Genomic DNA, 53,518 nt, shown 5'->3' with positions numbered 1-53,518 from the left:
TTCAAGGTTCTGCTTGGTCCGCACGTGACCGAGAAGGCCGCCATGGCTGCCGAACGCAACCAGTACGTGTTCAAGGTGGCCGGCGACGCGACCAAGCCCGAGATCAAGAAGGCCGTCGAGGCCCTGTTTGGCAAGAAGGTCGATCGCGTTCAGACGCTGAACGTCAAGGGCAAGACCAAGCGCACCGCGCAGGGTCTGGGTCACCGCAAGGGTTATCGCAAGGCCTACGTCACACTGGCCGCCGGCGAGACTCTTGAAGACTTCTCTGGCGCCGAATAAGGGCAGGAGTACGGACAATGGCAATCGTCAAGACCAAACCCACATCCGCCGGTCGTCGCCACCTTGTCAAGGTCGTGAACGACGAGCTGCACAAGGGCAAGCCCTACGCGGCCCTGCTCGAGAAGCAGTCGCGCAGCGGTGGACGTAACAACAACGGTCGCATCACCACCCGCCACGTGGGCGGTGGTCACCGTCAGCACTACCGGCTGATCGACTTCAAGCGCACCAAGGATGGCGTTCCGGCCATCGTCGAGCGCCTGGAGTACGACCCGAACCGTAGCGCTCATATCGCGCTGCTGAAGTACCTGGACGGCGAGCGTCGCTACATCATCGCGCCCAAGGGCGTGAGCGCAGGCGACCGTCTCGAGTCCGGCGTGAACGCGGCCATCAAGAAGGGCAACGCCCTTCCGCTGCGTAACATCCCGCTGGGTTCCACCGTGCACTGCATCGAGCTCAAGCCCGGCAAGGGCGCCCAGATCGCTCGCAGCGCCGGCACCAGCGCCCAGCTGGTCGCCCGTGAAGGCAACTACGCCACCCTGCGTCTGCGCTCCGGCGAGATGCGCAAGGTGCTGGCCGAGTGCCGTGCGACCCTGGGGGAAGTGAGCAACTCCGAGCACAGCCTGCGTCAGCTTGGCAAGGCCGGTGCGAAGCGCTGGAGAGGTGTGCGTCCGACCGTTCGCGGCGTGGCCATGAACCCGGTGGATCACCCGCACGGTGGCGGTGAAGGCCGTACCAGCGGTGGTCGTCACCCGGTCTCCCCGTGGGGCATCCCCACCAAGGGCCACAAGACCCGCAAGAACAAGCGCACCGACAAGCTGATCGTTCGTCGCCGCAAGGCCAAGTAACACACTTTAAGAGGTAACGGCTGTGCCACGTTCACTGAAGAAAGGTCCCTTTATTGACCTTCATCTGCTGAAGAAGGTTGAGGCTGCAGTGGAGAAGAACGACCGCAAACCGATCAAGACCTGGTCGCGTCGTTCCATGATCCTGCCCAACATGGTCGGGCTCACCATTGCAGTCCATAACGGTCGCCAGCACGTCCCGGTGCATGTCTCCGAGGAAATGGTTGGCCACAAGCTGGGCGAATTCGCTGCTACCCGCACCTATCGCGGTCATGCGGCGGACAAGAAAGCCAAACGGTAAGCCAGAGAGGATTGAGAGATGGAAGTCACAGCTAAGCTGCGTGGCGCTCGTTTATCCGCCCAGAAGGCCCGTTTGGTGGCTGACCAGGTGCGCGGTAAGCCTGTCGCCGAGGCGCTCGACCTGCTGACCTTCTCACCGAAGAAGGCTGCCAAGCTGGTCAAGAAGGTGCTGCAGTCCGCCATCGCGAATGCGGAAGAAAACAACGGCATGGATATCGACGAGCTGCGTGTCTCGACCATCTGCGTCGATGAGGGCATGACGCTCAAGCGTATCAAGCCGCGTGCCAAGGGCCGCGCGGACCGTATCTTGAAGCGCACCTGCCACATCACCGTCAAGGTAGCCGAGAAGTAGGAGTCGACCAGATGGGTCAGAAAGTACATCCGACAGGCATCCGACTGGGTATCGTCAAGGACCATACCTCTGTCTGGTACGCCGAGCGCGGCGCCTATGCCGACAAGCTCAACAGCGACCTCGAAGTGCGCCGCTTCCTCGAGGAGCGTCTCAAGAACGCTTCCGTGAGCCGCATCACCATCGAGCGTCCGGCCAACAACGCGCGCATTACCATTCACACTGCCCGTCCGGGCATCGTGATCGGCAAGAAGGGCGAGGACGTCGATCGTCTGCGCCGCGAGGTCACCGCGATGATGGGCGTGCCCGTGCACGTCAACATCGAGGAAGTTCGCAAGCCCGAGCTGGACGCCATGCTCGTGGCCCAGAACATCGCTGGCCAGCTCGAGCGTCGCGTGATGTTCCGTCGCGCCATGAAGCGCGCGGTGCAGAACGCCATGCGCCTGGGCGCTGGCGGCATCAAGGTGCAGCTCTCCGGTCGCCTGGGTGGCGCCGAGATCGCTCGCACCGAGTGGTACCGGGAAGGTCGTGTTCCGCTGCACACCCTGCGTGCGGACATCGACTACGCCACCTACGAGGCTCAGACCACCTACGGCATCATCGGTGTCAAGGTGTGGGTCTTCAAGGGTGAGATCCTCGGGGGCATCGAAGAGGTCCGCGCCAAGGCGAAGCAGCCTCAGGCCGCGCCCTCCAAGAAGAAAGGTTCCAGGTAAGGGGAGAGCGAGTCGATGTTACAACCCAAGCGTATGAAATTCCGCAAGATGATGAAGGGCCGCAACCGTGGCCTGGCGCATCGCGGAAGCAAGATCAGCTTCGGGGAATATGGCCTGAAGGCAACCGGTCGTGGCCGCATCACCGCGCGCCAGATCGAGGCCGGCCGTCGTGCGATCACCCGTCACGTCAAGCGTGGCGGCAAGATCTGGATCCGCGTCTTCCCCGACAAGCCGATTTCCAAGAAGCCGCTCGAAGTCCGTATGGGTAAGGGCAAGGGCTCCGTCGAGTACTGGGTCGCTCAGATCCAGCCGGGTCGCGTCCTCTACGAGATCGAGGGTGTGTCCGAAGAGCTGGCCCGTGAGGCCTTCTCTCTCGCCGCCCAGAAGATGCCCATATCCACCACCTTTGTGAAACGGACGGTGATGTGATGAAAGCCCAGGAAATTCGTGAAAAGTCAGTCGAGCAGCTCCAGGAGCAGCTCCTCGAACTCCTCCGCGAGCAGTTCAACCTGCGCATGCAGAAGGCCACCGGCCAGCTCAGCCAGACTCATCTGCTCAAGCAGGTTCGTCGGGATATCGCCCGGGTGAAGACTGTGCTCAACGAGAAGGCAGGTGACTGAGATGGCCGAAGAGAAGAAAGCCCGTACGCTCACCGGCAAGGTGGTGAGCGACAAGATGGACAAGTCCATCGTCGTGATGATCGAGCGCCGTGAGCGTCACCCGATCTACGGCAAGTACGTAAAGCGCTCCACCAAGCTGCACGCCCATGATGAGGCGAACCAGGCGAAGGCCGGCGATACGGTCTCCATCCAGGAGTGCCGCCCGCTGTCCAAGAACAAGTCCTGGACGCTGGTCGAGGTGGTCGAGCAGGCCAAGGGCTGATCGGCTCACGCCTGTCAAACCAGTGCAGTCAGATTAGGTTTGGAGAAAACCGATGATTCAGACTCAGACAATGCTGGATGTCGCCGACAACAGCGGGGCGCGCCGGGTGCAATGCATCAAGGTGCTGGGCGGTTCACACCGTCGCTACGCCCACGTTGGTGACATCATCAAGGTCACGGTGAAGGAAGCCATTCCGCGTGGCAAGGTCAAGAAGGGCCAGGTCCTCAAGGCGGTGGTGGTTCGCACCCGCAGTGGCGTCCGTCGTCCCGACGGTTCGCTGATCCGCTTCGATGGAAATGCGGCGGTTCTGTTGAACAACACCAACGAACAGCCGATCGGTACCCGTATCTTCGGGCCGGTGACCCGTGAGCTTCGCAACGAGAAGTTCATGAAGATCATTTCCTTGGCGCCTGAAGTGCTGTAAGGAGCGAGGCGGATATGCAAAAGATCAAACGTGACGATGAAGTGATCGTCATCGCCGGCAAGGACAAGGGCAAGCGAGGCACGATCAAGCGCGTCCTCAAGGACGACCGCTTCGTCGTGTCCGGTGTGAACATGATCAAGCGTCACACCAAGCCCAATCCCATGGCGGGCAATCAGGGCGGTATCGTCGAGCGCGAGGCTCCGATTCACGCGTCCAACGTAGCCATCTTCAATCAGGAGACCGGTAAGGCGGATCGCGTCGGCTTCCAGGTTAAGGAAGACGGTACCAAGGTACGTATCTACAAGTCGACGCAGACGCAGATCGACGCCTAACGCGAGTCGGGTAGCAAAATGGCGAACTTGAAAGAACGTTATCAGAACGAGGTGGTGGCTCAACTCAAAGAGCAGTTCAGCTACGCCAACGTGATGCAGGTGCCCCGGGTCACCAAGGTGACGCTGAACATGGGCATCGGCGAAGCGACCAGCGACAAGAAGCTGATCGATAATGCCATCGGTGACCTGGAGAAGCTCTCCGGTCAGAAGCCGATGGTGACCAAGGCACGCAAGTCCATCGCGGGCTTCAAGGTGCGTGAAGGCTGGCCGATCGGGATCAAGGTAACCCTGCGCTCCGAGCGCATGTGGGACTTCCTCGATCGCCTGGTGAATATCGCGATCCCCCGCGTTCGTGACTTCCGTGGTCTCAACCCGAAGTCCTTCGACGGTCGTGGCAACTACTCCATGGGGGTGCGTGAGCAGATCATCTTCCCGGAGATCGAGTATGATAAGATCGACCGGATTCGTGGTCTGGATGTCACCATCACCACCACCGCCAACACCGATGAAGAAGGTCGTGCGCTGCTGAGCGCGCTGAACTTCCCGTTCAAGAAATAAGGGTGGGATCATGGCAAAGAAGAGCATGGTAGAGCGCGAGCTCAAGCGCACCAAGCTGGTGGCGAAGTACGCCGCCAAGCGTGCCGAGCTCAAGGCGATCATCCAGGACGTGAACGCTTCCGACGAAGAGCGCTTCGAGGCAACGCTGAAGCTGCAGCAGCTGCCGCGCGACTCCAGCCCGGTGCGTCAGCGTAACCGCTGCCGCATCACCGGCCGTCCGCATGGCTTCTACAACAAGTTCGGCCTCGGCCGCAACAAGCTGCGTGAAGCCGCCATGCGTGGCGACGTTCCCGGGCTCAAGAAGTCCAGCTGGTAACGCCACGTAGAAACATCAGGAGCGCAACGTAAATGAGCATGCAAGACACTCTGGCGGATATGTTCACCCGTATCCGCAATGCGCAGATGGCCACCAAGGAGACGGTCACCATGCCGTCCTCCAAGCTGAAGGTCGAGGTGGCCCGCGTGTTGAAGGAAGAGGGCTACATCACCGACTTCGCGGTGTCCGATAGCGCCAAGCCCGAGCTGACCGTGACCCTCAAGTACTTCGAGGGCAAGCCGGTCATCGAGCATCTCCAGCGCGTGTCCAAGCCGTCCCTGCGCCAGTACAAGGGCAAGGACGCGCTGCCGAAGGTCGCCGATGGCCTGGGGATCGCGATCGTCACCACCTCCAACGGGGTGATGACCGACCGCGCGGCTCGCAAGGCCGGTGTCGGTGGCGAAGTCATCTGCACCGTATTCTAGGAGTTTGGAATGTCCCGCGTAGCCAAATATCCGGTAAAAGTGCCCAACGGCGTCGAGATCAAGCTCGACGGCGACCAGCTGTCCGTCAAGGGCGGCCAGGGCACGCTGTCAATGACCGTTCACCCCGATGTGGTGATCGGCCAGGAGGAGGGTCAGCTGACCTTCGCACCGAGCGAGTCCGCCAAGAGCTGGGCGATGGTCGGTACCACCCGTGCCCTGGTCCAGAACCTGGTCACCGGTGTGAGCGAAGGCTTCACCCGTTCCCTCGAAATCATCGGCGTCGGTTATCGTGCCCAGGCCAAGGGCCAGACGCTCAATCTGTCACTGGGCTTCTCGCACCCGGTCGATTACACGCTGCCTGAGGGTGTCACGGCGGAAACGCCCAAGAACACCCAGATCGTGCTGAAGAGCGCGGACAAGCAGAAGCTCGGCCAGGTCGCCGCGGAAATCCGCGCCTTCCGTCCGCCCGAGCCCTACAAGGGCAAGGGTGTCCGGTACGCCGACGAGCAGGTGCGTCGCAAAGAAGCCAAGAAGAAGTAAGGCAGGGTTATGAACGCGAAGAAAGAATCTCGTCTCCGTCGTGCCCGCCGCGCTCGCGCCAAGATCCGCGAGCTGGGCGTGTATCGCCTGTGCGTCAACCGTACCCCCCGCCACATCTACGCGCAGATCATCTCGCCGGATGGTGGCAAGGTCCTCGCCAGCGCTTCCACGCTGGACAAGGCCCTGCGTGAGGGTGCGACCGGCAATGCAGACGCCGCCGCCAAGGTGGGTGCGCTGATTGCAGAGCGCGCCAAGGAAGCAGGCATCACCCAGGTAGCCTTCGATCGCGCCGGTTTCAAGTACCACGGCCGCGTCAAGGCCCTGGCCGACGCCGCTCGTGAAGGCGGCCTGGAATTCTAAAGGGTTTTTACGATGGCGAAGAACGAACAGCAAAGCGGCGATCTGCAGGAAAAGCTCGTGCAGGTCAACCGTGTCGCCAAGGTGGTCAAGGGTGGCCGTATCTTCGGTTTCACCGCTCTGACCGTCGTGGGCGACGGCAAGGGTCGTGTCGGCTTCGGCCGCGGCAAGGCGCGTGAAGTGCCGGTCGCGATCCAGAAGGCGATGGACCAGGCCCGCCGCAACATGGTCAAGGTGAACCTCGCGGGTGGCACCCTGCAGTACCCGGTCAAGGCCCGTCACGGCGCCTCCAAGGTGTACATGCAGCCGGCCTCCGAGGGTACCGGCATCATCGCCGGCGGCGCCATGCGCTCCGTGCTCGAGCTGGCCGGCGTCCATGACGTCCTGGCCAAGTGCTACGGCTCCACCAATCCGGTGAACGTGGTTCGGGCGACCGTCAAGGGCCTGTCCGCCATGCAAGCGCCGGACGACATCGCCGCCAAGCGCGGTCTGTCCGTCGAAGCGATCACGGGGTAAACACCATGGCAGCAACACTCAAGGTTACCCAGACCCGCAGCACCATCGGCATCCTGCCCAAGCACAAGGCCACCATGAAGGGCCTCGGGCTGCGCCGCATCGGTCACACGGTTGAACTGGAAGACACCCCTGCCGTACGCGGCATGATCCACAAGGTGACCTACCTTGTGCGCGTTGAGGGAGAGTAATCCATGAAACTCAATAGCCTGAGCCCGGCACCGGGCTCCAAGCACGCCGAGAAGCGCGTCGGCCGCGGCATCGGCTCCGGTCTGGGCAAGACCGGCGGCCGTGGCCACAAGGGCCAGAAGTCGCGCAGCGGCGGCAGCGTCAAGCCCGGTTTCGAGGGCGGTCAGATGCCGCTGCAGCGTCGTCTGCCCAAGTTCGGCTTCACCACCATGAAGTCGCTGGCCTCCGAGGAAGTCCGCCTGGCCGAGCTGGCCAAGGTCCAGGGCGACGAGGTCACCCTGGAGACCCTCAAGCAGGCCAACGTGCTGAAGGACGCCACGCTCCACGCTAAGGTGATCCTGTCCGGCGAACTGAACAAGGCGGTCACGGTCCGCGGCATCAAGGTCACCAAGGGTGCCCGCGCCGCGATCGAAGCCGCCGGTGGCAAGGTAGAGGACTAAATGGCCAAGTCAGGAAAAATGCCGGCGATGGGCAGCGGTCTGGGTGAACTGTGGGCGCGTCTGCGCTTCGTGCTCCTCGCCATCGTGGTGTACCGGATCGGTGCCCACATCCCCGTGCCCGGTATGAATCCTGACCAGCTTGCTGCCTTGTTCAGGGAGCAGCAGGGCACCATCCTGGGCATGTTCAACATGTTCTCGGGTGGCGCCCTGGAGCGCATGAGCATCTTCGCGCTGGGCATCATGCCCTACATCTCGGCGTCGATCATCATGCAGCTGCTGACCGCGGTCTCGCCCCACCTGGAGCAGCTCAAGAAGGAGGGCGAGGCCGGCCGCCGCAAGATCAGCCAGTACACCCGCTACGGCACCGTGGTCCTGGCACTGGTCCAGGGCACCGGCATGTCGGTGGGCCTGGCCAACCAGGGCATTGCCTACACGGCCGACTTCAGCTTCTTCTTCACCGCCATCGTGACCTTCGTCTGTGGTGCGGTGTTCCTGATGTGGCTGGGCGAGCAGATCACCGAGAAGGGCATCGGCAACGGCATCTCGCTGCTGATCTTCGCCGGGATCGTCGCCGGACTGCCGAGTGCCGTGGGACAGGCCTTCGAGCTGGCCCGCAACGAAGGCGCGTGGAACGTGCTGCCGCTGCTGGCGCTCTCCGTGCTGGGTGTCGCGACCGTGGCCTTCGTGGTGTTCATCGAACGCGGCCAGCGCCGCATCACGGTGAACTACCCGCGCCGCCAGGTCGGCAACAAGATGTATGCCGGCCAGAGCAGCTACCTGCCGCTGAAGGTGAACATGGCGGGTGTCATCCCGGCGATCTTCGCCTCCAGCATCCTGCTGTTCCCGGCCTCGCTGGGGCAGTGGGTCGGCAGCGGCGACGGCCTGGAGTGGCTGCAGCGGGCGTCCCAGGCCCTCGGGCCGGGTCAGCCGCTGCACATCTTGCTTTTTGGCGCGGCGGTGATATTCTTCTGCTTCTTTTACACAGCGCTGGTCTTCAATCCCAAGGATGTCGCCGACAACCTCAAGAAGTCGGGGGCCTTCCTGCCGGGGATTCGCCCAGGTGAGCAGACCGCTCGCTACGTCGACAAGGTCATGACCCGTCTGACCCTGTTCGGCGCCATGTACATCACTGCGGTTTCCCTGATGCCCCAGTTCCTGATCGTGGCCTGGAACGTGCCCTTCTTCTTCGGAGGCACGGCCCTTCTGATCGTGGTGGTGGTGATCATGGACTTCATGGCCCAGGTGCAGTCGCACCTCATGTCGCACCAGTACGAGTCGGTGATGAAGAAGTCCAACCTGAAAGGCTACGGTAGCGGCGGCATCATGCGCTGAGGCGTGCCGCCGGCGACTTGGGCGTGTCGCGCGCCGAGGGTTCGGCCCGCGACGCGAACCAACTTTGGAGATGGAACGATGAAAGTTCGAGCTTCCGTAAAGAAAATGTGCCGCAACTGCAAGATCATTCGTCGCAATGGCGCCGTGCGCGTCATCTGCAGCGAACCGCGGCACAAGCAGCGCCAGGGCTGATTTCCTGACGCTGTGATGGACCGGTGCCGGCATGCCCCTTGCCCTCTGGTGGGTAAAGGGGTATGCTGTTGCGCCTTTTGTAGATGACCCAACGAGCAAGCCGCTCAAATTTCGGAGTAAGCTGATGGCCCGTATTGCAGGCGTCAATATCCCGGACAACAAGCATGCGGCGATCTCGCTGACCTATATCTTCGGGATTGGCCGCACTCGTGCACAGGATATCTGTGCCGCGTCCGGCATCGCGCCGACCACCAAGATCCAGGAACTGTCCTCTGAAGAGCTGGACACCCTGCGTTCCGAGGTTGGCAAGTATACCGTAGAAGGCGACCTTCGCCGTGATGTCACGCTTAACATCAAGCGTCTCATGGACCTGGGTTGCTACCGTGGTCTGCGTCATCGTCGTGGTCTTCCGCTGCGTGGTCAGCGTACCAAGACCAATGCGCGTACCCGCAAGGGCCCGCGCAAGCCGATCCGCAAATAACACGCACGTTCTGGCGTAAAGACAGGAATAGACATCAACATGGCTAACCCGCGTAGCAACCGTAAAAAGGTTAAAAAGCAGGTAGTGGATGCCGTCGCGCATATCCACGCCTCTTTTAACAACACGATCATTACGATCACAGACCGCCAGGGCAACGCTCTCTCCTGGGCGACTGCCGGTGGTTCGGGTTTTCGTGGTTCTCGCAAGAGCACCCCGTTCGCTGCTCAAGTGGCAAGCGAGCGTGCAGCGACTGCTGCAGCCGAGTATGGTGTGAAAAACGTCGACGTGCTGGTCAAGGGCCCCGGTCCTGGCCGTGAATCCGCCGTGCGCGCGCTCAACGCCGCCGGCTTCCGCGTGCAGAGCATCACCGACGCGACGCCCATTCCCCACAATGGCTGCCGTCCGCCGAAGAAACGCCGCGTTTAAGGAGACAGATTCATGGCTCGTTACATTGGACCGAAGTGCAAGCTGTCTCGTCGTGAGGGTACCGACCTCTTCCTGAAGAGCGGTGTCACTCCCTTCGAGAAGAAGTGCAAATCCGAACAGATCCCGGGTGTGCACGGCCAGCGTCGTCAGCGTCTTTCCGAATACGGCTTGCAGCTTCGCGAGAAGCAGAAAGTACGTCGTATGTATGGCGTACTCGAGAAGCAGTTCCGCAACTACTACAAGGAAGCGGCCCGCCTGAAGGGCGCGACCGGCGAGATGTTGCTGCAGCTGCTCGAATCCCGACTGGACAACGTCGTCTACCGCATGGGCTTCGGCTCGACCCGCTCCGAGGCACGTCAGCTGGTCAGCCACAAGGCCATCGCCGTGAACGGCCGCACCGTCAACGTGGCTTCCTATCAGGTCAAGCCCGGCGACGTCGTCTCCGTTCGCGAGAAGGCGAAGAACCAGGCGCGCATCCAGACCTCTCTGGCCATCGCCGCCAACCGCGGCGACGTGGCCTGGATCGAAGTCGATGCCAAGAAGATGGAAGGCACTTTCAAGGCTCTGCCTGAACGCGGTGACCTGACTGCCGACATCAACGAAAACCTGATCGTCGAGCTGTACTCGAAGTAAGCGGTGCCAAGCGCCGTGCCGGCCCCCGGTGACGGGGGCCGGCCAAGAGTACCGAGTATCCGTTTGGCAGCCTGAAAGGTGTTCATATGCAGCGTTCAGTGACAGAGTTTCTTCGCCCCCGCGACATCAAGGTCGAAGAGATCAGCGCACATCACGCGAAGATCGTGCTCGAGCCCTTCGAGCGTGGCTTCGGCCACACCCTGGGCAACGCACTGCGTCGCATCCTGCTCTCGTCCATGCCCGGCTGTGCCGTGGTGGAGGCCGAGATCGCCGGTGTCGATCACGAGTACAGCGCGATCGAGGGCGTCCAGGAAGATGTCATCGAGATCCTCCTGAACCTCAAGGACGTGGCGATCAAGATGCATAGCCGCGACGAGGCGGTGCTCTCGCTGAACAAGCAGGGCCCGGCCGTCGTGACCGCGGGTGACATCGCTCTCGACCACGACGTCGAGATCGTCAACCCCGATCACGTCATCGCCCACGTCAACGAAGGCGCCGAGCTGAAGATGCAGCTCAAGGTGGCTCGTGGCCGCGGCTATGAGCCGGCGGATGCTCGTGTCGGCGCCGACGACGAGTCGCGTGCCATCGGTCGCCTGCAGCTGGATGCGACCTTCAGCCCCGTGCGTCGGGTTTCCTACAGCGTCGAGGCCGCGCGTGTCGAACAGCGCACCGACCTCGACAAGCTGATCATCAACCTGGAAACCGACGGCACCCTGGATCCGGAAGAGGCGATCCGTCGCAGCGCGACCATCCTGCAGGAGCAGCTGGCCGCGTTCGTCGACCTGGAAGCCGACAAGGAACAGGAAGTGGAGGAGGAAGAGGATCACATCGATCCCATCCTGCTGCGCCCCGTAGACGATCTCGAGTTGACCGTTCGCAGCGCCAACTGCCTGAAGGCCGAGAATATCTACTACATCGGGGACCTGATCCAGCGCACCGAGGTGGAGCTGCTGAAGACCCCCAACCTCGGCAAGAAGTCCCTGAACGAGATCAAGGACGTTCTGGCAGCGCGCGGTCTTTCCCTTGGCATGCGGCTGGAGAACTGGCCGCCGGCAAGCCTGAAGGACGACAAGGCCTCCGCGTGAGAGCCGACTCGAGTCCCAGTTTGGTAAGGAATCACACCCATGCGTCATCGTAAGAGTGGTCGTCACCTCAACCGTACGAGCTCGCACCGCCAGGCCATGTTCAAGAACATGAGCGTGTCGCTGATCGAGCACGAAGTCATCAAGACTACCCTGCCCAAGGCCAAGGAGCTGCGTCGCGTCATCGAGCCGCTCATCACCCTGGCCAAGCAGGACAGCGTCGCCAACCGTCGTCTGGCCTTCAGCCGTACCCGCTCGAAGGAAGCGGTCGGCAAGCTCTTCAACGAGCTGGGTCCGCGTTACGTCGAGCGTCCGGGCGGTTACGTCCGTATCCTCAAGTGCGGCTTCCGCACCGGCGACAACGCGCCCATGGCCTACGTCGAGCTCGTCGATCGTCCGATCGTCGAGGCCGAGGAAGCCGCCGCCGAGGAGTGATCCTCGACCGGCCTTCCGGCTACGGCACGTCCAACCGGCCCCTCTCGAGGGGCCGGTTTTTTTCGTCTTGGGCATGCTGAGAGGGGTTCAGGTGAGTGGGCTGAATCTGCGGCTTTTCCGGCGACAGGCCTGAGCGGGGGCGCTGTGAACCCCTCCCTGGGCGCTACCGACGCCATCCCTGGCGTAGGACCCCCTCCAGGCCTGCCCCCGGCGCCGCTCGCCTCTGGGGTATCAGTTGACGCTTTCAGCCTTTTTCTTGCTGTGCTCGGCCCGCTCCAGCAGCGGCCGGAGGAAGCGCCCGGTATGGGAGGCCTCCATCTTCGCGACCTGCTCGGGCGTGCCCTCGGCGATGATCCGCCCGCCGCCGGAGCCGCCCTCGGGGCCGAGGTCGACCAGCCAGTCGGCGGTCTTGATCACGCCCAGGTTGTGCTCGATCACCACGATGGTGTTGCCGTGGTCGCGCAGGCGGTGCAGCACGGTGAGCAGCTGGCGGATGTCCTCGAAGTGCAGCCCGGTGGTGGGTTCGTCGAGGATATAGAGCGTCTTGCCGGTGTCGCGCTTGGCCAGCTCGCGGGCCAGCTTGACGCGCTGGGCCTCGCCGCCGGAGAGGGTGGTGGCGCTCTGCCCCAGGCGGATGTAGGAGAGGCCGACATCGAGCAGGGTCTGCAGGCGGCGGGCGATGGCCGGTACCGGGCTGAAGAATTCCAGCGCCTCCTCCACGGTCATCCCCAGCACCTCGTCGATGGTCCTGCCCTTGTACTGGATCTCCAGGGTCTCGCGGTTGTAGCGCTTGCCCTTGCAGACATCGCAGGGCACGTAGATGTCCGGCAGGAAGTGCATCTCCACCTTGATCATCCCCTCGCCCTGGCACGCCTCGCAGCGCCCGCCCTTGACGTTGAACGAGAAGCGCCCCGGCTTGTAGCCCCGGGAGCGCGCCTCCTGGGTGCCGGCGAAGATCTCGCGGATCGGCGTGAAGATGCCGGTGTAGGTGGCCGGGTTGGAGCGCGGGGTGCGCCCGATCGGGCTCTGGTCGATGTCGATGACCTTGTCGAGCTGTTCCAGCCCTTCGATGCCGTCATGGGGGGCCGGGGTCAGGCTGGTGGCGTGGTTCAGCTCCCGGGCGGCGATGGGCATCAGCGTCGAATTGATCAGCGTGGACTTGCCGGAGCCGGAGACCCCGGTGACGCAGATGAACAGGCCCAGCGGGAGCTCGAGGGTCACGTCCTGCAGGTTGTTGCCGCGGGCGCCGGTCAGGCGCAGCACCTTCTCCGGGTTGCCGGGGATGCGCCAGGGCGGGACCTCGATGCGGCGGGTGCCGGCCAGGTACTGGCCGGTGAGCGACTCGGGGGTCGCCATCACCTCCTCGGGAGTGCCCTGGGCGACCACCCGGCCGCCGTGGACGCCGGCCCCGGGCCCGATGTCGAGCACGTGGTCAGCGGCGCGGATGGCCTCCTCGTCGTGCTCCACCACGATCACCGTGTTGCCCAGGCCGCGCAGGTGCTCGAGGGTCTTGAGCAGGCGGTCGTTGTCGCGCTGGTGCAGGCCGATGGAGGGCTCGTCGAGGATGTACATCACGCCCACCAGGCCGGCGCCGATCTGGCTGGCCAGCCGGATGCGCTGGGCCTCGCCGCCGGAGAGGGTCTCGGCGCTGCGCTCCAGGGTCAGGTAGTCGAGCCCCACGTTGACCAGGAACTCCAGCCGGGCGTGGATCTCGTTGATGATCTTCACGGCGATCTCGCCGCGGCGTCCCGGCAGCTCCAGGGCCTTGAAGTAGCTCCAGGCCTCGCCGATGGGCAGGTGGACGAGGGCCGGCAGCGGGCGGTCGTCGATGAAGACGTGGCGCGACTCCTTGCGCAGCCGGCTGCCCTCGCACGCCGGGCAGGCGTGGGTTGCGATATAGCGGGCCAGCTCCTCGCGCACCATGTTGGACTCGGTCTCGCGATAGCGGCGCTGCATGTTGGGCAGCACCCCCTCGAAGGGGTGCTGGCGGGTCACCTTGCGGCCGCGGTCGTTGACGTAGTGGAAGCCGATCTCGTCGCTGCCGCTGCCGTGCAGGATGATCTCGCGCTCGTGTCGGGCCAGTTCCTGCCAGGGGGTCTCGAGGGTGAAGCGGTAGTGGTCGGCCACCGCCTGCAGCTGGTTGAAGTAGTAGACGCTGCGGCGATCCCACCCCTTGATCACCCCCTCGGCCAGGGACAGCGCCGGGTGGCTGATCAGCTTGTCCGGATCGAAGAACTGCTGGACACCCAGGCCATCGCAGCTGGGGCAGGCACCGGCCGGGTTGTTGAAGGAGAACATCCGCGGTTCGAGCTCGGCGATGGAGTAGCCGCACACCGGGCAGGCGAAGCGCGCCGAGAAGGCGATGTCCTCCTGCTCGCCGTCCATGAAGTGGACCATGGCGATGCCGTCGGCCAGGTTGAGGGCGGTCTCGAACGACTCCGCCAGGCGCTGGGCCAGCCCCTCGCGGACCTTGATGCGATCCACCACCACGCTGATGTCGTGCTTCTTGTTCTTGTCCAGCGGGGCGATGTCGTCGAGCTCGAGCACCTGGCCGTCGACCATGGCGCGCACGAAGCCCTGGGCGCGCAGCTCGGCGAGCAGCTGCAGGTGCTCGCCCTTGCGGCCCTTTACCACCGGGGCCAGCAGCATCAGCTTGCTGCCCTCGGGCAGGGCCAGCACCTGGTCGACCATCTGCGAGACGGTCTGGGCCTCGAGGTCCTCGCCATGCTCGGGGCAGCGCGGGGTGCCGGCGCGGGCGTAGAGCAGGCGCAGGTAGTCGTAGATCTCGGTGATGGTGCCCACGGTGGAGCGGGGGTTGTGGGAGGTGGACTTCTGCTCGATGGAGATCGCCGGCGACAGCCCCTCGATATGGTCGACGTCGGGCTTCTCCATCATCGATAGGAACTGCCGGGCGTAGGTGGAGAGCGATTCCACGTAGCGGCGCTGGCCCTCGGCGTAGAGGGTATCGAAGGCCAGCGACGACTTGCCGGAGCCGGACAGCCCGGTCACCACGATCAGCTTGTCGCGGGGCAGCTCGACATCGATGTTCTTCAGGTTGTGGGTGCGGGCACCCCTGACCAGAATCCTGTCCATTCCCACCTCGAGCGCGCGGCAAAAGCTCGATTATACGGGTCCGCTCCCGGCGGCGGCAAAGCGCCGCCCGGGCGCGGCTTTCCCTGGGTGGTGGCGAGCCGCTAGAATATGCGATCCACCCAAGGGTGCGCCGCGCCCGTCCATGGAATACCGTACTCTCTATGCGCAAGGTCTCTGGACTGCTCCTCGCCACCGAGCGACGCGCCATCACCGGGCTCGCCGGGCTCTATGCCACCCGCATGCTGGGCCTGTTCATGGTGCTGCCGGTCCTGGCCCTCTATGCCGACGACCTGGCCGGCGCCACCCCGCTGCTGGTGGGGCTGGCGCTGGGCGTCTACGGGCTGACCCAGGCCGTGCTGCAGATTCCCTTCGGCGTGCTCTCCGACCGCCTCGGCCGCAAGCCGGTGATCGCCGCGGGGCTGCTGCTGTTCCTGGCGGGCAGCGTGGTGGCCGCCCAGGCCGACACCATCGGCGGGGTGATCCTCGGGCGCTGCCTGCAGGGCAGCGGGGCGGTGGCCGCGGCCATCATGGCGCTGCTCGCCGACCAGACCCGCGAGCAGGTACGCACCGCGGCCATGGCCACCATCGGGCTCTCCATCGGCGTGGCCTTCGCCGTGGCCATGGTGCTCGGGCCCTGGCTGGCCGCCGCCTTCGGCCTCTCGGCGGTATTCTGGTTCACCGCGTTGCTGGCCGGCGCCGGGCTCGTGGTACTGTGGAAGCTGGTGCCGCCGGCGCCGCGTCGGCTGCAGCATCGCGACGTGGGCATCGACCGGGCGCAGCTCGGCGCCACCCTGGGCCGCCGTGACCTGCTGCGCCTGGACCTGTCGATCTTCGCCCTCCACCTGATCCTGATGGCGATCTTCGTGGCGGTGCCGTTCCGGCTGCTCGAGGCGGGGGTCGCCGTGGAGCGCCACGGGCTCACCTACCTGGGCGTCATGCTGCTGGCCTTCGCCGCCATGGTGCCGCTGGTGATCCTGGCCGAGAAGCGCCGGCAGATGAAGGCGATGTGCCTCTCGGCGATTGCCGCCATCACCCTCAGCCTGGGGGGGCTGGCCGGCCTGGGCAGCGGGCTGTGGAGCCTGTTCGGCTGGCTGCTGCTGTTCTTCGTCGCCTTCAACCTGCTGGAGGCGACGCTGCCGTCGATGCTCAGCAAGCTGGCGCCGGCGGGGGCCAAGGGCACGGCGATGGGGGTCTACTCCACCGGGCAGTTCCTGGGCGCCTTCCTGGGCGGCGTGCTGGGCGGCTTCCTGGCCCAGCAGTGGGGGCTGTCGGCGGTGTTCCTCGGCTGCGCCCTGCTCGGCCTGGTGTGGCTGGCACTGATGGCCGGCATGGCCTCGCCGCCGCACCTGGCAAGCGAGGTGGTGGCCCTCGACGGCGATCACCACGGCGATGCCCTGGACACCCTGATGGCCCGCTTCGCCGAGGTGGCCGGGGTCGAGGACGTGCTGGTGGTGCCCGAGGAGCGGCTCGCCTACCTCAAGGTGGATCGCCAGCGCCTCGACGAGGAGGCCCTGGCGCGACTGATCGACACGGGAAACAATCGCGGCGCCTGAGCGCGCCGCCATGAGACAGGGCGCCCCCGGCGCCACCTGGCAGGCCTGGCCTGCACACCCATTCATGACAGCAAGGAGTCCATCATGGCCCGCGGCGTCAACAAGGTCATTCTCATCGGCAACCTCGGGCAGGATCCCGAGGTGCGCTTCCTGCCCTCCGGTGCCCCGGTCGCCAACCTGCGCCTGGCCACCACCGATACCTGGATGGACCGCCAGAGCGGCCAGCGCCAGGAGCGCACCGAGTGGCACACCCTGGTGATGTTCAACAAGCTGGCCGAGATCGCCCAGCAGTACCTCAAGAAGGGCTCGCGCATCTACGTCGAGGGTCGCCTCCAGACCCGCAAGTGGCAGGGGCAGGACGGCCAGGACCGCTTCAGCACCGAGATCGTCGTCAATGACATGCAGATGCTCGACTCGCGCAGCGGCGGCGACTTCCAGGGCGGCGGTGCGTCCCAGGGCGGCGGCCATGGCGGCCAGCCCCAGGGCGGCTACGGTAATGCGCCCCAGCAGGGCGGCGGCTTCGGCGGTGGACAGGCCCCGCAGGGGGGGGGCTTCGGCGGCCAGCCGCAGCGCCCGGCCCCGCAGCAGCCGCCGGCCCAGGGGGGCCAGCAGCCGGGCCAGCAGCCGGGACGCCCCCAGCAGGGTGGCAACTATGGCGCCCCGGACCCCGGCAGCTTCGACGACTTCGACGACGAGATCCCGTTCTGACGGGCCGTCGCATCGTCGACGCCAGCCGGCTGCGCAAGGAGGTTGAGTGAAGCTGCTGATACTGGATGCCGGCCACTGCCTGAGCCTGGCGCTGGCCCGGGAAGCCAACCGGCGTACCGATACCGAGCTGGTCATCGAGGAGGGACTCGAGCTGTCCTCCGAACAGCTGGAGGCGCTGGCCCCGGATGCCCTGGTGATTCCGCCGCTGGCGCGGCCGATTCGCGCCACGCCGGCGGCGGTGACCGCCCATGCCGAGGCGGTGGAACGCTGCATGGAGGCCTGTCGCGCCGCCGGGGTGCCGCTCGTCTGGTGCGTCTCCGACCAGCTCTACGAGGACGGCTTCGCCGAGCCCATCGACGAGCACGTCATCCCGCGCCCCCGTGACGAGAGCCTGCGCCGCCTGGTGGCCACCGGCGACCGCATCCGAGCCGAGTACCCGCAGCACCTGATCGTCCGCCTGGGCCCGCTGTTTGCCCTGGAGGGCAGTCACGCCTGGCTGGGCGAGCTGATCGATACCCTGGTGGTGGGCGAGGAGCTGCGCGGCGAGTCGGACGTGACCTGCTGCCCCACCTCGGCGGACGCCGTGGCCATGGCGCTCATCGGCATGCTCCAGCAGCAGCACTGCGGCGCCGGGGCCTGGGGCAGCTACCACCTGGCCGGCACCGAGCCGATCAGCGTCTACACCTTCATCTCCGTGGTGCGCACCCAGCTGGCCACGCGGCTTGAGGGGCGCGGGGACCACCGTGAGCTGGGCAGCGTCAAGGCGCTGCACCACCACCACGACCATCCCCTGCGCCGGGTGCTCAACTGTCGCCGCGTGCTCGAGGTGTTCGGCGTGCACCAGAAGCCCTGGCGGCTGGAGGTGGGGCGGATGCTCGATGCCTGGTGCCAGGCCAACGAGGCCTGCCGGCCCGAGAGGGAGGACGAGACACGCCCATGAATGTCCTGCGCAGCCTGCTCTTCTATGTCGGCTACTTCCTGGCCATGCTGGTCTGCGGCGTGCTGTTCCTGCCGGTGGCACCGCTGCTGCCGCTGCGCCACCGCTACCGGCTGCTCAATCTCTACAACCACTTCATCATCGCGTGGTTCCGCTGGACCTGCGGGGTGCGCTACGAGATGCGGGGGCTCGAGCGACTGCCGCCCGGCCCCTGCGTGATCCTGGCCAACCACCAGTGCGAGTGGGAGACCGTCTACCTGCAGCTGCTCCATCCTCCGGTATGCACCGTGCTCAAGCAGGAGCTGCTGCGGATCCCTCTGTTCGGCTGGGGGCTGCGGCTGCTGCACCCCATCGCCCTGGATCGCTCCCGGCCGGCCCGGGCCATGAAGCAGGTGCTCACCCAGGGCAAGTCCCGCCTCGAGGAGGGGCTCTCGGTGCTGATCTTCCCCGAGGGCACCCGGGTCGCGCCGGGGCATCGCCGCCGCTACAACAAGAGCGGGGCGGTGATCGCCTGCCGCGCCGGGGTGCCGGTGCTGCCGGTGGCCCACAATGCCGGCGAACGCTGGCCGGGACGGCACTGGGTCAAGAACCCGGGGCGCCTGTCGCTGGTCGTGGGCGAGCCCATCCAGACGGAGGGGCGCTCGCCGGAGGAGGTGCTGGTCGACGTGGAGGCCTGGATCGAGGCCCGGCTGGCCGAGATCTCCGAGGTGCCGCGCCCGGCCACGGCTGCCCCGCCGGCCACCGAGAAGCCCCTGGCCTGACGCTGGCCGCCCCCGCAACGCAAGAGGCGCCCACCTGGGGCGCCTCTTGCGTTGCGGCTTTCAGTGCGACGGGTCAGTCGCGGAACTTCTCCAGCACCAGGCAGGCGTTGGTGCCGCCGAAGCCGAAGCTGTTGGAGAGCACGCGCTCGACCTTCACGCCGTCGCGACGCTGGGTGACGATATCGAAGCCGTCGGCCTGCTCGTCGAGGGTCTCGACGTTGGCCGAGGCGGCGATGAAGTCGTTCTCCATCATCAGCAGCGAGTAGATCGCCTCCTGCACGCCGGTGGCGCCCAGGGAGTGGCCGGTCAGCGACTTGGTGGAGCTCATGGCCGGGGTGGTGTTGCCGAACACCTCGCGGATCGCCTTGAGCTCGGCCACGTCGCCCACCGGCGTGGAGGTGCCGTGGGTGTTGATGTAGTCGATCTTGCCGTCCACCGTGGCCATGGCCTGGCGCATGCAGCGCACCGCGCCCTCCCCGGAGGGGGCGACCATGTCGTGGCCGTCCGAGGTGGCGCCGTAGCCCACCACCTCCGCGTAGATCTTCGCGCCGCGTGCCCTGGCGTGCTCCAGCTCCTCGAGCACCAGCATGCCGCCGCCGCCGGCGATGACGAAGCCGTCGCGGGCCTGGTCATAGGGGCGGGAGGCCTTCTCGGGGGTGTCGTTGTAGTGGGTGGAGAGCGCCCCCATGGCGTCGAACAGGCAGGAGAGGGTCCAGTGCTCCTCCTCGCCGCCGCCGGCGAAGACCACGTCCTGCTTGCCCATCTGGATCTGCTCCATGGCGTTGCCGATGCAGTGGGCGGAGGTGGCGCAGGCCGAGGAGATCGAGTAGTTGACCCCCTTGATCCTGAACGGCGTGGCCAGGCAGGCGGAGACGGTGCTGCCCATGGTGCGGGTCACGCGGTAGGGGCCGACGCGGCGCAGGCCCTTCTCGCGCATCACGTCGGCGGCTTCCACCTGGTTGGCGCTGGAGGCGCCGCCGGAGCCGGCGATCAGGCCGGTGCGCTCGCTGGAGACCATCTCCGGGGCCAGCCCCGAGTCCTCGATGGCCTGGGCCATGGAGACGTAGGCGTAGGCGGCGGCATCGCCCATGAAGCGTCGCAGCTTGCGGTCGATCAGCGCGTCCAGGTCGATGTCCACCGAGCCGGCCACCTGGCTGCGGAAGCCGCGCTCGGCGTACTCCTCCTTGAAGCGAATGCCGGAGCGCCCTTCCCTGAGCGCCTCGAGAACCTGCTGCCGGTCGTTGCCCAGGCAGGACACGATGCCCAGGCCAGTGACTACCACTCGTCGCATGGGAGCCTCCTGATCAGAAATTCGCGGTGGAGGTGAACAGGCCGACGCGCAGGTCATTGGCCTGGTAGATGTCACGGCCGTCGACCGACACGGTGCCGTCGGCGATGCCCAGGATCAGGCGCCGGGTGATGATGCGCTTGATGTTGATCCGGTAGGTGACCTTCTTGGCGTCGGGCAGGATCTGGCCGGTGAACTTGACCTCACCGCAGCCCAGCGCCCGGCCACGGCCCGGGTGACCGAGCCAGCCGAGGTAGAAGCCCACCAGCTGCCACATGGCGTCCAGGCCCAGGCAGCCGGGCATCACCGGGTCGCCGGGGAAGTGGCACTCGAAGAACCACAGGTCGGGGTGGATATCCAGCTCGGCGATCAGCTCGCCCTTGCCGTTGTCACCGCCGTCCTCGTAGATGCGCGTGATGCGATCGAGCATCAGCATGTTGGGAGCCGGCAGTTGGGCGTTGCCGGGGCCGAACAGCTCGCCGCGCGAGCAGGCCAGCAGTTCTTCGCGATCAAAGGAGTGTTGCTTGGTCACTGGGTCATTCCGAGAGTCGAAGTTGTTGTTCGTCCCGGGCGGCAGCGGTCACTGCCGCCGGACGACTTCGCCTAGTCTACTGTTCGCGAACGGTGAATGCACGCCGGGCGGGGGTTCCGGGTTACAGTTCCCCGGCGGGCTGCCGATAGCAGGATAGAGCGGAAGCCCGCGCGCTGCCCGGTGTCTTCCCAAGCCTCCACGATCGAGCCTGTTCCCATGTGGCCATCCTTCTCCCTGAATCGCCCCCTGCTCTGGGTCGGACTCGCCTCCCTCTCGGCCAGCGTCTGGCTGCCCGACATCACGCTGCGCCTGGTGGCGATGAGCCTGGTGGCCCTGGGCCTGCTGGATGCCTGGCGGCAAGTCCGGCTCGAGCACCAGCGAGCGCGCCTGGGCCAGGATGCCCTGGCGCTGTCCGAGGATGGCGTGATCATCACCGATGCCGCCAACCGGATCCTGGCGGTCAACCCGGCCTTCACCCGCATCACCGGCTACAGCGCCGACGAGGTGCGCGGCCTCAATGCCACCTCGCTTTCTTCCCCGCGCCACGACAGCGCCTTCTTCGAACGTTACTGGCAGACCCTCCAGGCGAGCGGGCGCTGGGAAGGGGAGATCTGGAACCGACGCAAGCACGGTGACGAGTACCCGGAGTGGCTGAGGGTGCGGGCCGTCAGCGACCCCGCCGGGCGGGTGACGCACCATGTCTGCCTGTTCACCGACATCTCCATGCACAAGGCGCGCGAACGCGACCTGCGGCGGATCGGCTTCGAGGATCCCCTGACCGGCCTGCCCAACCGGCGTCGCCTTCACGACCTGCTCGACTCCCGCCTGCGCCACATGCGTGCCGGGGAGAGCCTCGACATGGCTCTGATCGACATCGATGGCTTCAAGGCGATCAATGACGGCTTCGGTGTGGAAACCGGCGATCGGCTGCTGGCGCGCTTCGGGCAACGGCTGGCCGGCCATGTGGCCGGTGGCGTGGTGGGGCGGCTGGGGGGCGACGAGTTCCTGGTGATCCGCACCACCACCTTCGACGACCACGACCGCTGGGTGGCCGGGCTGCAGGAGCATCTCGGTGGACCCTTCGAACTGCAGGGCCACTCACTGCGGCTCGGCCTGACCATCGGCAGCTGCCGGGCCCCGGAGGACGGACGCGAGTCCGGGGTGCTCTTCCAGCGTCTGGAGTCGGCCCTCTATACCGCCAAGCGGCATGGCCGCAACCATAGCCAGCGGTTCCGCCCGGCACTGGACGTGCAGGAGAGCCCGCAGCTGGGCCTGGTCAACGACCTGCGCAACGCCCTGGCGTCGGGCACCCAGCTGGAGCTTCACTACCAGGCCCAGCACCGCCTGGCCGACGGCAGCCTGGTGGGCTGGGAGGCGCTGCTGCGCTGGCGCCATCCACGGGACGGCCTGATCTCGCCGGGCGACTTCATTCCCCTGGCCGAGCGTCACGGGCTGATGGTCTCGCTGGGCAACTGGGTGATCGATGAGGCGCTCTCGCGGCTGGCCCGCTGGCGCCAGCTGGGTATGCCCGAGGTGCCGCTCTGGATCAATGTCTCGGCCCTGCAGATGTTCCAGGGGGAGCTGGAGGCCGCCCTGGCCGCCGGCCTGGCCCGCCACCGGGTCTCAGCCCGTCAGCTGGGCCTGGAGATCACCGAGTCGGTGCTGCTCGACGAGCGGGCCGGCGACATCGCCCCGCGGCTCGGCGCCCTTCGCGAGCGCGGCCATCCCATCGCCATCGATGACTTCGGCACCGGCTACTCCTCGCTGGGCTACCTGAAGAAGCTTCCGCTGGACAAGCTCAAGCTCGACCGCGCCTTCATCATGGCCCTGCCCGGTGACCGGGCCGATGCGGCCATCGTCAGCGCGGTGCTGGCCATGGCCCGCGGGCTCGACCTGGAGGTGATTGCCGAGGGGGTCGAGACCGAGGCGCAGCGGGACTTCCTGGTCGCCGAGGGCTGCGCCCTGGTGCAGGGGTTCCTCTATGCCCGGCCCGAGCCGCCGGAGTCGCTGGAGAGTGCCTGGCGCGAGGCAGCGTCAGCCAGCACGGCCGACGACAGTGGCCGGCAGGCGGCCGAGGCGTCGGCATAGCGCCAGGCAGATGAGCGCCCAGGCCAGCGACTGCACCGGCAGTAGCCAGGGGGCGAGATCGACGCCGGCCAGGTGGGCGCCTGCCAGGTAGGAGGAGGGCCCGCTGGTGGCGCCCCCCAGCACCGCCAGCCAGGGGCGCTGCCAGAGCCAGGACAGGGAGTGGTGGAGCAGGGTGGCGAACAGCGGCCAGAGCAGCCACAGCCAGAGCGGCAGCACCCCGAGGGCGAGCGGTGCGTCGCCGAAGTCGAAGCCGCCGGCCAGTGCCAGGCCGCCGTCGACCAGCAGGCCCAGGCCGGCGAAGCCGCCCAGCCAGCGCCACTCCCCGGGCCTCGCCTGCCAGCGCAGGTGCAGGGCCAGGATGGCGGCGGCGGCCAGCACCCCGATCAGCGAGCCGCCCAGCACGCAGGCGAACCAGCCTGCCTGGAAGGCGGCCAGGTTGGCCAGCAGGCGACGAGTGTCGGGATCGCGCAGTGCCCGGAACATCGCGGTGCGCCTCACACCGCGCCGGAGAGCGGCGCGGGGCGGGCGCCGGGCTTGGCCAGCAGCAGGTGGCAGGTGCCGATGGTGCGCTCCAGGAAGCCCCCCTCGCAGTAGCAGAGGTAGTAGCGCCACATGCGGATGAAACGCTCGTCGTAGCCCAGGCCGCGCACCGTCTCCAGGCTCGCCTCGAAGCGGTGGCGCCACTCGCGCAGGGTCCGGGCGTAGTGCAGGCCGATCTCATCCAGGGCCACCACGTTGAGCGAGGTATGCCGGGTGAGCCCGCGCAGGATGGCGTGGTGGGAGGGCAGGAAACCGCCCGGGAAGATGTAGCGCTTGATGAAGTCCATCTCGCGTTTGGCGGCCTCGAAGCGCTGGTCGCGGATGGTGATCGCCTGCAGCATCGCCTGGCCGTCATCGGTCAGCAGCCGATCGAGGGTGGTCAGGTAGGTGTCCAGGTACTGGTGGCCCACCGCCTCGATCATCTCCACCGAGATCAGCCGGTCGTAGCGGCCCTCCAGTTCCCGATAGTCCTGCTTCAGCAGAGTGATGCGGTCGCCCAGCCCCTCCTCCTCGATGCGCCGCGCGGTGTGGGCGTACTGCTCCTCGGAGATGGTGGTGGTGGTGACCCGGCAGCCGCGAGTCTTCGCCGCGTGAATCGCCAGCCCGCCCCAGCCGGTGCCGATCTCCAGCAGGTGGTGCTCGGCGCGCACGTCGAGCCGGTCCAGCATGATGTCCAGCTTGAAGGTGGAGGCCTCCTCCAGGCTCGCCTCGGCGTGGGGGAAGACCGCGCTGGAGTACATCCAGTGCTGCCGGTCCAGGAAGGTGGCGAAGAGGTCGTTGCCGATGTCGTAGTGGGCCGAGATGTTGCGCCGCGAGCCCTTGAGGCTGTTGCGCTGCAGGCGGTAGAGGCCGGCCAGCAGCCAGCGCCCCAGCCGCGCCGGGCCGTTCTCCAGCTCGCCGTTGACACGTTCGAGATTGGCGGCCATCAGGCGCACCAGCGCCACCAGGTCGTCGGCGTCCCAGTCGCCGTCCATGTAGGCCTCCGCGGCGCCCACGGTGCCGCCGAGCGCCACGCGCTTCCAGGCGCGGCTGTTGCGCACCACCAGGGTGACCGTCAGCGGGCCGCCCTGGCCTAGCCGGTGCCGGCGGTGCCCCTCGATCAGGGTGATCTGGCCGCCCTCCAGCCGCTCGAGCTGGGACAGCAGCCGGGGGCGGACCCAGCGGGTCATCCGGTCGGCATCGTCTGACAGGGGAGGGGTGGTGCTAGCAGAGCGTAGGGTGTTCACGACGAACTCTCCTTACGGGATCTCGGGGCGGGGCCGGGGTGGTCGTGGATCGGCACGCGCTTGAGCCACAGGCGCAGCGCCTCGAAGTGGATGCCGGCCAGGGTCTTCAGGCTCATCCACGGCTGGCGGGCCAGGGTGCCCACCAGGGTGCCGCGGGTGGCCGGCCGGGCCGTCAGGGTCAGGGTGGCGTCGAAGTGCCGCTCGCCCGCCTGCCAGGTCTCCATTTGCATCATCAGCCGCTCGCCGGGGGTGTTGAAGCGCCAGCGGTAGGTCATGTCCATGGGGTTGAAGGGCGAGACATGCATGGCCTTGTCGAACTCGGCCACATGGGCATGGCGCTCCGGCGCCACAGCACAGGCATAGCAGGCCCGCTCGCCCCAGGGGGTGTTGGTCACCTCGCCGAGCACGGCGCGCAGCTCGCCCTGGGCATCGAAGGCGTAGTAGAGGGAGACCGGGTTGAAGCCCACGCCGAGGGTGCGCAGCTGGGTCAGCACGCAGATGCGTCCCTCCGGGGCGAAGCCGAGCCGGCGCGTCAGTTCTTCGCGCACCGCCTGCTTCAGCGGCCGGTCGAGGGGGGCGAGGTAGTCCTCGCGCCGGAAGCGCGCCAGGGCGGGGCGCCGGGCGCTGAAGCCGGGCACCCGGTCGAACAGCTCGGGCAGCTCGTCGAGGTCGAGCCAGGCCATCCACACCCCGTAGGTGAAGGCGTGGGTCCGCGGCACGAAGCGGCGGTGGGCCAGGCTGCCGCGGTAGATCCGCGAGCGGGGGGCCGCGATCATGCCGGGACGTCCTCGTCGGCGACCACGCCGGCGGTGGCCGGCTCGGCCGGGGCGCCCCCCTCGTCACAGCCCAGCGCCCGGGCGACGCGCAGCGCGCTCCACACCCCGTCCTCATGGAAGCCGTTGCGCCAGTAGGCGCCGCAGTAGTGGGTGCGCCGCTCCGGCCCGGAGATCTCGCCGTGGCGCGCCTTGGCCGCCTCGCCGGCCAGGGTGAACTGGGGGTGGGCATAGGTATAGCGGCCGAGCACCTTCTCCGGGGCGATGGCGTCGCTGTCGTTGAGGGTCACGCAGAAGGTGTGCGGAGACTCGATGCGCTGCAGGATATTCATGTCGTAGGTCACCGAGACCCTAGAGGCCTCGTCGCGGCCGTCGAGGCGGTAGTTCCAGCTCGCCCAGGCGCGCCGGCGACGCGGCAGCAGCCGGGTGTCGGTGTGCAGCACCACCTCGTTGTCCTGGTAGGGCAGGGCGCCGAGCACTTCGCGCTCCGCCGCCGTGGGGTCCTCGAGCAGCGCCAGCGACTGGTCGGCGTGACAGGCCAGCACCACCTGGTCGAAGGCCTCGACGCCGGCATCGCTTCGCACCTCGACCCGGTCGGCATGGCGGCGGATGCCGTGGACCGGGGTGGCCAGCCGGATGCGTCCGGCGTAGGGCGCGGTCAGCGCCGGGATGTAGCTTCGCGAGCCGCCGACCAGGGTGTGCCACTGGGGCCGGTCGTTGACCGAGAGCAGGCCGTGGTGACGGAAGAAGCGCACGAAGAAAAGCAGCGGGAAGTCGCGCAGGTCGCGGATGCTGGCCGACCAGATCGCCGCCCCCATGGGCAGCAGGTAGTGGCGCTGGAAGTCGGCGCCGAAGCCGTTGGCATCCAGCCAGGCGCCCAGTGTCATGGACGGGTCGAGCCTGCCGTCCTCCAGCGCCCGGGTGGTCTCGCGGTTGAAGCGCAGGATGTCGCGCAGCAGGCGGTGGAAGCTCGGGCGCAGCAGGTTGCGGCGCTGGGCGAACAGGCTCGCCAGGGTATGGCCGTTGTACTCGAAGTCGCGGGCCGTCTCGTGGACCGAGAAGCTCATCTCGGTGGGCTGGGTGGCCACCCCGAGGCGCGCCAGCAGCCGCTGGAAGTGGGGGTAGGTCCAGTCGTTGAAGACGATGAAGCCGGTGTCGATGGCGTAGTGGCGACCCTCGAGCTCCACGTCCACGGTGGCGGTGTGGCCGCCGAGGCGCGACTCCGCCTCGAACAGGGTGACCCGGTAGCGGCCGGAGAGGTACCAGGCGGCGGCCATGCCGCCGATGCCGCTGCCGATCACGGCGATGCGGGGGGCGGCGCCGCCCCGGGAGGGCGGCGGCGAGAAGGGGGCGGTCATGGCGTGGCCTCCGGGGCGGGCTGTTGCCGGGTCATGCGCAGGCCCAGCCGGAAGCGCAGGGCCGGGGGCAGGATGCCCATCAGCTTCACCAGCAGGGTGAAGCGGCGCGGGAAGTGGATGTCCAGGCGGCGCCTGGCCAGGCCGCGGAGGATCGCCTCGGCGGCGGCGTCGGCGCTGATGCGCAGGGGCATGGCGAAGTCGTTGCGGTCGGTGAGCGGGGTCTCGACGAAGCCCGGGTGGATCAGGCTGACGTCGATGCCTTCGGCGTGCAGGTCCAGGCGCAGCGACTCCATGAAGTGGCTGAGCGCCGCCTTGGAGGCGCCGTAGGCCTCGGCGCGCGGCAGCGGCACGTAGGCCGCGGCGCTGGAGGTGGCCGCGATCAGCGGCCTGCCGCCCTCGGCCCGGGCCCGGCGCAGCAGCGGCAGGGCCGCCTCGACGCCGTGCAGGGCGCCGAAGAAGTTGGGGGCGAAGACCCGCTCCACCAGGGCCATGTCGAAGTCCCGGGCGTCCAGGTACTCGCAGGTGCCGGCATTGAGGATCACCAGGTCCAGCCCGCCGAAGGCCTCGGCGAGCCGCTCCCCGGCGCGCTGCACCGCCGCGCGGTCGGCCACGTCCAGCGGCAGCGTCAGGGCGTTGTCGTGGCCCTCGGCCAGCTCGGCCAGCGCCGACTCGCTGCGGGCGCTCAGTGCCACCCGGTGGCCCTGCTCCAGCAGGCGCAGCGCCAGGGCGCGGCCGATGCCCGAGGTGGCGCCGGTCAGCCAGATGCGTTGGGTGTCGCGCGATGCGGTCATGCGGCCTCCTGTGGGGGTGGGGCGCTCCCGGCCCGCCGGCTGTGGTCGAATCGGTCGGGCGCTATCCGTCCAGCTGTCGCTTCACCAGCCGTATCGCCCCGCCCAGCAGCGGCAGGCGCTCGTAGAGCATGGCACCGGCGTCGAAGTAGTCGCGGTGGCGGGCCACCTTGCCGCTGCCGTCGGCGGCGAACTGCAGGTGGGAGCACCCCGGCACCTCGATCTCCCGGCCCCGGTCGAGGCGCGGATGGACCAGCTGCATGGTCCAGGTGACGAAGGCGTCCTGCCCGCTGCGCTGCCCGTGGTGAAAGGTGAAACGGCACGATGTCACGTTTTCGTACAGGGTCGAGAAGTAGGCCTCCAGCGCCCTGGCGCCCTCCACCCGGTGCAGCGGGTCGGTGAAGACAACGTCGTCAGTATAGAACTCGTAAAGCTTTCTTGTACAGCTCTTGTCCAGCTTATTGAAGAAGGCGCAGAAGGCCTCCAGCTCCGGGTCCCGGTGCATGGGCGGTTCCTCCGGTCGGTGTGGCGGGGTCAGTCCCGCGCCAGGGCCTTGAAGGCGTCGAGGGCGCGCTGGCGGGCCGCCCGGTGGTCGACGATGGGCGGCGGGTAGTCGATGCCACTCGCCAGGTCGCGGGGCGGGGCATGGCGGGCCTTCGCCGGCAGGCCGGCGAGCTCGGGCAGCCATTCGGCGATGAAGCGGCCGTCGGGGTCGAAGCGAGTCGACTGGGTGGTCGGGTTGAAGATGCGGAAGTAGGGGGCCGCGTCGGTGCCGGTGGAGGCGGCCCACTGCCAGCCACCGTTGTTGGCGCAGAACTCGCCGTCCACCAGGTGGCGCAGGAAGAAGGCCTCGCCGCGCCGCCAGTCGATCAACAGGTGCTTGCTGAGGAACATGGCGGTGATCATGCGCAGGCGGTTGTGCATCCACCCGGTGGCGACCAGCTGGCGCATGGCCGCGTCGACGATGGGATACCCGGTACGCCCCTCGCACCAGGCCGCGAAGCCCGCCTCGTCGTCGCGCCAGGCCAGCGCCTCGGTGTGGGCCTGGAAGGCGCGATGGCGGCAGACCCGGGGGAAGCCGAAGGCCACGTGGCGGTAGAACTCCCGCCACACCAGCTCGTTGACCCAGGCGGTGAGCCCCGCATCGCCCTCGGCCAGGCGGCCGTCGTTCTCGGCCAGCACCGCCTGCAGGCACTGGCGATGGGAGATCATGCCCAGCGCCAGGTAGGGCGAGAGCTCGCTGGTGCCGCGGATCGCCGGGAGATCCCGCTGCGCGGCGTAGTGGCGACCGCGGAAGCGCAGGAAGCGCTCCAGGCGGTCGGCGGCCGGGCCCTCGCCGGCGGGCCACTGGCGACCGTCGATGGGTGCCTCCTCCCCCTCGGGGAGCTCGGGCAGCGGGTCGGACGCGATCGGCAGCGGCGCCTGGGGCGCGGGCGTGTCGCTCAGCGCCAGGCGCTCGGGGGTGAGCCGGCGGTGCCAGGCCCTGGCGAAGGGGGTGAACACGCCGTAGTAGTCGCCCTTGCCGGTGAGCAGCTCCCCGGGGGCGAAGGCCACGGCGTCATGGTGGCCGGTGGCGGCGAGGCCGGCCGCGTCGAAGGCCTCGACCACGGCGCGGTCGCGGCGCACCTCGTCCAGCGGGTACTCGTGGTTGAAGTGCAGGGCCTCGGCACCGGTCTCCCGGGCCAGGGCCAGCAGCGCGTCGGGGGCCTCGGCGAAGTCGTCGATGTCGCGATGCAGCAGCGGGATGTTGAGGCCCTCGAGGCCCTCCTTCAGGGCGGCCAGGCCGCGGGCCCGGAAGTCCAGCTGGTTGGCGCCGTGGCCGTGGCGCCGCCAGTGGGGCAGGGCGCGCAGATGGACGGCCACCAACGGCCCCTGCCGGGCGGCGGCCGCCAGGGCGCGATGGTCGGCGAGGCGCAGGTCGTTGCGAAACCAGACGAGGGAGAGGGGCATGGCGGCTCCAGGTCAGGCGCTGGGCACGAGGGTCTGCAGCCGGCCCACGGCCTGGCCCAGGTCGTCGCCCAGCACCTCGACCCGGGTCTCGGCCAGCTCCGCGGCGCGAATCCGCGCTACCGGGCCGCACAGGCCCACCGGCACGGCCAGCTGCTCGGCCAGGCGCGGCAGCTGGCGCCGCACCAGGTCGGCCTTGCCGGCCTGGCCGCCGGCCAGCAGCAGCGCGCCGGCGCGGAAGTGCTCGATGGCCAGGGGCAGCTCGCCGAAGGGCAGCGGGGCGTCGAACAGCTGCACCCGGTAGCCGCGGTCGCTGGCGGCGAGCGCCGCCAGCAGCCCCCACAGCGGGCCGGCGTCGTCGGGCAGCGGCACCACCAGCAGGGTGGGCCCGGCCGACTGCGCATTGGCATGGAACAGCCGGGTACCGATGCGGGTGCGCAGGAAGGCCTCCAGGCTGCGCCGCTGCAGGGTGTCGCCGAGGCGGTCCCCCCAGCGCTCCTCCAGCTCGCGGATCACCGGCTCCCAGAGCTCGCCGATGCACACCGGCACCGGATAGAGGGCCAGCGACTGGCTGAACAGGGTCTCCAGGCGATTCTGGTCCAGCGACTCCACCGCGGCGACCAGCTGGGCGCGCTGGCTCGGCCAGTCGCTGGCATCGGGGGGCGGCGCCTCGCTCGCCTCGGGGCGGTCGAGCAGCTCGCGGACCTGGCTTACCGGCACGCCGCGGTTGAGCCACTGCAGGATCTGCTCCACCCGCTCGATGTCCTCGCGGGCGTAGAGGCGATGCCCCTTGGGCGTGCGCTGGGGCTTGATCAGCCCGTAGCGACGCTCCCAGGCCCGCAGCGTCACCGAGTTGACGCCGGTGAGCCGCGACACCTCGCGGATCGGGTAGAGCGGCGTTTCGCCGGTGTGGGGTGCCTGCTCGCTCATGAGACTCGGGACTCCCCGGCCTGCTCGACGAGCCTGGTCGCCGGGACCGCGTGAACGCGTTCGAAGGGGGCTCGCCCGAGGGGGGCGCTGGCGCCATGGGCCCGCGGGGCCGGGACGTAAGGGGGTTGGGCGTCGCTCATGGGGGTCTCCCGTCGCAGAAGGTGTCAGGAGGCGTCGGCCAGCAGGGCCTCGCCGAGGTGGTGGCCCGAGAGCCAGGCATCCTCGACCCGCGGGCCCCGCCAGCCGTCGCCGCACAGTGCCAGGCCGCTGGCCGAGCGGCGGTAGTCGAGGTTGACCGGCTCGCCGCCGGCAAAGACATCCGGCTGGGCGTAGCGCCAGCGGTGGGCCCCCAGCTCGCGGGGCTCGGGCAGCGCGAGGCCGCCGGGCAGGGCGCGCTGGAAGGCGTCGAAGAGCGCCTCCGCCGCCGTCTCGGGGCTGTCCTCCAGGCGCGCCTCGCTCCAGTCGAGGTGGGCCAGCAGGCTCAGGCTCTCGCCCTGGTCGGCGCGGCCGGGCTTGCGGTGGTTGCGGGTCACGAAGCGCAGCGGGCTGCTGCCATGGCCGGGGGAGAGCCGCACCGCCTGCCAGTCGTCGTCCACCCCGGGCAGCGTCGGCAGCGGTTCGTCGAACAGTGCCCAGGCGGCCCAGCAGGGGCGCTGGATCACCGCCTCGCAGGCCGCGGCCAGGGAGGCGTCGTGGGCGGCGACCAGCGCATGGGCCTGGGGCGTCGGGGCGCTGATCACTACCTGCGCGAAGGGACCGTGGCGCTCGCCGTGCTGGTCGACCAGCCACCACCGGCCGGCGTTGCCTTCCAGGTGCTCGATGCGGGTATCGGCGATGATCGTCAGACCCTCGGCCAGGTGGCGGGTCACGGCGCTCATGCGCGGGCTGCCGATGAAGCGTTCCCGGTCGTCCCGGTGGCGCTGCCAGCCCGCGGCCTCGGCGGACCACAGCGACTCCGGCCAGCGGCTGGCGCAGCCGGCCTGGCGCCAGGCCTCGACCTGGCGGCCGAACGCGGGGTCGCGCACGCTGAAGAACTGGGCGCCGAGGTCGACCACGGCATCGGGCAGGCGCCGGCTGGACATCCGCCCCCCCGCACCGCGTGCCTTCTCCAGGAGGGTGACCGGCAGGCCGGCCTCGTGAAGGACCCGCGCGCAGGCCAGTCCGGCGATGCCGGCCCCGATGATGGCGGTGTCGAGGTTGGGTCGGGATGTCATGGCGGACTCACACTGGGGGTTTTCAGCTAGACTAGCAGAAGTGTACAACAGCTGTATAACTCATGGCAGACAGGAAGGAGGTTGCGATGCGCGTGCTGATCACCGGGGGGAGCGGGTTTGTCGGTCAGCGGCTGTGCCAGAGCCTCGCCGAGGCCGGTCACCGGCTGCTGGTGGTGTCCCGTGATCCCGAGGCGGTGAGGGGGCGGCTGCCCCGCGGGGCCGATATCCGCCGCTCGGTGCTGGACTTCGTCGACACGCCGCCGGACGCCATCGTCAACCTGGCCGGGGAGTCGATCGCCGCCAGGCGCTGGAGCGACGAGCAGAAGGAGCGCCTGATCGACTCGCGGGTCAACATCACCCGCGACCTGGTGATGCTCTGCGAGCAGCTCCGATCCGCCGGCGGGCGGGCACCCCGGGTGATGGTCTCGGCCTCGGCGATGGGCTTCTACGGCGACCAGGGCAGTCTCGAGGTGGACGAGCAGACCCCGCCCCACGACGAATTTGCCCATCGCCTCTGCAAGCGCTGGGAGGACACCGCGCGGGAGGCGGCCGACTTCAGCACCCGGGTGGCGATCCTGCGCATCGGCCTGGTGCTGGAGGCCGGCGGCGGCAGCCTGCAGAAGATGCTGCCGCCCTTCAAGCTGGGCCTGGGCGGGCGTTTCGGCAGCGGCGAGCAGTTCATGCCCTGGATCCACCGCGAGGACCTGGTGCGGGCGATCCTCTTCCTGCTCGACAACGACGAGCTCGAGGGCCCCTTCAACGGCAGCGCCCCCCATCCGGTCACCAATGCCGAGTTCGCCCGCACCCTGGCGAAGCAGCTGGGGCGCCCGGCCTTCTTCCCGGTGCCGGCCATCGTGCTGGAGACCGCCTTCGGCGAGATGTCGCGGCTGCTGCTCACCGGCGCCGACATGCGCCCGAAGCGCCTCCAGGAGGCCGGCTTCCGGTTCGAGTACGAGACCCTGGAGGCCGCCCTGGCGGATATCCTGGGCTAGCGGCTCTCCTCCCCCACCGTCACGATCACCCGCACCGCGTCCAGGCGCAGGCGGGTGCCCTCGATGGCCTCGTCCAGGGCGGCGCGCTCGGCGCGCAGCGCCTCGAGCTCGTCGTCGCGCACCGCCGGGTTGTGGCGGGCCAGGGCCGCCAGGCGCGCCAGCTCACCGTCCAGTGCCTCGCGCATGCGCACCTGGGCCGCCTCGACGATGGAGGGCAGCTCGCGTTCGGCCTCGGCCTCGCCGCGGTCGAGCATCTCGCGCAGCGCCTCGAGGCGGCTGCGGATCAGGTCGCGGGCCATGGCCTTCTTGACCTTCTGCAGGTTCTTCGAGAGCCCGGTGAAGGAGATCCTGTCGGTCAGGTTGGCGCCGGACTCGTCGAGCAGCACGCGCACGGCGGTGGGCGGCAGGAAGCGGTTGAGGTGCAGCCGCCGGGGCGCCGGGCAGTGGGTGCGGAACACCAGCTCGGTCATCATCCGCCCGGCGGGCAGCGCCGGGTGCCTGAGCAGCGCCAGGGCGGTGTTGCCCATGGTGCCGTCGAGGATGCGGCCCATCATCTCGCGCAGCAGCGGATGCTCCCAGGAGAGCCGCTGGACGTCGTCCCGGGCCAGGGCCCGGGCGCGGGAGAAGGTCGCCGAGAAGCCCTCCTCGCCCTTGGCCAGCCCGGGCAGGCCGTCGAGCATCTGCGGGCTGGGCTGCAGGTGCTGGATGCCGCCGCCCAGCTCGTGGCTGTCGACGCCGAAGATGTCCAGCGCCAGGTCCAGGTAGCGGGGCAGGGCGCGGTCCTCGTCCAGCTCGCGGATCGCCGTGGCCACGGCATCGGCCCGCTCGTGGCGGCAGGCGTTGAGCTCCAGCAGGCGGTTGCGGCCGGCGTCGCGCTCGGCGAGGCGGCTCTCGAACAGCGCCCGGGTCTCCTCGATCACCTCCTCGAGGCTCTCGTCGTCGAGCAGGGCATCGGCCAGGGCATCGCCGAAGGCGTCGAAGATCTCGCTGCCCACCCCGTGGGGGGCGCTGAAGGCGTCCATGCCCTCCCGGTACCAGCGCAGCAGCTTCTCGCCGGGGCTGCCGGTGAACACCGGCACGTGGACTTCGATGGCATGGCGCTGGCCGATGCGATCCAGGCGGCCGATGCGCTGCTCCAGCTGGTCCGGGTGCAGCGGCAGGTCGAACATCACCAGATGGCGGCAGAACTGGAAGTTGCGGCCCTCGGAGCCGATCTCCGAGCAGACCAGCACCTGGCAGCCCTCCTCCTCGTCGGCGAAGGCGGCCGCGGCGCGGTCGCGCTCCACCAGCGAGAGCCCCTCGTGGAACACCGGGGCGTGCAGGCCGCCGAGCACCCTCAGCCCCTCGGCCAGGCCCTGGGCGGTCTCGCGGTCGTGGGCGATCACCAGCACCTTGTCGCCGGCGAAGCCGCCCTCGTCGGTGTCGGCCAGGCGCTCCATCAGCCAGGTCACGCGCGGGTCGAACTGCCACCAGGGCTCGGTGTTGAGGGGGTCGTCGGCCAGGGCGCGGTACATGGTGTCGAGGTAGACCAGCACCTCGGGGTGGTCGAGGCCGGTCTCGATCAACAGCTCGTCCAGGTAGTCGTCGTCCCGCCCCAGGCGGCGCAGCACCCGGCGGTAGGAAGAGGGCGGCTCGAGCTCGGTGACGTGCAGGCGTCGCTCCGGGAAGCCGCCCACGTGGCGGCGGCTGTTGCGGAACATCACCCGGCCGGTGCCGTGGCGGTCCAGCAGCTGGTCGCGCAGCTGGTCGCGGGCGGCGGCCTGCTGCTCGGCGCCGCTCTCGGCGTTGGCCAGGGTGGCGAGCAGCGCCAGGCTGTCGGGCTCGTCGATCACCGCGGCGACCCGGGCGCGGTCGGCATCATCGCCGGGCAGGCGCTCCAGGGCGTCGATGGCCTCGGCCACCTCCACATAGTGGGCCTCCTCCTCGCGGAAGCGTTCCAGGCTGTGGTAGCGGTCCGGGTCGAGCAGGCGCAGCCGGGCGAAGTGGCTCTCCAGCCCCATCTGCTCCGGCGTGGCGGTGAGCAGCAGCAGCCCGGGCACCTCGGCGGCCAGGCGCTCCACGCACGCGTAGCCGGGGCCCACCAGCTCCCCGGACCACTCCAGGTGGTGGGCCTCGTCGACGATCAGCAGGTCCCAGTCGCAGGCCTGGGCCTGGGCCTGGCGGTGGGGGTTGGCGAACAGCCAGTCCTGGCTGGCCAGCACCAGCTGGCCGGCCTCGAAGGGGTTGGCATCGCCATGGGCCAGGCTCTGCTGCTCGTCCAGCAGGGTCACCTCCAGGGCGAAGCGACGCAGCAGCTCCACCAGCCATTGGTGGGTGAGGCTCGCCGGCACCAGGATCAGCGCGCGCTCGGCGCGGCCGGTCAGCAGCAGGCGGTGCAGGATCAGCCCCGCCTCGATGGTCTTGCCCAGCCCCACCTCGTCGGCCAGCAGCACCCGCGGGGCGTGGCGGCGGGCCACCTCGTCGGCGATGTAGAGCTGATGGGGGATCAGGTCGATGCGCGGGCCGGCCAGGCCCAGGGCCGGGTTCTGCTCGATGCGGTGGAAGTGGTGCAGGGTGCGGAAGCGCAGGTCGAACCAGTCGTTGCGGTCGACCTGGCCGGTGAGCAGGCGGTCCCGGGCCTGGTCGAACTGCATGGTATCGGCCAGCTGGGCCTCGGGCAGCTCGCGCAGCTCGCCCTGGCCGTCCTCGCCGATGTAGACGACCAGGCCGCCGACCTCCTTGGTGTCGTCGACGGTGAGGCTCCAGCCCTCGGCGGAGCGGATGCGGTCGCCGCTGCCGAACACCACCCGGGTGAGCGGGGCCTGGCGGCTGCTGTAGGTACGGGTTTCCTGGCTGGCGCCGAAGAGGACGGTGACGCTGCGGGCGTCGACGCCGAGGATGGTGCCAAGGCCGAGTTCGGCCTCACCGTCGCTGATCCAGCGCTGGCCGGGAGAAAAGTCGCTCATGGTGCCTCGGAGGATGCTGTAACAGGGTGCGCTCATGGCCGCCGGGACGGGGCGGCGGCAACAGGGCGCGGTATCTTACAGCAAAGGACGGCGTGGCTTAAGCGTGATGATTCGTCTCGGGCCGTTGCTCGAGGCTGTTCCGGCGACAGGCCCCACCCTCTCCGACCTGCCCACGGCGCCTCTCGCTGCAGGCAACTGCAAATAGCTTGTCGCGTCGGGACATGTGGATCGGGCGTGGCTCAGTGGCGGTCGAGCCAGGCCTCCAGCTGGGCCCGGGAGAGCTCGCCCACGTGGCGCTCCACGGCGCGCCCCTCGGCGTCGAACAGCACCGTGGTGGGCAGGCCGGGGGACTCCAGCAGCACCATCAGCTCCTGGCGCGGGTCGAGCAGCGGGTAGCGGAACGCCAGCCCCTGGTCATCCAGGTAGCGCACCACCGGCAGCAGGTCCTCGCCCTGGTTGGCCACCACCACGGTGACGCCGTCGCGGGTATCGGCCTCGGCCAGCAGCGGCATCTCGCGCAGGCAGGGCGGGCACCAGGTGGCCCAGAGGTTGAGCACGACCCTTTCACCCTGCAGCTCGCGCAGGTTGACGGCCTCGCCTTCGACGCTCTCCAGGGCCAGGTCGGGGAGCGACTGCAGGGTCATGCTGCCGCCCAGCGGCGCCAGGGTCACCAGCACCAGCCAGAGGCTGGAGGCCCCCACCAGCAGCGCCATGGCGCCGATCAGCCGCAGCAGGTGGTCGCGCAGGGTCCAGCCGGTCCAGATCAGCGCCGCCAGCAGCCCCCAGAGCCCGTGGAAGCCCGGCTGCCACACCTTGAGGATGTCCAGCGGGGCGGCGGCGTAGGCCTCCAGGTTGAGGGCCACGTGGCCCAGGCGGGCACCGACGAGCCAGGCCAGCACCAGGCCGTTGAACCAGCGCGCGTGCCGGCGACGGGGCAGGCCGAGCAGCCAGGCGCTGGCCGCCAGCAGCACGATCGCGGCGCCCAGGGCGTAGAGGCGAGGCAGCGAGATGAGCACGGGACCCAGGGCGATGGCATCCATGGTGTGGCAAGACTCCTTGGCTGGCGCAGCGGGGTCGGCGCCCGGCGCACGACCGGGTACACTTGGGCTCCCGGGCACGACCGGCCCGAATCCGTGCAACCTGTTCCTGCCAAGCCTACTGCCGGTAGGCATGGCTGTCATCCTGCGGGAGCCCCCATGGCCAAGCCTGCCTTCGACACCCTGCGTGCCCTGGCCATCGCCAGCCAGGCGCTGGGCCTGATCCTGATCATCACCCTGGAGACCGTGCTGGGCGATGCCGCGCGACCCTGGCAGGGCTGGACCCTGGCGGCCATGGTGACGGCCGCGCTGTGGATCGCGCTGGTGCGCCTCTACCGGCGCAACCGGGCGCGCAAGGCGCTGGCGAGGCGGCTCGACGACGATGACGACGCCTGACGCCGCGGGCCCCTCGCTGGCCCGCCGGGGCGTCTGGCTGCTGGCGCTGGCCTGCCTGCTGCTGGCCGGCTGCGCCGCCGCCCCGCTGCCCCGGGAGCATTCCTTCGCGCTGCCCCCCTGGGAGGTCGCCGATACCGCGCTGGGGGAGTGGACCGCCCGGCAGGCGGCGGACCACCCGGGCCTGAGCGGCTTCACCCTGCTGGCCGACGGCCGTGACGCCTTCGCGTTGCGGGCGCTGCTGACGCTGCGCGCCGAGCGGCGCCTGGATATCCAGACCTACCTGATGGGCGATGGCCTCACCACCCGGGTGCTGCTGTCGCGGGTGCTCGAGGCCGCGGAGCGCGGCGTCGAGGTCCGCCTGCTGCTCGACGACTTCGGCGCCGTGGGCCAGGGCGATCGGCTGGCGGCCCTGGACAGCCATTCCAACATCCAGGTGCGGGTCTACCACCCGCTGCCCGTGGGGCGGGGCAGCCTGGCGACCCGGGTGCTGGCCACCCTGCCGGTGCTGGGACGCCAGCACCGGCGGATGCACAACAAGCTGTGGATTGCCGACAACGCCCTGGCCATCGTCGGCGGCCGAAACCTGGGGGACGAGTACTACAGTGCCAACGAGCCGCGCAATTTCGCCGACCTCGACCTGCTGACCCTGGGGCCGGTGGTGGCGCCGCTGTCGATGAGCTTCGACCTCTACTGGAACCACGGGCTCGCCCAGCCGATCGGCCGCTACCATGGCGCCGAACCTGACGCCTGGCGGGCGCTCAAGGAATCGCTGGACGCCTGGCTGGCGGAGGAGGCCGATTCCGACTACTTCGCCGCCCTGCGCCAGCGGCAGGAGGAGCGCGACCGCGACCGCCTGGTCGACGAGCTGCGTTGGGGCGAGGCCGAGGCGCTGTGGGATCCGCCCGGCAAGCCGGCCTGGCGGGGGCGCCCGCCGCTGGCGACGACCATGGCCGGCCAGCTCTGGGCGCGTGCCGAGCCCGAGGAGAGCCTCAGCCTGGTCTCGGCCTACCTGGTGCCCACGGCGGCCGGCAGTCGGCTGCTGCAGGCGCTGGCCGAGTCGGGCGTCGAGGTGGTGGTGGTCACCAACGCCCTGGAGGCCACCGACGTGCCGATGGCCCACGGCGTCTACGCGCCCCACCGCGCCGCCCTGGTGGCGAGCGGGGTGGCGCTGTTCGAGCTGCGTGCCGAGCATGAGGGCGGCGAAGAGGATGCCATCGGGGTGCCCGGCACCTCCGCCTCGACCCTGCACATCAAGGCCCTGGCCGTGGATGGCGAGCGGGTCTTCGTGGGCTCGGCCAACGCCGACCCGCGCTCGGTCTGGTGGAACAGCGAGGTGGGCGTGCTGGCCGTGAGCCGCGGCCTGGCCGATGACTTCGAGGTCCTGGTGGAGGGCGGTGCGAACCCCGCGCTCAGCTATGCGGTACTGCTGGATGACCAGGGGCGGCTGGGCTGGCTGACCCAGGTCGATGACCGGCCGGTATGGCTCGAACGCGAGCCGGGCAGCGCCTGGCGGCACTTCAATGCCTGGCTGAGCCGTGCGCTGCGCCTGGAGCGCTGGCTCTAGCCCACTCGATCCCGAGAGCAGAAGGAGGCTCCATGACCGAATCGACATCCCCCGCCGGCCGTGACGAGGCGGCGTCGGACGGCGAGGCGCGCCAGGAGCGGGTCCGCCGGGCCAAGGTCACCCTGGGTCTCTTCCTGGGGCCGCTGGCCGCCCTGGGGCTGCTGCTGATGGAGGCGCCGGCGGACATGCCGCCGGCCGCCTGGCAGGTGGTGGCGCTGACCGCATGGATGGCCACCTGGTGGGTGCTGGAGCCGGTGCCGATCGCCGTCACCGCGCTGCTGCCGGTGGCGGTGCTGCCGCTGCTCGGCGTGGGCACCATCAACGAGGTGGCCGTGCCCTATGCCAACCCGCTGATCTTCCTCTTCCTCGGGGGCTTCCTGCTGGCCGAGGCGATCCAGCGCTGGGGGCTGCACCGGCGCATCGCCATGCTGGTGCTGCGGGTCTCGGGCAGCCGCCCGGACCGGCTGGTGGGGGGCTTCATGATCGCCACCGCGGCGCTGAGCATGTGGGTCAGCAACACCGCCACTGCGGCGCTGATGGTGCCCATCGGCCTCTCGGTGCTGGCCATGCTGGAGCGCCAGGGTGGCTCGGGGGCGAGCCGCCACACGGCGCTGACCCTGCTGCTGGGCATCGCCCTGGCCGCCAACATCGGCGGCATGGGGACCCTGATCGGTACGCCCCCCAACGCGCTGCTGGCCGGCTTCATGGGCGACAGCTACGGCATCGAGATCGGCTTCGCCCAGTGGATGGCGGTGGCGGTGCCGCCCTCGCTGCTGCTGCTGGCGCTGGGCTGGTGGCTGCTGACCCGCTGGGTCTATCCGGTGGCGCGCGACGAGGTGCCGGGGGTGGCCCAGCTGCTCGCCGACCAGGCCCGGGACCTCGGTCGCATGACCCGGCCGGAGCAGCGCGTCGCGGCGATCTTTGCCCTGGTGGCGCTGGCCTGGGTCACCCGGCCGCTGCTGGAGCGGGCCCTGGGCGTGGGGCTCAGCGACGCGGGCATCGCCATGGTCGGGGCGCTGCTGCTCTTCGTGGTGCCGGCCCGCTGGCGCCAGCGACAGTTCCTGATGGACTGGGATAGCGCCAGGCACCTGCCCTGGGGCGTGCTGATCATGGTGGGGGGCGGGCTCAGCCTCGGCACTGCCATCGAGGAGAGCGGCCTGGCCGCGACGGTGGCCGAGGGGCTCGGTGCTTTCGGCAGCTGGCCCACCTGGGGGCTGGTGGGCATGGTGGCGCTGGTGGTGATGATGATGAGCCACGTGACCAGCAACACCGCCACCGCCGCGGCGATCCTGCCGCTGACCGCCTCGCTCACCGTCAGCCTGGGGGCCAGCCCGCTGTTGCTCTCGGTACCGGTGGCCATGGCCGCGAGCTGCGCCTTCATGCTGCCGGTGGCCACGCCGCCGAATGCGGTGGTGTTCGCAAGCGGCAAGCTCAGCGTGGCCGAGATGATGCGTGCCGGAGCCCTGGTCAGCGTCGCCGCGCTGGGGGTCATTACCCTGGTGGTGTTCGCCCTGGCGATGCCGGTCCTGGGTTTCGGCTGGGCGGCTTGATCCAGGACATTGCCGAACGGCGGCGAGCGTCTAGGCTGGAAGCAGAGGGACCGCGCGTCCCGCCTCCCAGACAGACAAGAAGGAAGGCCCACTCATGTTCAAGACCATCCTGGTTCCCGTCGACGGCTCCGCCCATGCCGAGAAGGCGCTGGGTGTCGCGGCGCTGCTGGCCCGCGCCTCCTCCGCGACGCTCCACCTGATGACCGTGGCCGAGTTTCCCCCCGACAACATCGGCCTGTTCACCGGCGGCACCGCCGAGCCCTTCTCCGAGGTGGAACGCGAGAAGCTCGCCGAAGGCATGAAACAGGAGGCCCACAAGGTCATCGAGAAGGCGCGCGCCGCGGTCGACCTCGCCGGCATCGAGGTCAAGGAGGTGACCCGGCAGGGGCGCCCGGCCGACCTGATTCACGAGGAGGCCGAGAAGCTCGGCGCCGATGCCATCGTCATGGGCAGCCGTGGGGTCAGCGACATGCGCGGCATGGTGTTCGGCAGCGTCTCCCACAAGATCAGCCATATCGCGAGCTGCACCGTCATCACCGTAACTTGACGAATCGCTGACGAAGCGACGGCCGCCGGCGCCCTCGGCGGATGGGTGCACCGGCCGCCCGGCGAGCACGAAAAAGGCCCTGCGGTTACCCGCAGGGCCTTGAATTCGTTGGTCGGAGTAGCAGGATTCGAACCTACGACCTCTGCCTCCCGAAGGCAGCGCTCTACCAAGCTGAGCTATACTCCGACGCGTTGAGCTGGCGTCTCAACAGGGCGGCATTATACCCGCCGCCGCGGGCTTTGCAAGCCCCGCGTGACGCGCCCCGTCGTCATGCCTGGCGATCCACCGCCAGGCGGGCCAGGTCGGCCATGCTGTCGCGGAAGGGGCTGGCCGGCAGGGCCTCGAGCTGCGCGAGGGCCCGGTCGGCCATCTCCTCGGCGCGGGCACGGGTATAGGCCAGGGCACCGGTGGCGTGGACGATCTCGAGCACCTCGTCGAGGTGGTCGAGGCCGCCCTGGCGGATCGCCTGGCGGATCAGGGCGGCCTGCTCCGGGGTGCCGGTGGCCATGGCCTGGATCAGCGGCAGGGTAGGCTTGCCCTCGGCCAGGTCGTCGCCGACGTTCTTGCCCATGGCCTCGGCGTCGCCCTGATAGTCGAGCAGGTCGTCGATCAGCTGGAAGGCGAGGCCCAGGTAGCGGCCGTAGTACTGCAGCGCCGCCTCCTGCTCCGGGCTCGCCTCGGCGAGGATGGCGCCGCTGTGGCTGGCCGCCTCGAAGAGCATCGCCGTCTTGCCCTGGATGGTCTCGAAGTAGGCGGTCTCGTCGGTGTCGGGGTTGCCGACGTTGGTGAGCTGCTGCACCTCGCCCTCGGCGATGGTGCAGGTGGCCGCGGAGAGCACGTCCATGATCCGCATGGAGCCCACCTCGACCATCATCTGGAAGGAGCGCGAGTAGAGGAAGTCGCCCACCAGCACCGAAGGGGCATTGCCCCAGGCGTCGTTGGCGGTGGCCTTGCCGCGACGCAGGTGCGACTCGTCGACGACATCGTCATGCAGCAGGGTCGAGGTGTGCATGAACTCGATCAGGGTGGCCAGCGTCACGTGGCGGTCCCCCTGGTAGCCCAGCGAGCGCGCCGCCAGCAGCACCAGCAGGGGGCGCAGGCGCTTGCCGCCGCTGGCGATGATGTACTGGCCGATGGTCTCCACCAGCGGGATCCGCGAGCTGAGCTGGGCCATGATGGTGCGGTTGACGGCGGCGAAGTCGTCGGCCACGACGGCATGGATCGGCGAGGGGGCGGCGGCACTGGCGGGGGACGAGGCGTTGGCTGGCATGTGGGCGACATCGACGAGTAGGTGGGGGGCCGGGGCGCATCACCCCGCTGGCCTTGGGTTGCCGGTCATGCTATGGGGCCCCCATGAGGGCGTCAAGGCAAGCCGCTCGCCGCTACCCGCGCCCCGGAAAAGGCCGGCCGGCCCGGTGACGTCTTGGCGCGTGCGCGGGTTGTCTGGTGGGTCGGGTGTCGCTATAATGCGCGGCCCACTCATCTCGCTCCCTGTCAGATGGCTGCCGGAAGGGGCGCCACTCGAAGCAGGCCGATGAAGAGCCAACCCCGATGAGTCCTGGAGAGAGAAGCATGTACGCAGTTATCAAGAGCGGTGGCAAGCAGTACCGCGTTCAGGAAGGCCAGACCCTCAAGCTCGAGAAGATCGAAGTCCCGACCGGCGAGTCCATCGACTTCGACGAGGTGCTGCTGGTCGGCAGCGACGACGACATCAAGGTCGGCGCTCCGCTGGTGGACGGTGCCAAGGTCTCTGCCGAGGTCGTCTCCCACGGCCGTGGCGACAAGGTCACCATCATCAAGTTCCGCCGCCGCAAGCACCACATGAAGCGTCAGGGCCACCGCCAGTGGTTCACTGAAGTCAAGATCACCGGGATCTCCGCCTAAGCGGTCCATCCCCTGAACGGAGGATATTTCCATGGCACATAAGAAGGCAGCCGGCTCCACGCGTAACGGTCGCGATTCCGAATCCAAGCGCCTTGGCGTCAAGCTCTACGGTGGCCAGGCCGTCACCGCCGGCAACATCATCGTGCGCCAGCGCGGCACCAAGTTCCACGCCGGCACCGGCGTCGGCCTCGGCCGCGACCACACCCTGTTCGCCCTGAACGACGGTGTGATCAAGTTCGAGACCAAGGGTCCGAAGAACCGCAAGTTCGTCAGCGTCGTCTCTGCCTGAGACGCCTGACCCTTGCCGCAGGAAGGCCCCGCCACGGCGGGGCCTTCTTGTATCATGGCGGTATGCGCCGCCGGGAGAGTGACAGATGCAGTTCGTCGACGAAGCCTCGATCATCGTGGAGGCCGGCAAGGGGGGCAACGGCTGCCTCAGCTTCCGCCGCGAGAAGTACGTGCCCAGGGGTGGCCCCGATGGCGGCGATGGCGGCCACGGCGGCAGCGTCTACCTGATCGGTGACGATGCCCTCAACACCCTGATCGACTTCAAGTACCAGCGCTTCTACAAGGCCCAGAACGGCCAGCCCGGCATGGGCCGCCAGATGAGTGGCCGCGCCGGCGAGGACCTGCACGTCAAGGTGCCGGTGGGCACCACGGTGATCGACGAGGATACCCTCGAGGTGATCGCCGACGTCACCGAGATCGGCCAGGTGGTGCTGGTGGCCCAGGGCGGGCGCCGGGGGCTGGGTAACATCCACTTCAAGTCCTCCACCAACCGGGCGCCGCGGCGCACCACCCCGGGCACCGAGGGCGAGCGACGCAACCTGCGCCTGGAGATGAAGGTGATGGCCGACGTGGGCCTGCTGGGCATGCCCAATGCCGGCAAGTCGACGCTGATCCGCGCCGTCTCCGCGGCCAAGCCCAAGGTGGCCAACTACCCCTTCACCACCCTGGTGCCCAACCTGGGCGTGGTGAAGCTCGGCATGCACGAGCACTTCGTGATGGCCGACGTGCCGGGCCTGATCGAGGGCGCCTCGGACGGGGCCGGCCTGGGGCTGCGCTTCCTCAAGCACCTGACCCGCACCCGGCTGCTGTTCCACGTGGTCGACGTGGCCCCCTTCGATGAGTCCGACCCGGTGGAGGCGGCCGAGGCGATCGTCCACGAGCTGGGCGAGTTCTCCCCGGCGCTGGCCGAGCTGCCGCGCTGGCTGGTGCTCAACAAGCTAGACCTGCTTCCCCCGGAGGAGCGCGAGGCGAAGGCCGACGAGATCGTGCGCCGCCTCGGCTGGGAGGGGCCGGTGTTCCGCATCTCGGCGATCTCCGCCGACGGCACCCTTGCCCTGGTGCAGGCCGCCCACCGCTGGCTCACCGAGCAGCGCCAGCTCGAGAACGAGGACGAGGAGGCCGCCGAGCGCGCCCGCGAGATGCGCCAGCGCATGGAAGAGGAAGCGGTGGCCCGCACCGAGGCGCGCCTGGGTCGCAGGCGCAAGCGTGACGACGAGGATGACGACGACTTCGATGATGATGACTTCGACGTCGAGGTCGAATACGCGCCCTGAAGGACAAACCGGCTGCGCTCGCGCAGTGTCTGAGAGCTAGAGGTTGATGGCGTTGGACAACCAAGTGGAAGGCAACGAGCAGGTGGCAGGCCGCGAGGCGCTGGTCGGCGCCCGCCGGGTGGTGGTGAAGATCGGCAGCGCGCTGCTGACCAACGACGGCCGCGGCCTCGACGAGGCGGCGATCGGCGGCTGGGTCGACCAGGTCGCTACCCTGCACAAGCGCGGCATCGAGGTGGTGCTGGTCTCCTCCGGCGCGGTGGCCGCCGGCATGGTGCGCCTCGGCTGGCAGGCGCGCCCCTCGGCGGTGCACGAGCTCCAGGCCGCCGCCGCGGTGGGGCAGAACGGCCTCACCGAGTGCTACGAGGGGCACTTCGCCCGTCACGGCCTGCTCACCGCCCAGGTGCTGCTGACCCACGACGACCTCTCCAACCGCAAGCGCTACCTCAACGCCCGCTCGGCGCTGCGCACCCTGGTGGACCTGCGGGTGGTGCCGGTGATCAACGAGAACGATACCGTGGTCACCGACGAGATCCGCTTCGGCGACAACGACACCCTGGGCGCCCTGGTGGCCAACCTGCTGGAGGCCGAGGCGCTGGTGATCCTCACCGACCAGGAGGGGCTGTTCGACGCCGACCCGCGCCGCAACCCGGAGGCGCGGCTGATCAGCGAAGGGCGCGCCGACGACCCGGCGCTGGCGGCGGTGGCCGGTGGCGGCGGGGCGCTCGGCCGCGGCGGCATGGCCACCAAGCTGCGGGCGGCCCACCTGGCGGCGCGCTCCGGCGCCTTCACCGCCATCGCCAGCGGCCGCCAGCCCGAGGTGCTGACCCGGCTGATGGCCGGCGAGCGGCTGGGCACGCTGCTGCGCCCGGACCAGGCGCCCATGGCGGCGCGCAAGCGCTGGCTGGCCGGGCAGCTGCAGGTGCGCGGCACCCTGACCCTGGACGCCGGGGCGGTGAAGGTGCTGCGCGGCAGCGGCTCCAGCCTGCTGGCGGTGGGCGTCAAGGCGGTGGCGGGCGAGTTCCGCCGCGGCGACATGGTGCTCTGCGTGGACGAGCAGGGGCACCGGGTGGCCAAGGGGCTGGTCAACTATGGCGCGGCGGACACCGCCCAGATCCTCGGCAAGCCGAGCCACCAGATCGAAGCGGTCCTGGGCTTCATGGAGGCCCCGGAGCTGATCCACCGCGACAACCTGGTGGTGTTGTGACTCCCGCGCTATAGCAAGCGCGGCGCGGGCTGTGATAGGATACGCCATCCTCTCAGACACGGCCCGTGAACGATCGCTGATGTCAAGCGGTCGGCCAGATGGCCAAGCCGGCGGAAAGGCTCGCGCCTTCCTGCCGGATCAATACGTTATCGAAGCCATCGCCGAGGGCGATGACGACAGAATCTCCAAGGAGACAGTTCAGTGGCAAACAGCAAGCAAGCCCGCAAGCGCGCCCGCCAGGCCGAAGGCCGTCGTGTCCTGAAGGCCAGCCAGCGCAGCATGGTCCGCACCTACATCAAGCGCGTGATCAAGGCCATCAACGGCGGCGACCACGCCGAGGCGATGACCGCATTCCAGAAGGCGCAGCCGGTCATCGACCGCATCGCCGACAAGGACGTGCTCTCCAAGAAGAAGGCCGCCCGCCTGAAGAGCCGCCTGAACAAGCGCATCAAGGCGCTGGCTGCCTGAGTAGACCGGATGCCAACGGAGTGACGCGCCGGCAAGGTCCGTCGCTTCCGCAAGAAAACCGGCTGCGGCCGGTTTTTTTGTGGTTCATGGCAGACCGGCGTGAACGCTTTTGCAGGAGGGCAGCTCCGCTGCGCGACTGGCGGCCGAAGGCCTCCTGGCGGTGACCCTTCAGCGTTGGTGGCAGCGCCGGGCGCCTGACGGCGCCAATCGCGCAACAAGTTGCCCTCCTGCAGTTTGACGCCGCGCTGATCTGCGAAGAGCCTTCGTTTTTGGCCGCCATTCCCCAGGCGCCCGCCAAGGAGCCCGAACGTGACGGATCGCGAGCAGTCGCCACCCACGCCGGTGGACGAGCACGACAAGGTGGTGGCCCCCAAGGCCGGCGGCCTGATGCGCTCAGGCCTGGTGGTCAGCGTGATGACCCTGCTGTCGCGGGTGATGGGCCTGGTGCGCGACGTGGTCATCGCCGCCCTGTTCGGCGCCGGCAGCGGCGCGGACGCCTTCTTCGTCGCCTTCAAGATCCCCAACTTCATGCGCCGACTGTTCGCCGAGGGGGCCTTCAACCAGGCCTTCGTGCCGGTGCTCTCGGAATACGCCACCCGCGGCAGCAAACGCGAGGTGCGCGAGCTGCTCGACGCGGTGGCGGGCAGCCTCACGGCGGTGCTGGCGCTGCTCACCGCCGTGTTCATGCTGGCCGCGCCCTGGCTGGTGTGGGTCTTCGCCCCCGGCTTCGGCCGCGACCCGGCCAAGCTGGCGCTCACCGCCGACATGCTGCGGCTCACCTTCCCCTACCTGCTGCTGATCTCGCTGACGGCGTTTGCCGGCAGCGTGCTCAACACCTGGAACCGCTTCGCGATCCCGGCCTTCACCCCGGTGCTGCTCAACCTCTCGCTGATCGGGGCGGCGCTGCTGCTCACCCCGCTGATGAGCCAGCCGGCCATGGCGCTGGCCTGGGGGGTGCTGATCGCGGGCGTCGCCCAGCTCGCCTTCCAGGTGCCCTTCCTGGTGCGCCTGGGGCTGATGCCGCGCCCCTGGCCGAGCTTCGTACACCCCGGGGTGAAGCAGATCATGGTGCTGATGGCGCCGGCGCTGTTCGGCGTCTCGGTGTCGCAGATCAACCTGCTGCTCGACACCATCCTCGCCTCGCTGCTGGCGCCGGGCAGCGTCTCCTGGCTCTACTACTCCGACCGCCTGGTGGAACTGCCGCTGGGGGTGTTCGGCATCGCCATCGGCACGGTGATCCTGCCGGCGCTCTCCAAGCGCCACGCCGAGCAGTCCGGCCAGCACTTCAGCGCGATGCTCGACTGGGCGATCCGCGCCGTGCTGCTGCTGGGCCTGCCGGCGGCCCTGGCGCTGGCGATCCTGGCCGAGCCGCTGCTGATCTCGCTGTTCCACTACGGCGCCATGACCGAGCACGACATCGCCATGGCGGCCATGAGCCTGAGGGCGTATGCCTTCGGCCTGGTGGCCTTCATGCTGATCAAGGTGCTGGCGCCGGGCTTCTTCGCCCGCCAGAACACCAAGACTCCGGTGAAGATCGGCATCATCGCCATGGTCGCCAACATGGTCTTCAACCTGATCCTGATCTGGCCGCTGGCCCACGCCGGCCTGGCCCTGGCCACGGCGCTCTCGGCCTTCCTGAACGCCGGCCTGCTGGGCTGGCTGCTTTACAGGGAGCGGGTGCTGGTGTTCCAGCCCGGCTGGGGCCGCTACGCGGTGCAGCTGCTGGGCGGCTGCGCGGTGATGGGGCTGGGGCTCGCCGCCTTCGCCCCCGACTGGCAGGCCTGGCTGGGCTGGGACGTCTGGACGCGGGTCGCCTGGCTGGCGGCGCTGGTGGTGGCCGGCGCGGGGGTCTACTTCACCTGGCTCGCCATCACCGGGGTGCGACTGCGGCACTTCCGGATGAAGAGCTGAGAGTAGCGTCTGGTTACCCGAGGCGAGGGGCGCCGGGGGCAAGCCGAAGAGGAGGTCCGTGGACCAGGGATGGTCTAGGTAGCCCCCAGGGAAGGGTTAATGGCGCCTCCTCGCAGGCTTGTCGACGGCGCAGCCCCGGACAACGCCGCCTTTGCAGCCAGCCGGCCCGGCTGTCAAGGGGCCGGCTGTCCGGTATAATCGCCCACTTCATGACCATCCTTTCGCCACTCATCTTTCGCCATTCACCTGGCCAGCGGGGCTCGAGCAACGCCATGCAAGTGATCCGAGGACTGCACAACCTGCGCGACGAGCACCGCGGCTGCGTGGCCACCATCGGCAACTTCGATGGCGTTCATCGGGGCCACCAGGCGATTCTCGAGCAGTGCCGCGAGCAGGCCGCCAAGCTCCAGCTGCCGGTGACCGTGGTGGTCTTCGAGCCGCAGCCCCGGGAGTTCTTCGCCGGCGACCAGGCGCCGCCGCGGCTGACCCGGCTGCGCGAGAAGGTGCGCCTGCTGGGCGAGGCGGGCGTCGAGCGGGTGCTCTGCCTGCCCTTCAACGACGCGCTTCGCGGCCTCACCGCCGAGGCCTTCATCGAGAAGGTGCTGATCGATGGCCTGGGCGTGCGCCACCTGGTGGTGGGGGACGACTTCCGCTTCGGCTGCGACCGCCGCGGCGACTTCCACCTGCTCACCGAGGTGGGCGAGACCCGCGGCTTCGGCGTCGAGCATACCCGCACCTTCACCATCGACGACGACCGGGTCTCCAGCACCCGTATCCGCACCCTGCTGGCCAGCGGCAACTTCGCCGCCGCGGCCCGCCTGATGGGGCGCCCCTATCGCCTGGGGGGCCGCGTGGTGGCCGACCAGAAGCTCGGCCGCACCATCGGCGTGCCCACCGCCAACCTGCCCCAGCCGGTGCGCTCCCTGGCCCTGCACGGCGTCTATGCGGTGGTCTGCGAGCTGCCCGACGGCCGGCGCCTGCCCGGCGTGGCCAACATCGGCTGGCGCCCCACCCTGGGCAGCACCCGGCCGGTGCTCGAGGTGCACCTGTTCGACTTCGACGGCGACCTCTACGGCCAGCGCCTGGCGGTGTTCCCCTGCGCCAAGCTGCGCGGCGAGGTGAAGTTCGAGCACTTCGACGCCCTCAAGCAGCAGATCGGGGCCGACCAGCGCCGCGCCCGCGGCTACTTTTCCCAGCATGATTTACAGCGCCCCGAAGCCGGCGCCTCACAGCGCCCCGAAGCCGGCGCCTCACAGCGCCCCGAAGCCGGCGCCTCTGTTTCACAGCACCCCGAAGCCGGTGCCGGTCCGCACCTCGAGGCCTTCGGCAGCGACGATTCTCTTCCTCTGGCATCGGCGCCGCTGGCGCGCGAGGCCGTGACTTCCGATTCCTCGGCGGGTGCGCCCGCCGACCACGACGACGGCTGACCCCCAGGATATGAGCGACTACAAGCACACTCTGAACCTGCCAGAAACCGACTTCCCCATGCGCGGCATGCTGCCCAAGCGCGAGCCCGAGCGGCTGGCCCAGTGGGACCGCCTGGACCTCTACCACCGCCTGCGTGAGGAGCGCCGTGGCAAGCCGCTGTTCGTGCTGCACGACGGCCCTCCCTACGCCAACGGCAGCATCCACATCGGTCACGCCGTCAACAAGATCCTCAAGGACATCATCGTCAAGTCGAAGAACCTGGCCGGCTTCGACGCCCCCTACGTGCCCGGCTGGGACTGCCACGGCCTGCCCATCGAGCACAAGGTCGAGACCACCCACGGCAAGCACCTCGAGCCCGAGCGTGCCCGGGCGCTGTGCCGCGAGTACGCCGGCGAGCAGATCCAGGGCCAGCTGGCCGACTTCGTGCGGCTGGGCGTGATCGGCGACTGGGCCAACCCCTACCGCTCCATGGACTACGCCAACGAGGCGGGCGAGATCCGGGCCCTGGCCGACATGGTCGCGGCGGGCTACGTGTTCAAGGGCCTGAAGCCCGTCAACTGGTGCTTCGACTGCGGCTCTGCCCTGGCCGAGGCCGAGGTGGAGTACGCCGACAAGAAGTCCGACGCCATCGACGTGGCCTTCCCGGTGGAGGACGCCGACCGCCTGGCCGCAGCCTTCGGCCTGGCGGCGCTGCCCAAGCCGGCCGCCGTGGTGATCTGGACCACCACCCCCTGGACGGTCCCGGCCAACCAGGCGCTCAACATGCACCCCGAGTTCACCTACGCCCTGGTGGATACCGGCGAGCGGCTGCTGGTGCTGGTGGAGGAGCTGGTCGAGTCCTGCCTGGCGCGCTTCGGTCTCACGGGCGAGGTGATTGCCACCGCCCGCGGCGCGGCCTTCGACGGCATCCGCTTCCGCCACCCGCTCTATGATCGCCTCTCGCCGGTGTATCTCGCCGACTACGTCGAGGCCGAGGTGGGCAGCACCGGCATCGTCCACTCCGCCCCCGCCTACGGCATGGATGACTTCGTCACCTGCCGCGAGCACGGCATGAGCTTCGAGGAGATCCTGAGCCCGGTGCAGGGCAACGGCGTCTATGCCGAGGACCTGCCCTTCTTCGGCGGCCAGATGATCTGGAAGGCCAACCCGCAGATCGTCGAGAAGCTGCGCGAGGTCGGGGCGCTGATGCACCACGAGCCGATCACCCACAGCTACATGCACTGCTGGCGCCACAAGACCCCGGTGATCTACCGCGCCACCGCCCAGTGGTTCGTGGGCATGGACGTGGAGGGCAGTCATGGCAAGACCCTGCGCGAGCGCGCCCTGGAAGGCATCGAGGCGACCACCTTCACCCCGGCCTGGGGCCAGGCGCGCCTGCACAGCATGATCGCCAACCGCCCGGACTGGTGCATCTCCCGCCAGCGCAACTGGGGCGTGCCGATCCCGTTCTTCCTGCACAGGGCCACCGGCGAGCTGCACCCGCGCACCCTGGAGCTGATGGAAGAGGCCGCCCAGCGCGTCGAGCAGGAGGGCATCGACGCCTGGTTCCGCCTCGACCCCGCCGAGCTGCTGGGCGAGGAGGCCGCCGACTATGACAAGGTCACCGACACCCTGGACGTCTGGTTCGACTCCGGCACCACCCACCGCCACGTGCTGCGCGGCTCCCACCCCCATGGCCACGAGAGCGGCCCGGTGGCCGATCTCTACCTGGAGGGCTCCGACCAGCACCGCGGCTGGTTCCACTCCTCGCTGCTGACCGGCTGCGCCATCGACGGTCACCCGCCGTACCGCGGCCTGCTCACCCACGGCTTCACCGTGGACGCCCAGGGCCGCAAGATGTCCAAGTCCATGGGCAACGTGGTGGCCCCCCAGGAGGTGATGGACAAGCTCGGCGCCGACATCCTGCGCCTGTGGGTCGCCTCCACCGACTACGGCCACGAGATGGCGGTCTCCGACGAGATCCTCAAGCGCACCGCCGACGTCTACCGCCGCATCCGCAACACCGCGCGCTTCCTGCTCGCCAACCTCAACGGCTTCGAGCCGAGCCGCGACGCCGTGGCCGCAGGCGAGATGCTGGCTCTGGACCAGTGGGTGGTCGACCGCGCCGCCCAGCTGCAGGGGCGCATCGAGACCGCCTACCAGGAGTACCGCTTCCTGGACGTCTACCAGCAGGTGCACGGCTTCTGCGCCCGGGAGCTGGGCGGCTTCTACCTGGACGTGATCAAGGATCGCCAGTACACCACCCAGGCCGACTCCCTGGCCCGGCGCAGCGCCCAGACCGCCCTCTACCACGTGGTGGAGGCGCTCTCCCGCTGGGTCGCCCCGATCCTCAGCTTCACCGCCGAGGAGATCTTCGAGAACATCCCCGGCCAGCGCGGCGACAGCGTGCTGCTCGAGGAGTACTACACCGGCCTCTCCACCCTGGACGATGGCGCCGAGCTGGGCCGCGACTTCTGGGAGCGGGTGCTGGAGGTCAAGCAGGCCGTCAACAAGTGCCTGGAGGACGCCCGCAACGCCAAGACCATCAAGGGCAGCCTGGCCGCCGAGGTCACCCTCTACGTGGACGACGCCCTGCAGGCGACGCTGGCCAAGCTGGGCGACGAGCTGCGCTTCGTGATGCTGACCAGCGAGGTGACCGTCAGGCCGCTCGCCGAGGCTGCAAAGCCCGAAGGAGAGAGCGCCGAGGCCACCGAACTCGAGGGCCTGAAGGTGGCCGTGGCCGCCAGCACCCACCGGAAGTGCGAGCGCTGCTGGCACCACCGCGAGGACGTGGGTCACCACGAGGGCCACGACGACCTGTGCGGGCGCTGCGTGAGCAACCTGCCGGACGGCCCCGGCGAGACGCGCCTCTATGCCTGATGCCAAGCCGACCAGCGGCGGCCCTTCCAGCCACCCAGAGGTGCCACCCATGCAGCGCCCGCTGCGCTGGCTGTGGCTGGCGCTGGCGATCATCGTGCTGGACCTGGCTACCAAGTACGCCGCCAGCGCCTGGCTGGAGTACGCCCGGCCGGTGGAGGTGCTGCCGTTCTTCAACCTGACGCTGCTGCACAACACCGGCGCCGCCTTCAGCTTCCTGGCCAACCACCCCGGCTGGCAGCGCTGGTTCTTCGCCGCCATCGCGGTGGGGGCCAGCGTCGGCCTGACCATCTGGCTGAGCCGGCTCAAGCGCGACGAGACCCTGCTGGCGGTGTCGCTGGCGGCCATCATCGGCGGGGCGCTCGGCAACCTCTACGACCGCCTGGTGCACGGCTACGTGGTGGACTTCCTCTCCTTCCACGTCGCCGGCTGGTACTACCCGGCCTTCAACGTGGCGGACATCGGCATCACCCTGGGCGCCATCGGCCTGATCTGGGAGTCGGTGTTCGGCGAGAAGCGCCGCGCCCGGCAACGAAGCTGACGACTGATTTGTAGGAGGGCAGCTCCGCTGCGCGACCGGCGCAGCTGAGGCACCAACGCATGGCAACGACATTGTAGGAGGCCGGCTCCGCCGGGCGACCGGCGCCGCCAGGCGCCCCGGCGGTGTTGCCCGGCCCCTGCGAGGCCAGCGAACTTAATCATCTTTACCGAGCCCTAGATACCATGACCGACCAGAACAGCGAGCAGTACCGCATCGACGAGGGCATGGAAGTGACCCTGCACTTCACCCTCAAGCTGGAAGACGGCACCGTGGTGGACTCCACCCGCGACAAGGCCCCGGCCACCTTCCAGGTGGGCGACGGCAACCTGCCGCCCGGCTTCGAGCACCCCATGAAGGGCCTCACCGCCGGCGAGAGCGGCAGCTTCGAGATCACCCCGGAGCACGCCTTCGGCCAGCACAATCCCCAGAACATCCAGCGCCTCAAGCGCGACGACTTCGGCGACGAGGCACTGGAGGTGGGCACCGTGATGTCCTTCGCCGACCCCGGCGGCGGCGAGCTGCCCGGGGTGATCAGCGCCATCGACGGCGAGATGGTCGACGTGGACTTCAACCACCCGCTGGCAGGGCGTACCCTGACCTTTGAGGTGGAAGTGCTGGACGTGAAACCCGCCACCACCCACTAAGGCGCCCGGGCGGCTGTTCGATGGTCTGGCTATTGTCACCTGTGGGAGCTGGGCTCCGCCCGGCGAATGGCGCCGCAGGCGCCCCGGCGGCATGTACGATGGCCTGGCTATTGCCACCTGTAGACATGATGGATTGACCTGCCCCGCCTCAACGTCGTGGGTTACGTTGAGGTGGGGACACCCAAACACAGAGCCACTATTGAGGGAGGCAGG

At 68.8% G+C, this 53,518-nt stretch carries 60 protein-coding genes and 1 tRNA gene (1 of these 61 cut by a window edge); 45 read left to right on the top strand and 16 right to left on the bottom strand.

What is annotated here, in order from left to right; translation table 11 throughout:
• The 25 genes from rplW to rplQ form a co-directional block, all read left to right on the top strand.
• Positions 1-279 carry the 3' portion of a 50S ribosomal protein L23 gene (gene rplW / locus BDK63_RS13800; protein ID WP_183332934.1) on the top strand. It extends 18 nt beyond the left edge of the window, so 279 of the gene's 297 nt are visible here — the last part of the coding sequence; its start codon lies off the left edge, out of view; its stop codon occupies positions 277-279.
• A gap of 17 nt (positions 280-296) precedes the next feature.
• A complete protein-coding gene (gene rplB / locus BDK63_RS13795; RefSeq protein WP_183332932.1) occupies positions 297-1,124 on the top strand; it encodes a 50S ribosomal protein L2 in 828 nt (275 codons plus the stop codon).
• Between the two features lie 22 nt (positions 1,125-1,146).
• Positions 1,147-1,422, top strand: coding sequence for a 30S ribosomal protein S19 (gene rpsS, locus BDK63_RS13790; protein WP_009098993.1), 276 nt, complete (start codon positions 1,147-1,149; stop codon positions 1,420-1,422).
• An 18-nt stretch (positions 1,423-1,440) separates the two neighbouring features.
• Entirely contained in the window at positions 1,441-1,773 is a 333-nt protein-coding gene (gene rplV, locus BDK63_RS13785) for a 50S ribosomal protein L22 (RefSeq protein ID WP_010626471.1), read from the top strand.
• 11 nt (positions 1,774-1,784) lie between these two features.
• Entirely contained in the window at positions 1,785-2,483 is a 699-nt protein-coding gene (rpsC, locus tag BDK63_RS13780; RefSeq protein WP_183332930.1) for a 30S ribosomal protein S3, read from the top strand.
• A 15-nt stretch (positions 2,484-2,498) separates the two neighbouring features.
• Positions 2,499-2,912, top strand: coding sequence for a 50S ribosomal protein L16 (gene rplP / locus BDK63_RS13775; protein WP_102588120.1), 414 nt, complete (start codon positions 2,499-2,501; stop codon positions 2,910-2,912).
• Complete coding sequence (rpmC, locus tag BDK63_RS13770; protein WP_183332928.1) at positions 2,912-3,103, top strand: 50S ribosomal protein L29; 192 nt, start codon at positions 2,912-2,914, stop codon at positions 3,101-3,103. Before rplP ends, rpmC begins: the two co-directional genes overlap by 1 nt.
• A gap of 1 nt (position 3,104) precedes the next feature.
• A complete protein-coding gene (gene rpsQ, locus BDK63_RS13765; protein WP_183332971.1) occupies positions 3,105-3,365 on the top strand; it encodes a 30S ribosomal protein S17 in 261 nt (86 codons plus the stop codon).
• Between the two features lie 52 nt (positions 3,366-3,417).
• Positions 3,418-3,789: a 50S ribosomal protein L14 gene (gene rplN, locus BDK63_RS13760; protein ID WP_183332926.1), complete on the top strand. Its 372-nt coding sequence runs from the start codon at positions 3,418-3,420 to the stop codon at positions 3,787-3,789.
• Positions 3,790-3,803: 14 nt separating this feature from the next.
• The gene (gene rplX, locus BDK63_RS13755; RefSeq protein WP_016419091.1) at positions 3,804-4,121 is read left to right on the top strand and encodes a 50S ribosomal protein L24; all 318 of its coding nucleotides are present in this window, start codon (positions 3,804-3,806) and stop codon (positions 4,119-4,121) included.
• A gap of 18 nt (positions 4,122-4,139) precedes the next feature.
• Positions 4,140-4,679: a 50S ribosomal protein L5 gene (gene rplE, locus BDK63_RS13750; protein WP_183332924.1), complete on the top strand. Its 540-nt coding sequence runs from the start codon at positions 4,140-4,142 to the stop codon at positions 4,677-4,679.
• Between the two features lie 10 nt (positions 4,680-4,689).
• Positions 4,690-4,995 carry a 30S ribosomal protein S14 gene (gene rpsN / locus BDK63_RS13745; RefSeq protein WP_183332922.1) on the top strand — a complete coding sequence of 102 codons (306 nt, stop codon included), beginning with the start codon at positions 4,690-4,692 and terminating at the stop codon, positions 4,993-4,995.
• 32 nt (positions 4,996-5,027) lie between these two features.
• Positions 5,028-5,420: a 30S ribosomal protein S8 gene (gene rpsH / locus BDK63_RS13740; protein ID WP_183332920.1), complete on the top strand. Its 393-nt coding sequence runs from the start codon at positions 5,028-5,030 to the stop codon at positions 5,418-5,420.
• 9 nt (positions 5,421-5,429) lie between these two features.
• Positions 5,430-5,960: a 50S ribosomal protein L6 gene (gene rplF / locus BDK63_RS13735; RefSeq protein ID WP_183332918.1), complete on the top strand. Its 531-nt coding sequence runs from the start codon at positions 5,430-5,432 to the stop codon at positions 5,958-5,960.
• Between the two features lie 9 nt (positions 5,961-5,969).
• Positions 5,970-6,320 (top strand): 50S ribosomal protein L18, encoded by a 351-nt coding sequence (gene rplR, locus BDK63_RS13730; protein WP_023007536.1) that lies wholly within the window; start codon positions 5,970-5,972, stop codon positions 6,318-6,320.
• Positions 6,321-6,332: 12 nt separating this feature from the next.
• Positions 6,333-6,833: a 30S ribosomal protein S5 gene (gene rpsE / locus BDK63_RS13725; RefSeq protein ID WP_183332916.1), complete on the top strand. Its 501-nt coding sequence runs from the start codon at positions 6,333-6,335 to the stop codon at positions 6,831-6,833.
• Positions 6,834-6,838: 5 nt separating this feature from the next.
• Positions 6,839-7,021 carry a 50S ribosomal protein L30 gene (rpmD, locus tag BDK63_RS13720; RefSeq protein WP_183332914.1) on the top strand — a complete coding sequence of 61 codons (183 nt, stop codon included), beginning with the start codon at positions 6,839-6,841 and terminating at the stop codon, positions 7,019-7,021.
• Positions 7,022-7,024: 3 nt separating this feature from the next.
• A complete protein-coding gene (gene rplO / locus BDK63_RS13715) occupies positions 7,025-7,459 on the top strand; it encodes a 50S ribosomal protein L15 (RefSeq protein WP_183332912.1) in 435 nt (144 codons plus the stop codon).
• Positions 7,460-8,791, top strand: a complete 1,332-nt coding sequence (gene secY / locus BDK63_RS13710) for a preprotein translocase subunit SecY (RefSeq protein ID WP_183332910.1) — start codon at positions 7,460-7,462, stop codon at positions 8,789-8,791. It begins immediately after the preceding gene.
• Between the two features lie 78 nt (positions 8,792-8,869).
• Positions 8,870-8,983, top strand: a complete 114-nt coding sequence (gene rpmJ / locus BDK63_RS13705) for a 50S ribosomal protein L36 (RefSeq protein ID WP_008959154.1) — start codon at positions 8,870-8,872, stop codon at positions 8,981-8,983.
• A gap of 124 nt (positions 8,984-9,107) precedes the next feature.
• On the top strand, positions 9,108-9,464 hold the full coding sequence (gene rpsM / locus BDK63_RS13700; protein WP_183332908.1) for a 30S ribosomal protein S13: 357 nt from the start codon (positions 9,108-9,110) through the stop codon (positions 9,462-9,464).
• Between the two features lie 39 nt (positions 9,465-9,503).
• A complete protein-coding gene (gene rpsK / locus BDK63_RS13695; RefSeq protein WP_013331014.1) occupies positions 9,504-9,890 on the top strand; it encodes a 30S ribosomal protein S11 in 387 nt (128 codons plus the stop codon).
• Between the two features lie 12 nt (positions 9,891-9,902).
• A complete protein-coding gene (rpsD, locus tag BDK63_RS13690; RefSeq protein ID WP_183332906.1) occupies positions 9,903-10,523 on the top strand; it encodes a 30S ribosomal protein S4 in 621 nt (206 codons plus the stop codon).
• 86 nt (positions 10,524-10,609) lie between these two features.
• The gene (locus BDK63_RS13685) at positions 10,610-11,608 is read left to right on the top strand and encodes a DNA-directed RNA polymerase subunit alpha (protein ID WP_183332904.1); all 999 of its coding nucleotides are present in this window, start codon (positions 10,610-10,612) and stop codon (positions 11,606-11,608) included.
• A 39-nt stretch (positions 11,609-11,647) separates the two neighbouring features.
• Complete coding sequence (gene rplQ, locus BDK63_RS13680) at positions 11,648-12,040, top strand: 50S ribosomal protein L17 (RefSeq protein ID WP_183332902.1); 393 nt, start codon at positions 11,648-11,650, stop codon at positions 12,038-12,040.
• Between the two features lie 231 nt (positions 12,041-12,271).
• On the opposite strand, the gene uvrA is transcribed toward rplQ, so the two are convergent.
• A complete protein-coding gene (gene uvrA / locus BDK63_RS13675) occupies positions 12,272-15,133 on the bottom strand; it encodes an excinuclease ABC subunit UvrA (RefSeq protein ID WP_183332900.1) in 2,862 nt (953 codons plus the stop codon).
• 161 nt (positions 15,134-15,294) lie between these two features.
• Here uvrA and BDK63_RS13670 point away from each other — a divergent pair, with 161 nt between their 5' ends.
• The 4 genes from BDK63_RS13670 (at position 15,295) to BDK63_RS13655 (ending at position 19,092) form a co-directional block, all read left to right on the top strand.
• Positions 15,295-16,686, top strand: coding sequence for an MFS transporter (locus BDK63_RS13670; RefSeq protein ID WP_183332898.1), 1,392 nt, complete (start codon positions 15,295-15,297; stop codon positions 16,684-16,686).
• An 84-nt stretch (positions 16,687-16,770) separates the two neighbouring features.
• The gene (gene ssb, locus BDK63_RS13665; RefSeq protein WP_221202629.1) at positions 16,771-17,394 is read left to right on the top strand and encodes a single-stranded DNA-binding protein; all 624 of its coding nucleotides are present in this window, start codon (positions 16,771-16,773) and stop codon (positions 17,392-17,394) included.
• Positions 17,395-17,440: 46 nt separating this feature from the next.
• Positions 17,441-18,334: a sugar nucleotide-binding protein gene (locus BDK63_RS13660; RefSeq protein ID WP_183332896.1), complete on the top strand. Its 894-nt coding sequence runs from the start codon at positions 17,441-17,443 to the stop codon at positions 18,332-18,334.
• The gene (locus BDK63_RS13655) at positions 18,331-19,092 is read left to right on the top strand and encodes a lysophospholipid acyltransferase family protein (RefSeq protein ID WP_183332894.1); all 762 of its coding nucleotides are present in this window, start codon (positions 18,331-18,333) and stop codon (positions 19,090-19,092) included. The genes BDK63_RS13660 and BDK63_RS13655 overlap by 4 nt, the downstream gene beginning before the upstream one ends.
• Before the next feature lie 73 nt (positions 19,093-19,165).
• Here BDK63_RS13655 and fabB read toward each other — a convergent pair whose 3' ends face one another.
• Positions 19,166-20,383: a beta-ketoacyl-ACP synthase I gene (gene fabB, locus BDK63_RS13650; protein ID WP_183332892.1), complete on the bottom strand. Its 1,218-nt coding sequence runs from the start codon at positions 20,381-20,383 to the stop codon at positions 19,166-19,168.
• A 13-nt stretch (positions 20,384-20,396) separates the two neighbouring features.
• Positions 20,397-20,912 (bottom strand): 3-hydroxyacyl-[acyl-carrier-protein] dehydratase FabA, encoded by a 516-nt coding sequence (fabA, locus tag BDK63_RS13645; RefSeq protein ID WP_183332890.1) that lies wholly within the window; start codon positions 20,910-20,912, stop codon positions 20,397-20,399.
• Positions 20,913-21,128: 216 nt separating this feature from the next.
• Between fabA and BDK63_RS13640 the strand changes: the two genes are divergently transcribed.
• Positions 21,129-23,000: a putative bifunctional diguanylate cyclase/phosphodiesterase gene (locus BDK63_RS13640; protein WP_183332888.1), complete on the top strand. Its 1,872-nt coding sequence runs from the start codon at positions 21,129-21,131 to the stop codon at positions 22,998-23,000.
• Here the strand turns inward: BDK63_RS13640 and BDK63_RS13635 are convergent.
• The 9 genes from BDK63_RS13635 to BDK63_RS13595 all read right to left on the bottom strand — a co-directional run bounded on the left by BDK63_RS13635 (position 22,947) and on the right by BDK63_RS13595 (position 31,776).
• Positions 22,947-23,483, bottom strand: a complete 537-nt coding sequence (locus BDK63_RS13635) for a DUF2878 family protein (protein WP_183332886.1) — start codon at positions 23,481-23,483, stop codon at positions 22,947-22,949. The two genes, BDK63_RS13640 and BDK63_RS13635, sit on opposite strands and share 54 nt — an antisense overlap.
• An 11-nt stretch (positions 23,484-23,494) precedes the next feature.
• Entirely contained in the window at positions 23,495-24,709 is a 1,215-nt protein-coding gene (locus BDK63_RS13630; protein WP_221202631.1) for a class I SAM-dependent methyltransferase, read from the bottom strand.
• Between the two features lie 53 nt (positions 24,710-24,762).
• Positions 24,763-25,542, bottom strand: a complete 780-nt coding sequence (locus BDK63_RS13625; protein WP_183332882.1) for a DUF1365 domain-containing protein — start codon at positions 25,540-25,542, stop codon at positions 24,763-24,765.
• The gene (locus BDK63_RS13620) at positions 25,539-26,897 is read right to left on the bottom strand and encodes an NAD(P)/FAD-dependent oxidoreductase (RefSeq protein ID WP_183332880.1); all 1,359 of its coding nucleotides are present in this window, start codon (positions 26,895-26,897) and stop codon (positions 25,539-25,541) included. The genes BDK63_RS13625 and BDK63_RS13620 overlap by 4 nt, the downstream gene beginning before the upstream one ends.
• The gene (locus tag BDK63_RS13615; protein WP_183332878.1) at positions 26,894-27,688 is read right to left on the bottom strand and encodes an SDR family NAD(P)-dependent oxidoreductase; all 795 of its coding nucleotides are present in this window, start codon (positions 27,686-27,688) and stop codon (positions 26,894-26,896) included. The genes BDK63_RS13620 and BDK63_RS13615 overlap by 4 nt, the downstream gene beginning before the upstream one ends.
• A gap of 61 nt (positions 27,689-27,749) precedes the next feature.
• Entirely contained in the window at positions 27,750-28,190 is a 441-nt protein-coding gene (locus BDK63_RS13610) for a nuclear transport factor 2 family protein (RefSeq protein WP_183332876.1), read from the bottom strand.
• A 29-nt stretch (positions 28,191-28,219) separates the two neighbouring features.
• Positions 28,220-29,635 carry a deoxyribodipyrimidine photo-lyase gene (phrB, locus tag BDK63_RS13605; RefSeq protein ID WP_183332874.1) on the bottom strand — a complete coding sequence of 472 codons (1,416 nt, stop codon included), beginning with the start codon at positions 29,633-29,635 and terminating at the stop codon, positions 28,220-28,222.
• Positions 29,636-29,647: 12 nt separating this feature from the next.
• On the bottom strand, positions 29,648-30,562 hold the full coding sequence (locus BDK63_RS13600) for a MerR family transcriptional regulator (protein WP_183332872.1): 915 nt from the start codon (positions 30,560-30,562) through the stop codon (positions 29,648-29,650).
• A gap of 164 nt (positions 30,563-30,726) precedes the next feature.
• Positions 30,727-31,776 (bottom strand): NAD(P)/FAD-dependent oxidoreductase, encoded by a 1,050-nt coding sequence (locus BDK63_RS13595; protein ID WP_183332870.1) that lies wholly within the window; start codon positions 31,774-31,776, stop codon positions 30,727-30,729.
• Between the two features lie 86 nt (positions 31,777-31,862).
• Here BDK63_RS13595 and BDK63_RS13590 point away from each other — a divergent pair, with 86 nt between their 5' ends.
• Positions 31,863-32,768, top strand: coding sequence for a TIGR01777 family oxidoreductase (locus tag BDK63_RS13590; RefSeq protein WP_183332868.1), 906 nt, complete (start codon positions 31,863-31,865; stop codon positions 32,766-32,768).
• Here BDK63_RS13590 and rapA read toward each other — a convergent pair.
• Positions 32,765-35,713 (bottom strand): RNA polymerase-associated protein RapA, encoded by a 2,949-nt coding sequence (gene rapA, locus BDK63_RS13585; RefSeq protein WP_183332866.1) that lies wholly within the window; start codon positions 35,711-35,713, stop codon positions 32,765-32,767. The two genes, BDK63_RS13590 and rapA, sit on opposite strands and share 4 nt — an antisense overlap.
• 239 nt (positions 35,714-35,952) lie before the next feature.
• Positions 35,953-36,753, bottom strand: coding sequence for a TlpA disulfide reductase family protein (locus tag BDK63_RS13580; protein WP_183332864.1), 801 nt, complete (start codon positions 36,751-36,753; stop codon positions 35,953-35,955).
• Between the two features lie 156 nt (positions 36,754-36,909).
• Between BDK63_RS13580 and BDK63_RS13575 the strand changes: the two genes are divergently transcribed.
• From BDK63_RS13575 to BDK63_RS13560, 4 genes are all read left to right on the top strand, one after another.
• Entirely contained in the window at positions 36,910-37,146 is a 237-nt protein-coding gene (locus tag BDK63_RS13575; protein ID WP_183332862.1) for a hypothetical protein, read from the top strand.
• A complete protein-coding gene (locus BDK63_RS13570; RefSeq protein ID WP_183332860.1) occupies positions 37,133-38,710 on the top strand; it encodes a phospholipase D family protein in 1,578 nt (525 codons plus the stop codon). The genes BDK63_RS13575 and BDK63_RS13570 overlap by 14 nt, the downstream gene beginning before the upstream one ends.
• Before the next feature lie 32 nt (positions 38,711-38,742).
• Positions 38,743-40,260, top strand: coding sequence for an SLC13 family permease (locus BDK63_RS13565; protein WP_183332858.1), 1,518 nt, complete (start codon positions 38,743-38,745; stop codon positions 40,258-40,260).
• 94 nt (positions 40,261-40,354) lie between these two features.
• Positions 40,355-40,807, top strand: coding sequence for a universal stress protein (locus BDK63_RS13560; protein WP_183332856.1), 453 nt, complete (start codon positions 40,355-40,357; stop codon positions 40,805-40,807).
• A gap of 109 nt (positions 40,808-40,916) precedes the next feature.
• Here the strand turns inward: BDK63_RS13560 and BDK63_RS13555 are convergent.
• Both BDK63_RS13555 and ispB read right to left on the bottom strand, forming a co-directional pair.
• Positions 40,917-40,993, bottom strand: a tRNA-Pro gene (locus BDK63_RS13555).
• Between the two features lie 82 nt (positions 40,994-41,075).
• Positions 41,076-42,077, bottom strand: a complete 1,002-nt coding sequence (ispB, locus tag BDK63_RS13550) for an octaprenyl diphosphate synthase (protein ID WP_183332854.1) — start codon at positions 42,075-42,077, stop codon at positions 41,076-41,078.
• 302 nt (positions 42,078-42,379) lie between these two features.
• Between ispB and rplU the strand changes: the two genes are divergently transcribed.
• The 10 genes from rplU (at position 42,380) to fkpB (ending at position 53,305) form a co-directional block, all read left to right on the top strand.
• Positions 42,380-42,691, top strand: a complete 312-nt coding sequence (gene rplU / locus BDK63_RS13545) for a 50S ribosomal protein L21 (protein WP_183332852.1) — start codon at positions 42,380-42,382, stop codon at positions 42,689-42,691.
• A gap of 31 nt (positions 42,692-42,722) precedes the next feature.
• Positions 42,723-42,980 carry a 50S ribosomal protein L27 gene (gene rpmA / locus BDK63_RS13540; RefSeq protein WP_102626715.1) on the top strand — a complete coding sequence of 86 codons (258 nt, stop codon included), beginning with the start codon at positions 42,723-42,725 and terminating at the stop codon, positions 42,978-42,980.
• A gap of 85 nt (positions 42,981-43,065) precedes the next feature.
• Positions 43,066-44,253 (top strand): Obg family GTPase CgtA, encoded by a 1,188-nt coding sequence (cgtA, locus tag BDK63_RS13535; protein ID WP_183332850.1) that lies wholly within the window; start codon positions 43,066-43,068, stop codon positions 44,251-44,253.
• Positions 44,254-44,317: 64 nt separating this feature from the next.
• Positions 44,318-45,457 (top strand): glutamate 5-kinase, encoded by a 1,140-nt coding sequence (proB, locus tag BDK63_RS13530; RefSeq protein WP_425485959.1) that lies wholly within the window; start codon positions 44,318-44,320, stop codon positions 45,455-45,457.
• Positions 45,458-45,658: 201 nt separating this feature from the next.
• Positions 45,659-45,925: a 30S ribosomal protein S20 gene (gene rpsT / locus BDK63_RS13525; protein WP_102626712.1), complete on the top strand. Its 267-nt coding sequence runs from the start codon at positions 45,659-45,661 to the stop codon at positions 45,923-45,925.
• Positions 45,926-46,312: 387 nt separating this feature from the next.
• Positions 46,313-47,836 carry a murein biosynthesis integral membrane protein MurJ gene (murJ, locus tag BDK63_RS13520; RefSeq protein ID WP_183332967.1) on the top strand — a complete coding sequence of 508 codons (1,524 nt, stop codon included), beginning with the start codon at positions 46,313-46,315 and terminating at the stop codon, positions 47,834-47,836.
• Positions 47,837-48,108: 272 nt separating this feature from the next.
• Positions 48,109-49,263 (top strand): bifunctional riboflavin kinase/FAD synthetase, encoded by a 1,155-nt coding sequence (ribF, locus tag BDK63_RS13515; RefSeq protein ID WP_183332846.1) that lies wholly within the window; start codon positions 48,109-48,111, stop codon positions 49,261-49,263.
• Positions 49,264-49,273: 10 nt separating this feature from the next.
• Positions 49,274-52,123 carry an isoleucine--tRNA ligase gene (gene ileS, locus BDK63_RS13510; protein WP_183332844.1) on the top strand — a complete coding sequence of 950 codons (2,850 nt, stop codon included), beginning with the start codon at positions 49,274-49,276 and terminating at the stop codon, positions 52,121-52,123.
• Between the two features lie 49 nt (positions 52,124-52,172).
• The gene (lspA, locus tag BDK63_RS13505; protein WP_246386129.1) at positions 52,173-52,661 is read left to right on the top strand and encodes a signal peptidase II; all 489 of its coding nucleotides are present in this window, start codon (positions 52,173-52,175) and stop codon (positions 52,659-52,661) included.
• Positions 52,662-52,843: 182 nt separating this feature from the next.
• A complete protein-coding gene (gene fkpB, locus BDK63_RS13500; RefSeq protein WP_183332840.1) occupies positions 52,844-53,305 on the top strand; it encodes an FKBP-type peptidyl-prolyl cis-trans isomerase in 462 nt (153 codons plus the stop codon).
• Positions 53,306-53,518: the final 213 nt, after the last annotated feature.

The organism is Halomonas campaniensis (assembly GCF_014193375.1).
Taxonomy (GTDB): Bacteria; Pseudomonadota; Gammaproteobacteria; order Pseudomonadales; family Halomonadaceae; genus Halomonas; species Halomonas campaniensis.
Note: the sequence above shows the minus strand (reverse complement) of the source record. Positions and strands in the feature narration are given on the sequence as shown.

What these genes read in the sequence shown, in the direction of transcription:
- rplB (WP_183332932.1), top strand. Translation starts at nt 297, where the DNA reads ATGGCAATCGTCAAGACCAAACCCACATCCGCCGGTCGTCGCCACCTT.
- rplV (WP_010626471.1), top strand. Translation starts at nt 1,441, where the DNA reads ATGGAAGTCACAGCTAAGCTGCGTGGCGCTCGTTTATCCGCCCAGAAG.
- rpsC (WP_183332930.1), top strand. Translation starts at nt 1,785, where the DNA reads ATGGGTCAGAAAGTACATCCGACAGGCATCCGACTGGGTATCGTCAAG.
- rplP (WP_102588120.1), top strand. Translation starts at nt 2,499, where the DNA reads ATGTTACAACCCAAGCGTATGAAATTCCGCAAGATGATGAAGGGCCGC.
- rpmC (WP_183332928.1), top strand. Translation starts at nt 2,912, where the DNA reads ATGAAAGCCCAGGAAATTCGTGAAAAGTCAGTCGAGCAGCTCCAGGAG.
- rpsQ (WP_183332971.1), top strand. Translation starts at nt 3,105, where the DNA reads ATGGCCGAAGAGAAGAAAGCCCGTACGCTCACCGGCAAGGTGGTGAGC.
- rplN (WP_183332926.1), top strand. Translation starts at nt 3,418, where the DNA reads ATGATTCAGACTCAGACAATGCTGGATGTCGCCGACAACAGCGGGGCG.
- rplX (WP_016419091.1), top strand. Translation starts at nt 3,804, where the DNA reads ATGCAAAAGATCAAACGTGACGATGAAGTGATCGTCATCGCCGGCAAG.
- rplE (WP_183332924.1), top strand. Translation starts at nt 4,140, where the DNA reads ATGGCGAACTTGAAAGAACGTTATCAGAACGAGGTGGTGGCTCAACTC.
- rpsN (WP_183332922.1), top strand. Translation starts at nt 4,690, where the DNA reads ATGGCAAAGAAGAGCATGGTAGAGCGCGAGCTCAAGCGCACCAAGCTG.
- rpsH (WP_183332920.1), top strand. Translation starts at nt 5,028, where the DNA reads ATGAGCATGCAAGACACTCTGGCGGATATGTTCACCCGTATCCGCAAT.
- rplF (WP_183332918.1), top strand. Translation starts at nt 5,430, where the DNA reads ATGTCCCGCGTAGCCAAATATCCGGTAAAAGTGCCCAACGGCGTCGAG.
- rplR (WP_023007536.1), top strand. Translation starts at nt 5,970, where the DNA reads ATGAACGCGAAGAAAGAATCTCGTCTCCGTCGTGCCCGCCGCGCTCGC.
- rpsE (WP_183332916.1), top strand. Translation starts at nt 6,333, where the DNA reads ATGGCGAAGAACGAACAGCAAAGCGGCGATCTGCAGGAAAAGCTCGTG.
- rpmD (WP_183332914.1), top strand. Translation starts at nt 6,839, where the DNA reads ATGGCAGCAACACTCAAGGTTACCCAGACCCGCAGCACCATCGGCATC.
- rplO (WP_183332912.1), top strand. Translation starts at nt 7,025, where the DNA reads ATGAAACTCAATAGCCTGAGCCCGGCACCGGGCTCCAAGCACGCCGAG.
- secY (WP_183332910.1), top strand. Translation starts at nt 7,460, where the DNA reads ATGGCCAAGTCAGGAAAAATGCCGGCGATGGGCAGCGGTCTGGGTGAA.
- rpmJ (WP_008959154.1), top strand. Translation starts at nt 8,870, where the DNA reads ATGAAAGTTCGAGCTTCCGTAAAGAAAATGTGCCGCAACTGCAAGATC.
- rpsM (WP_183332908.1), top strand. Translation starts at nt 9,108, where the DNA reads ATGGCCCGTATTGCAGGCGTCAATATCCCGGACAACAAGCATGCGGCG.
- rpsK (WP_013331014.1), top strand. Translation starts at nt 9,504, where the DNA reads ATGGCTAACCCGCGTAGCAACCGTAAAAAGGTTAAAAAGCAGGTAGTG.
- rpsD (WP_183332906.1), top strand. Translation starts at nt 9,903, where the DNA reads ATGGCTCGTTACATTGGACCGAAGTGCAAGCTGTCTCGTCGTGAGGGT.
- BDK63_RS13685 (WP_183332904.1), top strand. Translation starts at nt 10,610, where the DNA reads ATGCAGCGTTCAGTGACAGAGTTTCTTCGCCCCCGCGACATCAAGGTC.
- rplQ (WP_183332902.1), top strand. Translation starts at nt 11,648, where the DNA reads ATGCGTCATCGTAAGAGTGGTCGTCACCTCAACCGTACGAGCTCGCAC.
- uvrA (WP_183332900.1), bottom strand. Translation starts at nt 15,133, where the DNA reads ATGGACAGGATTCTGGTCAGGGGTGCCCGCACCCACAACCTGAAGAAC.
- BDK63_RS13670 (WP_183332898.1), top strand. Translation starts at nt 15,295, where the DNA reads ATGCGCAAGGTCTCTGGACTGCTCCTCGCCACCGAGCGACGCGCCATC.
- ssb (WP_221202629.1), top strand. Translation starts at nt 16,771, where the DNA reads ATGGCCCGCGGCGTCAACAAGGTCATTCTCATCGGCAACCTCGGGCAG.
- BDK63_RS13655 (WP_183332894.1), top strand. Translation starts at nt 18,331, where the DNA reads ATGAATGTCCTGCGCAGCCTGCTCTTCTATGTCGGCTACTTCCTGGCC.
- fabB (WP_183332892.1), bottom strand. Translation starts at nt 20,383, where the DNA reads ATGCGACGAGTGGTAGTCACTGGCCTGGGCATCGTGTCCTGCCTGGGC.
- BDK63_RS13640 (WP_183332888.1), top strand. Translation starts at nt 21,129, where the DNA reads ATGTGGCCATCCTTCTCCCTGAATCGCCCCCTGCTCTGGGTCGGACTC.
- BDK63_RS13635 (WP_183332886.1), bottom strand. Translation starts at nt 23,483, where the DNA reads ATGTTCCGGGCACTGCGCGATCCCGACACTCGTCGCCTGCTGGCCAAC.
- BDK63_RS13630 (WP_221202631.1), bottom strand. Translation starts at nt 24,709, where the DNA reads ATGACCCGCTGGGTCCGCCCCCGGCTGCTGTCCCAGCTCGAGCGGCTG.
- BDK63_RS13625 (WP_183332882.1), bottom strand. Translation starts at nt 25,542, where the DNA reads ATGATCGCGGCCCCCCGCTCGCGGATCTACCGCGGCAGCCTGGCCCAC.
- BDK63_RS13620 (WP_183332880.1), bottom strand. Translation starts at nt 26,897, where the DNA reads ATGACCGCCCCCTTCTCGCCGCCGCCCTCCCGGGGCGGCGCCGCCCCC.
- BDK63_RS13615 (WP_183332878.1), bottom strand. Translation starts at nt 27,688, where the DNA reads ATGACCGCATCGCGCGACACCCAACGCATCTGGCTGACCGGCGCCACC.
- BDK63_RS13610 (WP_183332876.1), bottom strand. Translation starts at nt 28,190, where the DNA reads ATGCACCGGGACCCGGAGCTGGAGGCCTTCTGCGCCTTCTTCAATAAG.
- phrB (WP_183332874.1), bottom strand. Translation starts at nt 29,635, where the DNA reads ATGCCCCTCTCCCTCGTCTGGTTTCGCAACGACCTGCGCCTCGCCGAC.
- BDK63_RS13600 (WP_183332872.1), bottom strand. Translation starts at nt 30,562, where the DNA reads ATGAGCGAGCAGGCACCCCACACCGGCGAAACGCCGCTCTACCCGATC.
- BDK63_RS13595 (WP_183332870.1), bottom strand. Translation starts at nt 31,776, where the DNA reads ATGACATCCCGACCCAACCTCGACACCGCCATCATCGGGGCCGGCATC.
- BDK63_RS13590 (WP_183332868.1), top strand. Translation starts at nt 31,863, where the DNA reads ATGCGCGTGCTGATCACCGGGGGGAGCGGGTTTGTCGGTCAGCGGCTG.
- rapA (WP_183332866.1), bottom strand. Translation starts at nt 35,713, where the DNA reads ATGAGCGACTTTTCTCCCGGCCAGCGCTGGATCAGCGACGGTGAGGCC.
- BDK63_RS13580 (WP_183332864.1), bottom strand. Translation starts at nt 36,753, where the DNA reads ATGGATGCCATCGCCCTGGGTCCCGTGCTCATCTCGCTGCCTCGCCTC.
- BDK63_RS13575 (WP_183332862.1), top strand. Translation starts at nt 36,910, where the DNA reads ATGGCCAAGCCTGCCTTCGACACCCTGCGTGCCCTGGCCATCGCCAGC.
- BDK63_RS13570 (WP_183332860.1), top strand. Translation starts at nt 37,133, where the DNA reads ATGACGACGCCTGACGCCGCGGGCCCCTCGCTGGCCCGCCGGGGCGTC.
- BDK63_RS13565 (WP_183332858.1), top strand. Translation starts at nt 38,743, where the DNA reads ATGACCGAATCGACATCCCCCGCCGGCCGTGACGAGGCGGCGTCGGAC.
- BDK63_RS13560 (WP_183332856.1), top strand. Translation starts at nt 40,355, where the DNA reads ATGTTCAAGACCATCCTGGTTCCCGTCGACGGCTCCGCCCATGCCGAG.
- ispB (WP_183332854.1), bottom strand. Translation starts at nt 42,077, where the DNA reads ATGCCAGCCAACGCCTCGTCCCCCGCCAGTGCCGCCGCCCCCTCGCCG.
- rplU (WP_183332852.1), top strand. Translation starts at nt 42,380, where the DNA reads ATGTACGCAGTTATCAAGAGCGGTGGCAAGCAGTACCGCGTTCAGGAA.
- rpmA (WP_102626715.1), top strand. Translation starts at nt 42,723, where the DNA reads ATGGCACATAAGAAGGCAGCCGGCTCCACGCGTAACGGTCGCGATTCC.
- cgtA (WP_183332850.1), top strand. Translation starts at nt 43,066, where the DNA reads ATGCAGTTCGTCGACGAAGCCTCGATCATCGTGGAGGCCGGCAAGGGG.
- murJ (WP_183332967.1), top strand. Translation starts at nt 46,313, where the DNA reads ATGCGCTCAGGCCTGGTGGTCAGCGTGATGACCCTGCTGTCGCGGGTG.
- ribF (WP_183332846.1), top strand. Translation starts at nt 48,109, where the DNA reads ATGCAAGTGATCCGAGGACTGCACAACCTGCGCGACGAGCACCGCGGC.
- ileS (WP_183332844.1), top strand. Translation starts at nt 49,274, where the DNA reads ATGAGCGACTACAAGCACACTCTGAACCTGCCAGAAACCGACTTCCCC.
- lspA (WP_246386129.1), top strand. Translation starts at nt 52,173, where the DNA reads ATGCAGCGCCCGCTGCGCTGGCTGTGGCTGGCGCTGGCGATCATCGTG.
- fkpB (WP_183332840.1), top strand. Translation starts at nt 52,844, where the DNA reads ATGACCGACCAGAACAGCGAGCAGTACCGCATCGACGAGGGCATGGAA.